Origin of the sequence: Pseudoflavonifractor sp. SW1122, assembly GCF_012027765.1 — a bacterium.
Classification (GTDB): Bacteria; Bacillota; Clostridia; order Oscillospirales; family Oscillospiraceae; genus Enterenecus; species Enterenecus faecium.
On record NZ_SJOS01000002.1, the window covers coordinates 1 to 57114 of the forward strand.

Annotated in this window: 56 protein-coding genes (1 of these 56 only partly in view); 31 read left to right on the forward strand and 25 right to left on the reverse strand. The window is 57.5% G+C overall.

The features are described from left to right. Positions 1-108 precede the first annotated feature (108 nt). Entirely contained in the window at positions 109-333 is a 225-nt protein-coding gene (locus E0L15_RS00700) for a DUF1653 domain-containing protein (RefSeq protein ID WP_168124188.1), read from the forward strand. A 3-nt stretch (positions 334-336) separates the two neighbouring features. Here the strand turns inward: E0L15_RS00700 and E0L15_RS00705 are convergent, their stop codons facing one another. The 10 genes from E0L15_RS00705 to E0L15_RS00750 form a co-directional block, all read right to left on the reverse strand. Continuing rightward, positions 337-867, reverse strand: coding sequence for an FmdE family protein (locus tag E0L15_RS00705; protein WP_168124189.1), 531 nt, complete (start codon positions 865-867; stop codon positions 337-339). Next, complete coding sequence (locus E0L15_RS00710; protein WP_168124190.1) at positions 860-2518, reverse strand: ABC transporter ATP-binding protein; 1659 nt, start codon at positions 2516-2518, stop codon at positions 860-862. Before E0L15_RS00710 ends, E0L15_RS00705 begins: the two co-directional genes overlap by 8 nt. Positions 2519-2528: 10 nt before the next feature. Then, positions 2529-3326, reverse strand: coding sequence for an ABC transporter permease (locus E0L15_RS00715; protein WP_168124191.1), 798 nt, complete (start codon positions 3324-3326; stop codon positions 2529-2531). Further along, the gene (locus E0L15_RS00720; protein ID WP_206020505.1) at positions 3323-4360 is read right to left on the reverse strand and encodes an ABC transporter permease; all 1038 of its coding nucleotides are present in this window, start codon (positions 4358-4360) and stop codon (positions 3323-3325) included. The genes E0L15_RS00715 and E0L15_RS00720 overlap by 4 nt, the downstream gene beginning before the upstream one ends. Continuing rightward, entirely contained in the window at positions 4297-5862 is a 1566-nt protein-coding gene (locus tag E0L15_RS00725; RefSeq protein ID WP_243155334.1) for an ABC transporter substrate-binding protein, read from the reverse strand. The genes E0L15_RS00720 and E0L15_RS00725 overlap by 64 nt, the downstream gene beginning before the upstream one ends. Positions 5863-6046: 184 nt before the next feature. Then, a complete protein-coding gene (locus E0L15_RS00730) occupies positions 6047-7387 on the reverse strand; it encodes a DUF1576 domain-containing protein (protein ID WP_168124193.1) in 1341 nt (446 codons plus the stop codon). 33 nt (positions 7388-7420) lie between these two features. Further along, complete coding sequence (locus tag E0L15_RS00735; RefSeq protein WP_168124194.1) at positions 7421-9022, reverse strand: MBL fold metallo-hydrolase; 1602 nt, start codon at positions 9020-9022, stop codon at positions 7421-7423. Positions 9023-9153: 131 nt separating this feature from the next. Next, positions 9154-10068 carry a translation elongation factor Ts gene (gene tsf / locus E0L15_RS00740; protein ID WP_168124195.1) on the reverse strand — a complete coding sequence of 305 codons (915 nt, stop codon included), beginning with the start codon at positions 10066-10068 and terminating at the stop codon, positions 9154-9156. Positions 10069-10142: 74 nt separating this feature from the next. Further along, positions 10143-10874: a 30S ribosomal protein S2 gene (gene rpsB / locus E0L15_RS00745; RefSeq protein WP_087231810.1), complete on the reverse strand. Its 732-nt coding sequence runs from the start codon at positions 10872-10874 to the stop codon at positions 10143-10145. A 170-nt stretch (positions 10875-11044) separates the two neighbouring features. Then, the gene (locus tag E0L15_RS00750; RefSeq protein ID WP_168124196.1) at positions 11045-11326 is read right to left on the reverse strand and encodes a YlmC/YmxH family sporulation protein; all 282 of its coding nucleotides are present in this window, start codon (positions 11324-11326) and stop codon (positions 11045-11047) included. Between the two features lie 155 nt (positions 11327-11481). Here E0L15_RS00750 and pyrH point away from each other — a divergent pair, with 155 nt between their 5' ends. The 18 genes from pyrH (at position 11482) to E0L15_RS00840 (ending at position 29241) form a co-directional block, all read left to right on the forward strand. Then, complete coding sequence (gene pyrH, locus E0L15_RS00755; RefSeq protein ID WP_087231804.1) at positions 11482-12198, forward strand: UMP kinase; 717 nt, start codon at positions 11482-11484, stop codon at positions 12196-12198. 12 nt (positions 12199-12210) lie between these two features. Further along, entirely contained in the window at positions 12211-12765 is a 555-nt protein-coding gene (gene frr, locus E0L15_RS00760; RefSeq protein ID WP_087231801.1) for a ribosome recycling factor, read from the forward strand. A 108-nt stretch (positions 12766-12873) separates the two neighbouring features. Further along, complete coding sequence (locus E0L15_RS00765; protein ID WP_168124197.1) at positions 12874-13617, forward strand: isoprenyl transferase; 744 nt, start codon at positions 12874-12876, stop codon at positions 13615-13617. Positions 13618-13620: 3 nt separating this feature from the next. Further along, positions 13621-14445 carry a phosphatidate cytidylyltransferase gene (locus E0L15_RS00770; RefSeq protein WP_087231794.1) on the forward strand — a complete coding sequence of 275 codons (825 nt, stop codon included), beginning with the start codon at positions 13621-13623 and terminating at the stop codon, positions 14443-14445. A 37-nt stretch (positions 14446-14482) separates the two neighbouring features. Next, positions 14483-15631, forward strand: coding sequence for a 1-deoxy-D-xylulose-5-phosphate reductoisomerase (locus E0L15_RS00775; protein ID WP_168124198.1), 1149 nt, complete (start codon positions 14483-14485; stop codon positions 15629-15631). Between the two features lie 11 nt (positions 15632-15642). After that, positions 15643-16713 carry a M50 family metallopeptidase gene (locus E0L15_RS00780; RefSeq protein WP_347565956.1) on the forward strand — a complete coding sequence of 357 codons (1071 nt, stop codon included), beginning with the start codon at positions 15643-15645 and terminating at the stop codon, positions 16711-16713. Between the two features lie 24 nt (positions 16714-16737). Continuing rightward, complete coding sequence (ispG, locus tag E0L15_RS00785; protein ID WP_087371405.1) at positions 16738-17775, forward strand: flavodoxin-dependent (E)-4-hydroxy-3-methylbut-2-enyl-diphosphate synthase; 1038 nt, start codon at positions 16738-16740, stop codon at positions 17773-17775. Between the two features lie 15 nt (positions 17776-17790). Then, positions 17791-21909: a PolC-type DNA polymerase III gene (locus E0L15_RS00790; RefSeq protein ID WP_168124199.1), complete on the forward strand. Its 4119-nt coding sequence runs from the start codon at positions 17791-17793 to the stop codon at positions 21907-21909. A 113-nt stretch (positions 21910-22022) separates the two neighbouring features. Continuing rightward, a complete protein-coding gene (gene hisZ / locus E0L15_RS00795; protein WP_168124200.1) occupies positions 22023-23189 on the forward strand; it encodes an ATP phosphoribosyltransferase regulatory subunit in 1167 nt (388 codons plus the stop codon). Further along, positions 23186-23824 (forward strand): ATP phosphoribosyltransferase, encoded by a 639-nt coding sequence (gene hisG, locus E0L15_RS00800; protein WP_168124201.1) that lies wholly within the window; start codon positions 23186-23188, stop codon positions 23822-23824. The genes hisZ and hisG overlap by 4 nt, the downstream gene beginning before the upstream one ends. 19 nt (positions 23825-23843) lie before the next feature. Beyond that, entirely contained in the window at positions 23844-25139 is a 1296-nt protein-coding gene (gene hisD, locus E0L15_RS00805) for a histidinol dehydrogenase (RefSeq protein WP_168124202.1), read from the forward strand. Between the two features lie 2 nt (positions 25140-25141). Next, complete coding sequence (gene hisB / locus E0L15_RS00810) at positions 25142-25717, forward strand: imidazoleglycerol-phosphate dehydratase HisB (RefSeq protein ID WP_168124203.1); 576 nt, start codon at positions 25142-25144, stop codon at positions 25715-25717. A gap of 17 nt (positions 25718-25734) precedes the next feature. Continuing rightward, on the forward strand, positions 25735-26343 hold the full coding sequence (gene hisH / locus E0L15_RS00815; protein WP_168124204.1) for an imidazole glycerol phosphate synthase subunit HisH: 609 nt from the start codon (positions 25735-25737) through the stop codon (positions 26341-26343). Beyond that, complete coding sequence (gene hisA / locus E0L15_RS00820; protein WP_168124205.1) at positions 26340-27062, forward strand: 1-(5-phosphoribosyl)-5-[(5-phosphoribosylamino)methylideneamino]imidazole-4-carboxamide isomerase; 723 nt, start codon at positions 26340-26342, stop codon at positions 27060-27062. The genes hisH and hisA overlap by 4 nt, the downstream gene beginning before the upstream one ends. Then, a complete protein-coding gene (gene hisF / locus E0L15_RS00825) occupies positions 27056-27832 on the forward strand; it encodes an imidazole glycerol phosphate synthase subunit HisF (protein WP_168124206.1) in 777 nt (258 codons plus the stop codon). The genes hisA and hisF overlap by 7 nt, the downstream gene beginning before the upstream one ends. Then, positions 27825-28145: a phosphoribosyl-AMP cyclohydrolase gene (hisI, locus tag E0L15_RS00830; protein WP_168124207.1), complete on the forward strand. Its 321-nt coding sequence runs from the start codon at positions 27825-27827 to the stop codon at positions 28143-28145. Before hisF ends, hisI begins: the two co-directional genes overlap by 8 nt. A 39-nt stretch (positions 28146-28184) precedes the next feature. Further along, entirely contained in the window at positions 28185-28511 is a 327-nt protein-coding gene (gene hisE, locus E0L15_RS00835) for a phosphoribosyl-ATP diphosphatase (RefSeq protein ID WP_087231758.1), read from the forward strand. A 1-nt stretch (position 28512) separates the two neighbouring features. After that, entirely contained in the window at positions 28513-29241 is a 729-nt protein-coding gene (locus tag E0L15_RS00840) for a Bax inhibitor-1/YccA family protein (RefSeq protein WP_168124208.1), read from the forward strand. Between the two features lie 349 nt (positions 29242-29590). On the opposite strand, the gene E0L15_RS00845 is transcribed toward E0L15_RS00840, so the two are convergent. The 5 genes from E0L15_RS00845 to E0L15_RS00865 are packed head-to-tail and all read right to left on the reverse strand — an operon-like array spanning position 29591 to position 35085. Beyond that, positions 29591-30550 carry an SGNH/GDSL hydrolase family protein gene (locus E0L15_RS00845; protein WP_168124209.1) on the reverse strand — a complete coding sequence of 320 codons (960 nt, stop codon included), beginning with the start codon at positions 30548-30550 and terminating at the stop codon, positions 29591-29593. Positions 30551-30564: 14 nt separating this feature from the next. Beyond that, the gene (locus E0L15_RS00850; protein ID WP_168124210.1) at positions 30565-32157 is read right to left on the reverse strand and encodes an MBOAT family protein; all 1593 of its coding nucleotides are present in this window, start codon (positions 32155-32157) and stop codon (positions 30565-30567) included. 1 nt (position 32158) lies between these two features. Then, entirely contained in the window at positions 32159-32389 is a 231-nt protein-coding gene (locus E0L15_RS00855) for a phosphopantetheine-binding protein (protein WP_087231748.1), read from the reverse strand. A 10-nt stretch (positions 32390-32399) separates the two neighbouring features. Further along, positions 32400-33578 (reverse strand): alanine racemase, encoded by a 1179-nt coding sequence (locus E0L15_RS00860; RefSeq protein WP_347565957.1) that lies wholly within the window; start codon positions 33576-33578, stop codon positions 32400-32402. Beyond that, positions 33571-35085 carry an amino acid adenylation domain-containing protein gene (locus tag E0L15_RS00865; protein ID WP_168124211.1) on the reverse strand — a complete coding sequence of 505 codons (1515 nt, stop codon included), beginning with the start codon at positions 35083-35085 and terminating at the stop codon, positions 33571-33573. Before E0L15_RS00865 ends, E0L15_RS00860 begins: the two co-directional genes overlap by 8 nt. Positions 35086-35348: 263 nt before the next feature. On the opposite strand from E0L15_RS00865, the gene trpS reads away from it, so the two are divergent. Further along, positions 35349-36362: a tryptophan--tRNA ligase gene (gene trpS, locus E0L15_RS00870; RefSeq protein WP_087231741.1), complete on the forward strand. Its 1014-nt coding sequence runs from the start codon at positions 35349-35351 to the stop codon at positions 36360-36362. A gap of 4 nt (positions 36363-36366) precedes the next feature. Here trpS and E0L15_RS00875 read toward each other — a convergent pair whose 3' ends face one another. Genes E0L15_RS00875 through E0L15_RS00885 form a run of 3 tightly spaced genes read right to left on the reverse strand, consistent with a single transcriptional unit; the run spans position 36367 to position 37367 of the window. Next, entirely contained in the window at positions 36367-36687 is a 321-nt protein-coding gene (locus E0L15_RS00875) for a hypothetical protein (RefSeq protein WP_087371359.1), read from the reverse strand. Continuing rightward, complete coding sequence (locus E0L15_RS00880) at positions 36680-37078, reverse strand: hypothetical protein (protein WP_087231734.1); 399 nt, start codon at positions 37076-37078, stop codon at positions 36680-36682. The genes E0L15_RS00875 and E0L15_RS00880 overlap by 8 nt, the downstream gene beginning before the upstream one ends. A 22-nt stretch (positions 37079-37100) precedes the next feature. Continuing rightward, positions 37101-37367, reverse strand: a complete 267-nt coding sequence (locus E0L15_RS00885) for a hypothetical protein (RefSeq protein WP_087231731.1) — start codon at positions 37365-37367, stop codon at positions 37101-37103. An 81-nt stretch (positions 37368-37448) separates the two neighbouring features. Between E0L15_RS00885 and E0L15_RS00890 the strand changes: the two genes are divergently transcribed. After that, positions 37449-37907 (forward strand): YfcE family phosphodiesterase, encoded by a 459-nt coding sequence (locus tag E0L15_RS00890; protein WP_087231728.1) that lies wholly within the window; start codon positions 37449-37451, stop codon positions 37905-37907. A 51-nt stretch (positions 37908-37958) separates the two neighbouring features. On the opposite strand, the gene E0L15_RS00895 is transcribed toward E0L15_RS00890, so the two are convergent. The 4 genes from E0L15_RS00895 to E0L15_RS00910 are packed head-to-tail and all read right to left on the reverse strand — an operon-like array spanning position 37959 to position 40418. Further along, the gene (locus E0L15_RS00895) at positions 37959-38183 is read right to left on the reverse strand and encodes a DUF378 domain-containing protein (RefSeq protein ID WP_087231725.1); all 225 of its coding nucleotides are present in this window, start codon (positions 38181-38183) and stop codon (positions 37959-37961) included. 60 nt (positions 38184-38243) lie between these two features. Further along, entirely contained in the window at positions 38244-38645 is a 402-nt protein-coding gene (gene cdd / locus E0L15_RS00900; RefSeq protein WP_168124212.1) for a cytidine deaminase, read from the reverse strand. A 17-nt stretch (positions 38646-38662) separates the two neighbouring features. Beyond that, positions 38663-39460, reverse strand: a complete 798-nt coding sequence (locus E0L15_RS00905; RefSeq protein WP_168124213.1) for a ZIP family metal transporter — start codon at positions 39458-39460, stop codon at positions 38663-38665. Positions 39461-39503: 43 nt separating this feature from the next. Next, complete coding sequence (locus E0L15_RS00910; protein WP_168124214.1) at positions 39504-40418, reverse strand: LysR family transcriptional regulator; 915 nt, start codon at positions 40416-40418, stop codon at positions 39504-39506. Positions 40419-40495: 77 nt separating this feature from the next. Between E0L15_RS00910 and E0L15_RS00915 the strand changes: the two genes are divergently transcribed. After that, a complete protein-coding gene (locus E0L15_RS00915) occupies positions 40496-41596 on the forward strand; it encodes a YeiH family protein (RefSeq protein ID WP_168124215.1) in 1101 nt (366 codons plus the stop codon). Positions 41597-41615: 19 nt separating this feature from the next. Beyond that, a complete protein-coding gene (locus tag E0L15_RS00920; RefSeq protein WP_168124216.1) occupies positions 41616-42515 on the forward strand; it encodes an NAD(P)/FAD-dependent oxidoreductase in 900 nt (299 codons plus the stop codon). Between the two features lie 461 nt (positions 42516-42976). On the opposite strand, the gene E0L15_RS00925 is transcribed toward E0L15_RS00920, so the two are convergent. The 3 genes from E0L15_RS00925 to E0L15_RS00935 form a co-directional block, all read right to left on the reverse strand. After that, a complete protein-coding gene (locus tag E0L15_RS00925; RefSeq protein ID WP_206020506.1) occupies positions 42977-45052 on the reverse strand; it encodes a heavy metal translocating P-type ATPase in 2076 nt (691 codons plus the stop codon). A gap of 58 nt (positions 45053-45110) precedes the next feature. Then, on the reverse strand, positions 45111-45383 hold the full coding sequence (locus tag E0L15_RS00930; protein ID WP_087231707.1) for a DUF6110 family protein: 273 nt from the start codon (positions 45381-45383) through the stop codon (positions 45111-45113). 175 nt (positions 45384-45558) lie between these two features. Next, the gene (locus tag E0L15_RS00935; RefSeq protein WP_168124217.1) at positions 45559-46479 is read right to left on the reverse strand and encodes an AraC family transcriptional regulator; all 921 of its coding nucleotides are present in this window, start codon (positions 46477-46479) and stop codon (positions 45559-45561) included. 451 nt (positions 46480-46930) lie between these two features. Here E0L15_RS00935 and E0L15_RS00945 point away from each other — a divergent pair, with 451 nt between their 5' ends. The 8 genes from E0L15_RS00945 to E0L15_RS00980 all read left to right on the forward strand — a co-directional run. After that, on the forward strand, positions 46931-47113 hold the full coding sequence (locus tag E0L15_RS00945; protein WP_168124218.1) for a hypothetical protein: 183 nt from the start codon (positions 46931-46933) through the stop codon (positions 47111-47113). 293 nt (positions 47114-47406) lie between these two features. After that, a complete protein-coding gene (locus tag E0L15_RS00950; RefSeq protein ID WP_087371327.1) occupies positions 47407-48189 on the forward strand; it encodes a ZIP family metal transporter in 783 nt (260 codons plus the stop codon). A 28-nt stretch (positions 48190-48217) separates the two neighbouring features. Continuing rightward, entirely contained in the window at positions 48218-49024 is an 807-nt protein-coding gene (locus E0L15_RS00955; protein ID WP_168124219.1) for a class I SAM-dependent methyltransferase, read from the forward strand. Between the two features lie 258 nt (positions 49025-49282). Beyond that, the gene (locus tag E0L15_RS00960) at positions 49283-49900 is read left to right on the forward strand and encodes a TetR/AcrR family transcriptional regulator (protein WP_168124220.1); all 618 of its coding nucleotides are present in this window, start codon (positions 49283-49285) and stop codon (positions 49898-49900) included. A gap of 93 nt (positions 49901-49993) precedes the next feature. Continuing rightward, on the forward strand, positions 49994-51796 hold the full coding sequence (locus E0L15_RS00965; protein ID WP_087231690.1) for an ABC transporter ATP-binding protein: 1803 nt from the start codon (positions 49994-49996) through the stop codon (positions 51794-51796). After that, positions 51797-53551 (forward strand): ABC transporter ATP-binding protein, encoded by a 1755-nt coding sequence (locus tag E0L15_RS00970; protein WP_168124221.1) that lies wholly within the window; start codon positions 51797-51799, stop codon positions 53549-53551. 264 nt (positions 53552-53815) lie between these two features. Beyond that, entirely contained in the window at positions 53816-54655 is an 840-nt protein-coding gene (locus E0L15_RS00975) for a hypothetical protein (RefSeq protein ID WP_168124222.1), read from the forward strand. Positions 54656-55118: 463 nt separating this feature from the next. Further along, a protein-coding gene (locus E0L15_RS00980; RefSeq protein ID WP_168124223.1) for an NEAT domain-containing protein crosses the window boundary here: on the forward strand, positions 55119-57114 show its 5' portion. It continues 596 nt past the right edge of the window; the window shows 1996 of its 2592 coding nt (coding positions 1-1996); the start codon lies at positions 55119-55121; the stop codon falls past the right edge of the window.

A 57114-nucleotide genomic window follows, 5' to 3' on the forward strand; every position in this document is an offset into this window, starting at 1 on the left:
AACGGAGCCAGGGGAAACCCTGGCTCCGTTTTTGATATGCGCATGGAAAAGATACTTGGAGTGTGGTATACTTTTGCCCAGCTATTTTTATGGAAGGGGGAAATAGATATGAATCAATACGACATCCGTCCGGGCAAATACCGCCACTACAAGGGCAACGATTATGAGGTTCTGGGCCTGGCTACCCACTCGGAGACCCTGGAGCCCATGGTGGTGTACCGGGCTCTGTACAGGGAATACGGGCTGTGGGTGCGCCCGGCGAAGATGTGGAGCGAGCTGGTGGAGGTGTCGGGCCAGCAAGTGCCCCGGTTTCGCTATGTGGGGGAGGAGTGACCCTCAAACATCAAAGCGGCGATAGGGGTGTGCACAGTCCAGGCACACCGGCTGCCCGTTTTCCAGCCGAAGCATGGACTCGGCGGTGAGTTCCCCACAACAACTGCAAGGCTTTGAGGTAAAGAGACGGGCACGCTCCGGCAGGGAGAGCACCGTCGCTTTTACGTCGAACAGCTCCGCCGGGGCCTTGCTCTGTAGATAGTGGAACTTCTCCTCTTTTGTGAGGTTATCCGGGGTGGGGCGGAGCACCAGGCGCACAGACCGCCCGCTGTTGCGCTCGTAGAAGGAGAAGGCCTGCTTGCCCCGCAGGTGGAACAACAGGTTTCCCTTGCCGATGCTGCACCCCAGAACGACCTGGATGGCGTCCACGCCACAGGCGTCGTTTTCTGTGATACACACCACGGACTCGTCCTCGGAGCGGGACAGGCCCAGCAGCTCCATGGCGTAGAGGGAGGCTTTGTAGCCAATGGTGAGGCCGCCACAGGAGTGGCCGTGGAAGGCCACGCAGTCCTCCCAAAGTGTTTGTTCATTCATAGGTGTGTTCCTCCTTGTGGGTGAAGATGGATGTGAAATCCGTGTGTAGAACCTGATCGGGGTTCACTGGGTACAGGGTGCCTCCATCCAGCAGATAGATGTGGTCGGAGATTTTACAGGCGCTGTATAGGTCGTGGGTGATCATCAGCATGGAGAAGCCCCGGCGGTATTGCAGGCCCTTGAGCATACGTAACAAATTGGCCTTGGCGGAGGGGTCCAGCATGGAGGTGGGCTCATCTGCCAGCAGCACCGCAGGCTCCATGGTGAGGGCCCGAGCCAGGGCCAGACGCTGTTTCTGGCCCCCAGATAGTGCGCCCACCTTGCGGTGGTAGAAGCTGTCACAGGTGTACAGGCCCACATCCTCCAGGGCCCGAGAAAGTCGCTGAGGGTCATAGACCTTGGCCAGGCGCATGGGTTCGGACACCGCCTCCTCCACCGTCAGGTGAGGATTGAGGGCAGCTTGGCTGTCCTGGAGCACCATCTGGATGCCGCCCAGCCGCCGATGGAGGGGGAGCAGGTCCTGCTCCTGCCCCTGAAAACGGATGGAGCTGTGGGCGGGGCAGGGGAGCAGACCGGACAGCAGGCGGGCCAAGGTGGTTTTGCCCGCCCCGGAGCGGCCCACCAGTGACACGATCTCCCCGGCGTATAGGGTGAGGTCTACGTGGTTCAGTACCGGAGTGGCTCCATAGGCGTGGGATAGGTCATGGCAGGAGAGCAGGGGCACAATGCCGCCCCGGTGGCAGGCCAGAGCCCGCCCATCTGGCTGGATTTCCAGGTTTGGAGCCCTCTCACCGCACAGCGGAATGCTCTGGGTGCACTGCCCGTAAAAGGGACAGCAGTGGTGGCCCGGCTGTTCCTGGGCAGTGTTGGGGCGGATGCCCCACAGGTCCCGAAGAGGATTGAGAGTGACGGCGGACTGGAGCAGGCCCCGGGTGTAGGGGTGCCGGGGGTTGTCCAGAATGTCTCCCGTTGGCCCTGTCTCCTCTACATGGCCCTGGTAGAGCACCATGGTGCGCCCTCCCAGGGCCTGGGCCAGCCCCATGTCGTGGGTGACCACCAGAAAGGCGGTGCCCAGGGTGTCCCGCAGCGTCTCAATGGCAGAGCGTACGGTAACACAGGACTCTGGGTCCATGCTAGCGGTGGGCTCATCCAGAAGTACCAGCTCCGGGTCCAGGGCCACGGCGTTGGCCAATAAAAATTTCTGCACCATGCCCCCGGACAGCTGGTGGGGACGGAGGGACAGGTCGTCCGGCGACAGCCCCACCAGTTCCATGAGGGCATGGGCTTTTTTGATACATTGGTCTGGGGAATAGGCCTGAGCCAGCACCTCGTGGAGGTGCTGGGCCAGGGTCAGCTTGGGATTGAACCACTGAACCGAGTTTTGAAATGCCACAGAGAGGGTCTTCATGCGTAGTTTGCGGCGCTGAGCCTCCCGCATGGTGAGAAAATCCGCCCCGTGGAGGAGCACCTGGCCGTGTACTTTACCCCCCTCTGAGGGGAGCAAGCAGGAGATGGCCTGGACCAGCGAGGTCTTCCCGCTGCCGGACTCTCCGATGACGGAGAGAATTTCTCCTCGGTCCAGCTGGAAGCTGAGGGGGTGCAGGTGAAATTGTGGGTAGGACACAGAGAGTTCTTGAACTTGGAGCAGCACGGTACCCCTCCTAGGATTTGGGTAATTGAATGGCCTGCACCATCAGGCGCAGCAGCAAGGTGGACACCACCATGGCCCCCACGGGGGCCATCAGCCACCAGAGCCAGAACGAGGTGCGGTAAATGCCGGGGAATTGGGTGGCCCGGGCAATCATCAGTCCCCAGGACCGGGCCAGGGGGTCGGACAGTCCCAGAAAGGCCAGGGAGGACTCCTGAAGGATGGACTTCCCCACCACCCCCAGGGCGTTCACCGACAGTAGGGGGAGCAGGTCTCCAGCTAGATGGGTGCGGATGAGATACCAGAGTCCGCCGCCGTACACTTTGGCCATGGCCACATAGGGGCGGTGACACACCGAACGGGTTTTGGCCCGCATCACCTTGGCCACCGGGGCCCAGGAGAACAGGCAGAGAATCCAGATGACGTTCCAGGTATTCTGGCCCAGGAAGGCTCCCAGCACGATCATCACCGGCAGTTGGGGGATGGAGAGAAAGATCTGAATGAGCAGCCCAACGGCGTGGTCCACCCAGCCGCCCAGCAGTCCTGCAGCCGTGCCCAATCCGCCTCCCAGCAGGAAGGTACAAAGGGCGGTCATGATGCCGATCCCCATGCTGCGGAAGAATCCGGCGGAGATCTGGGCGAATACATCCACCCCCAGGTTGTCAGTGCCCAGCCAGTGAGAGGCAGAGGGGGGCTGGAGGGAGTCTCCAGAGGGGAGAGAGGCGTCCCAGGGATAGAAGGTGACGCCCCAGAGAAAGACCAGAGTCAGCACAAGAAAGAGGGCGAGAGGGATGAGCTGGCTTTTTTTCATGGCTCCACCTCCCGCTCCACGGCGTGGTTGCACAGGTCTGCCAGGGTGAGACTCACCAGTACCAGCAGGGCAGAGAGGAGAAATACCCCCTGAATCATGGGGTAGTCCCGGTAGGTCACTGCTCCCCGTAAGACGGTGCCCAGGCCCGGATAGGCAAAGACGTTTTCCACCAGAATGGTACCTCCCACGGTAGAGCCCACCGAGAGAAAGAGCCGGGCTACAATTGGGGTGATGCTGTTGGCCAGGAGATAGAAGGGCCATACCCGCCGTTTTCGCAGTCCTTTGGCCTTCGCGTTTATCATGTATGGCTGCTCAAGCACGGAGGAGAAGCTGGCCCAGGCGGTGAAAAAGAACTTGGGGCAGGTCACCAGAGTCAGGGCGGCAATGGGCATGAGACTGTGGAGCAGAATATCACCTAGCTGCTGCCATAGGGAAGAGTACTGGGCGAAGGGGGTCACCGCTCCTGACAGAGGAATCCAGGCTACCCGGGCCGCCACCAGAAACAGCAGGAGCACGCCTGTGAGAAAGGGCGGGAGTTCCGCCAGGGCAGAGAAGACGGGAGCCAAAACGCGGTGCCCATGCCGGGTGCCCACACATACCAGGGCCAGCCCAACCCCCAGAATGAGGCTTAGCAGCAGGGATGCCCCCATCATCCACAGGCTCCAGGGAAGACGCTCCAGGAGAATGTCCGCCACCGGGCGTTTATAGTGGATGCTCTGGCCCAGATCCCCGTGGAGATTGCGTACCATGGTGTCCACCAGCTGCTGAGGCCAAGGCTTGTCCAGGCCGTAGTATGCCCGCAGCAGTTCCTTCTGCTCCTGGGTGTAGACCACGGCCACATCCTCCCCGGACCCAGAGGCGGTGTAGTCAAAGGGGTCTCCCGGCATGAGACGGGGAATGAAGAAGTTGAGCAGGTAGATGGCCGCACAGGAGAGCAGGAGCAGCAGAATGCGGCGGGTTATGGGGGCCGTCAGCGCTCCATGTAGGAGAGTCGGTTTTGTTCGGCCTGTTGATAGGCGTAGGTTTTCATCCATCCGTCGTAGTAGTCCTTTCGATACATGGAATAGGTGGATTGGTTTGCAATGACAATGATGGGAATCTCCTGACTCACCAGCAGCTCCAGCTCCTGGAACATGGCTAAGCGCTGGTCAAAGTCGGTCTCGTACTGCTGACCCTCGGCCAGACGGGTCATCTCCTCATTGGAGTAGCCGATGGCCCCCATGGAGTGGGGATTGGTGCTGGAGAACTTGGAGATATCGGAGAAGAGGGTGCGCATGTAGGTGGGGGGATTGTTGCCCCAGCCGCCATTGCCCACCAGGGCGAACTCGTAGGCGCCTTGGTTGATGTTATCATCCCGGGTAGCGGAGTCGTAGGCGGTGACGGACACGGTCATTCCCGCCTGGGTGAGGCCGTTTTTGATAATCTCGGCTATGGCCAGGTCGTCGGCGCTATTGCCGCAGAGAAGGGTGACAGACAGATTTTGACCGCCCAACACCTCCTGGGCCTTTTGGGGGTCATAGTCGTACTGCACCACATCCTCATTGTAGAAGATACTTCCCTGGGGGACATAGCCCGCGCTGCCCACGGTACCTGCACCCCGGAACACGTTGTCCACCACACTCTGGCGATCGATGGCGGCGTATACCGCTTGACGGTAGGTGAGGTCTAAAAACTGAGGGCAGGCCTCGTAGTTAATGAGCAGCTTGTACCCCATGTCGTTGGCCTTGTCCACCAGCGAGATGTTGGGGTCACTGAGGTAGCTGTCTTTTAAGTCGGCGGGAAGGGAGGTGATTTCCAGTTCCCCGGCGTCAAAGGCCAGCAGAGGGTCACTGACGGGGATAAACTGGATTTTCTCCGCCCCCTGGGTTCCGTTGCACCACCCCTCGTAGGCGGTGAACTCATATAGCCCGGTGGCTCCGTCGTACTGGGTGCAGGAGAAGGCTCCGCTGCCCACCAGATAGCCCTTCCCAGTGTAGGAGTAGGGGTCCTCCACCTGGGACCATATGTGCTGTGGGAGGATGACAAAGCTGCCCAGATTGGACAGGGTGTCGGCGTTGGGCTCATCCACTGTCAGGGTAATGGTGTGGTCGTCCACCACCGTGTAGTGGTCCACCAGGAAGTCCTCGCCTACGCCCAGGGGATTGGAGACTGGGGGGTGCTCTCGGTAGTAGTCCAGGGTAAAGGCCACGTCCTGGGCGGTGAGGGGCTCCCCATCCTGGAAGGTGGCGGTTTCAAAGAGGGTGAAGGTGTAGTCGCTGCCGTCCACCGTCCAGCTCTCGGCCAGCCAGGACACGTCCCCCTCCTCGTCTTTTTCCAGCAGGCTGCCGTATACCAGCTTCATTTTAGCGGTGCCGGGGCCTCGAGACTGGCAGAGGAACGGGTTGGGAGCGCCCCAGTCGGTGCCGCCCTCCAACTTCAAGGTGGACACGGAATACTGGGAGTTGGAAGGTGTGGACGAGGGGGGAGAGGCCGTACATCCGGCGCACAGGGCTAAGGCGGCGGCACAGGTGAGGGCGATGATGGGTTTTGTGTGCATGGTTGGTCCTCCTAGAACAATAAAAAAGTTCATCAAGAGCACCTCCTGGTGCTCCTGATGAACTTCTCATTCATCCAATCTTATGGTGTGGCGGGGATATGGCAACGGCCGTCTTCTGACAGCCCAGAGAATTGCTTCGACAATCTGAGGATTATTTTATCAGATTGGGCGTCCCATGTCAACGTCACAGAGGGTCTTCCATGCCGTCATGGGCATGGGCGGCCAGCAACTCCTGGGATTGGGGCGTGTCGTCCTCGTAAATTTCAAACAGGTCCTCGTCCTGGAGGGTGGGACGGCGGTGGCGGAACAGGGATGTGATCACCGGATAGAGCACCAGGGCCACCAAGCCTGCAGAAAAGCCGTTGTTATACAGGTTCATGCCCTCCAGGGGCAGCCCGGCCTGGAGCACCACCGCCGAGTGGATGAGTCCGGCCACCACCCCAAAGGGCCAGCCGAACACCCCGGAGAAGGGGGCCAGGGCGGTGCCAAACAGGGAGGCCAGCTGGAGCGACTCGTGGCTGGCAGAGACGTGGAGGAAGGTGCTGCCCAGCAGTACTCCAATCATCACTGGGGCGATGTTGCGCAGGTGCTTTCCGTAGGCGGAAAAGCCCATGATGGTGAAAATTCCGCCTAGGGTGGGTCCGTTCAAGTCTCCGCCCGTGACCAGAATGTATACCATGGCAAACAGTCCATTGACGCCGATGTTCACCAGAACGGGCCCGTGGCCGAACACACGCAGGTAGTCGCTGGGGGCACGGCCAGAGGTGTGGAGCAGCCGCCAGTAGCCCCGCAAGGTGGTGCGGGGGTTGGGGATAAGCCCGGCCACAATCAGGGTGATACACACCACAGCCAGAAAGATACCGAAGGTGAGATTGTTTCCCGTGGACCAGATCAGGTGGGAGGCGGGATTCAGACCCAAGGATTTGAAGATGGGAACAAAGATCATGGCCACCAGTCCGCAGGCAAAGCCGGTGGAGTACAGATTCATGCCATTTTGGATGCGGAAGGCGTACTCGGATACCGGGGCAATGAGAAAGCCGATGAGCAAGCCCACCACGGCCCCCAGCCAGGGGGATATGTCACAGCCCATGAAGCTGACCATGGGGGCCAGGGAAGTGCCCAACATGGCCACGTTGACGTACTTGGAAAAGGGCTCTTTCCGCCAGAGGGCGTAGAGGGCCGTGCCAAAGAGAATGGGCCAGATGTTGAGAATGTTTTTGCCAAACAGGGAAAAGCCCGCCATGAGGCTGATGGTGACCAGGGTGGAGCCGTTGGGCGTCTCGCCCACCAGATAGAAGATGGCCACGGCAATGAGGGTGACGAGCCCTGCGTTGACAAACGCAGGGCCGGTCCCGCACAGAGCTACATAGTCGGTGATGAGTACGTCCTCATGGCTGAGCATGGTCCATAGACCCTGGAAAAGATTTTGTGAATGAAATAGGCCAAACACCAGCAGAAGTGCGCCGAACCCAGCGGCGGCTGGGAGTAGGGCGGCGTTTCGGCGGTGTACGTGGGGTACGTGCATAGAGTGTTTCGTCTCCTTACCTATTGGAGTGCATCAACGGTCCCATTTGTCGATGAGGGCCCGAATCTGGTCGGCGAACTTGCCCAAATCCTTGTTGGAGCCGCCCTTGTTGTGGGCGATGACCTCCATCAGCCGCTTGCCCACATCCTCCAGACGGCGGTAGGCGGGAGAGCCGGGGGCAGGCAGTGCCGTGGCGGGCTTTCGCTCCAGTATGACACCGGGGGCCAGCATTCGGTTCTGGAGCAGGTCGTAGACCTCCTCGTAGTTGGGGGAGTGGGCCTGGAAGCCCAGGTCCCGGAGGGTCTGGGCGTAGTGCTCGGTGACGCTGCTCTCGCCGTGGACCACAAAGACGTGCTGGGGCATGGGGTGATAGGCCTGAATCCAGGCGATGAGGCCGTTTTTATCGGCGTGGGAGGAGAGGCCGGGGAAGTTGACGATGTGGGCCCGCACCGAGATCTCCTCGCCGAAGAGCTTGACGTGGGTTACCCCGTCCAGAAGCCGCCGACCCAAGCTGCCCTCGGCCTGATAGCCCACAAACACCACGGCGCACTCCTCACGCCACAGGTTGTGCTTGAGGTGGTGGCGGATACGCCCGGCGTCACACATGCCCGAGGCAGAAATGATGACCTTGGGGTTGGGGTCCGAGTTCAGGGCCATGGACTCCTGGGTGGACTCGGTGATGTTCAGGCCGGGGAACTGGAATAGGGCACCGCCCTTCAAAGCCTCAATGGCCTCTTCGTCCAGATAGCCATGGAGATCGCCGGAGAAAATCCGGGTGGCGGCGCCAGCCAGGGGGGAGTCCACATACACCTGAAAATCGGGGACGCTGCGCACCAGGCCCTGCTCCTTCATCTCGCGCATAAAGTACAGAAGCTCCTGGGTGCGGCCCACCGCAAAGGAGGGGATGATGACATTTCCGCCTTTGGAGAGGGTCTCGTCAATGAGAGCGGCCAAATCTCCGGTGTAGTCCGGGTCCACGTCCATGTCGTGGAGGCGGTCCCCGTAGGTGCTCTCCGTGACCACATAGTCCGCTTCCGAGATAAACTGGGGGTCCCGGATGATGGGCTGCTCCCGGTTGCCAATGTCCCCGGAGAAGACGATCTTTTTGGTCTCGCCGTTCTCGGTCAGCCACAGCTCAGCGCTGGCCGAGCCCAGCAGGTGCCCGGCGTCGGTGAAGCGGAGCTTGATGTCGTCATTGACTTGAATCTCCTGGCCGTATTCGCACACCACCAGGTGGCGGAGGGTGCGCTCCACATCGGCCAGCGTGTACAGGGGCTCCACCGGGGGACGTCCGGCCCGCTGGCCCTTCTGGTTTTCCCACTTGGCATCACTTTCTTGGATGTGGGCGGAATCCCGCAGCATAATGTCCAGAAGTTGGGCGGTGAGGCGGGTGCAGTAGATGTTGCCGCCAAATCCCTGCTTGATGAGCAGGGGAATGCGGCCGGAGTGGTCAATGTGGGCGTGGGTGACAATGACATCCTGAATGTAGCTGGGCATGAAGTCCAGCTGGGTGTTGTCGATCTCATCCCGCCCCTGCTGCAAGCCGCAGTCAATGAGCACCTTGTATCCGTTGCACTCCACACAGTGGCAGCTGCCGGTGACGGCTTTGGCTGCACCGAAAAATGTGAGCTTCATCCAGAGCACCTCCTATGCAATACTTCTAATAGCATTGTAATCCATTCCCGCTGGTTTGTAAAGAAGTGCACAAAAGAAAAGGGGATGCAGGCGGTGAAACCTGCATCCCCGAAAAAGGTTGGCAAATAAAATTACTTAGCCAGCTGCTTGGCGATCTCCTCAGCGAAGTTCTCCTGCTTCTTCTCGATGCCCTCGCCCTTCTCGAAGCGCACGGCGTCACGGAAGGTGACAGTGCCGCCCAGAGCCTTGGCAGCGGAAGCGATATACTTCTCCACGGTCATGTCGCCGTCCTTGACGAAGTCCTGCTGGAGCAGGCAGTTCTCGGAGTAGAACTTGTTGAGCTTGCCGTCCACGATCTTCTCCTTGACCTGGTCGGGCTTGTTGGCCATCTTGGGATCGTTGGCCATCTGCACCAGCATGATCTTCTTCTCCTCAGCCAGCACGTCCTCGGTGACCTGGCTCTTGTCCCAGAAGCGGGGGTTCAGAGCAGCGATCTGCATGGCCACGTCCTTGCCGATCTCGGTGGCGTCGATGTCGCCCTCCACGTTCAGGGAGACCAGCACGCCGATCTTGCCGCCAGCGTGGATATAGGGCACGCAGAAGCCCTCAGCGAAGCGGGCAAAGCGGCGGACCTTGATGTTCTCACCGATGACCAGAACCATCTCCTGCTGCTGCTCCTGGACGGTCAGGTCGGTGCCGTCGTACTTGCAGGCCATCAGAGCGTCCAGGTCGGCGGGGTTGCAGGCAGCCACAGTGGCGGCCACGCCCTTGACGAAGTTGACGAACTTCTCGTTCTTGCCCACGAAGTCGGTCTCGGCGTTGACCTCGACCACCACGCCCACGCCGTCGATGACAGCGGCGTAAGCCATACCCTCGGCGGCAATACGGCCAGCCTTCTTGGCGGAAGCAGCCAGACCCTTCTCACGCAGGATCTCGATGGCCTTGTCCATGTCGCCCTCGGCCTCGGTGAGAGCCTTCTTGCAGTCCATCATGCCGACGCCGGTCATTTCGCGCAGCTTCTGTACGTCCTTAGCGGTAATACCCATAGTATATTCCCTCCAAATTTGTAAATAAACGAATTGGCGCCCGCCCGACGGGACGGGCGCCAACCAATCACTGATTACTCAGCAGCGGGAGCCTCAGCAGCCTCAGCGGCGGGAGCAGCGTCCACACCCTGGCGGCCCTCCTGCACGGCGTTGGCCATGACAGAGGAGATGAGCTTGATGGCGCGGATAGCGTCATCGTTGCCGGGAATCACGTAGTCGATCTCGTCGGGATCGCAGTTGGTGTCCACGATAGCCACGATGGGGATGTTCAGCTTGCGGGCCTCGTTGATGGCGTTGCGCTCCTTGCGGGGGTCAACCACGAACAGAGCACCGGGGAGCTTCTTCATCTCCACGACGCCGCCCAGGTACTTCTCCAGCTTCTCGATCTCGCCCAGCAGCTTCATGACTTCCTTCTTGGGGAGCATGTCGAAGGTGCCGTCCTCCTGCATCTTCTTGAGCTGGTTCAGACGGTCCACGCGGGTGCGCATGGTCTTGAAGTTGGTCATCATGCCGCCCAGCCAACGGGCGTTGACGTAGTACATACCGCAGCGGGAAGCCTCTTCCTTGATGGCCTCCTGAGCCTGCTTCTTAGTGCCCACGAAGAGCAGGGACTGGCCGTTGGCGGCGATGTCACGCACGAAGGAGTAGGCCTCCTCCAGCTTCTTCACGGTCTTCTGCAGGTCAATGATATAGATACCATTGCGCTCGGTGTAGATGTAGGTGGCCATCTTGGGGTTCCACCGACGGGTCTGGTGGCCGAAGTGCACGCCGGCCTCCAGCAGCTGCTTCATAGATACGACTGCCATTGTTTAGTTCCTCCTAAAATTTAGTTACTACCTCCGGGAGCCTCATCTCTTGCGCCAACCTTCCAAAGGAAAGCACATGACGAAAAATCCGCCCCCGTGCGGAATGCCCTGAAATTCTATCATAGAATCCCGGGATATGCAAGTGGTTTTTTCTTCTTTTTGCGATAAATTTATGGATGCCGGGACTTGGTATCCGGTTTTGCCTCCTGACGGCGCTGCCGACCGTCCACCAAAATGAGGTCCTCGCCAAATCGGGTGATGGAGGACCAGGGGAACACGGTGTCCGGTTCCCGGCCCAGAAGGCCGAACCACCGGGGTTTTCCTGAGATAATGACGCTTTCAATGGTGCCATTTTGGGCATCGATCTCCACATCCCCGATGTATCCGTACCGCGTCCCGTCGGCAATATCAATGACTTCTTTATATTGTAGGTCTGAAATGTTGCAGATCATAGTATTCCCTCCTATATTCTATATGTATCCCCCCGGGTTTTGCGGTATGCAGGGGAGAGACCAGGAGATTTGGGAAAAAATTAATTTTCCCACTAGGCAAGAAGGAGATTCTGTATTAAAATAGGGCTGATAACAAAATTCGGAGGTATCACCCCATGAACGAATGGAAGTATAAACGAGTCCTGCTGAAGGTCAGTGGTGAAGCTCTGGCCGGGGATGCTGGCCGTGGGCTGGATTTTGATGTGATTGACAGTGTGTGCGATGCCATCGCCCGGTGCAACAAGGCTGGCATTGAGATCGGCGTCGTGGTGGGCGGCGGCAACTTCTGGCGCGGCCTGAAGGACGGCAAGGGCATGCGGGAGCGCACCCGTGCCGACCACATGGGTATGCTGGCCACCACCATTAATTGTCTGGCCCTGGCTGATATCCTGGAGCAGAAGGGCGTGGACGTGCGGGTGCAGACCGCCATTGAGATGCGGGCCATGGCCGAGCCCTACATCCGCTCCCGTGCCATCCGGCACCTGGAGAAGGGTCGTGTGGTGATTTTCGGTTGCGGTACCGGCAACCCCTTCTTCTCCACCGACACTGCCGCTGTGCTGCGGGCCGCTGAAATTGACGCCGACGTCATTCTGCTGGCCAAGAACGTGGACGGCGTGTACTCCGCCGACCCCAATCTGGACCCCAATGCCGTGAAGTACGACACCATTACCTATGATGATATTCTGGCCCAGCACCTGCAGGTGATGGACTCCACAGCCACCTCTCTGTCCATGGACAACAAGATCCCTGTGGTCCTGTTTGCCCTGAAGGACCCGGAGAACATTCTCCGCGTGGCCCGTGGTGAGAAGATTGGTACCATTGTAAAGGATTAAGGAGGAAGAACCATGACGGAACTGTGCAAGCCCTTTGACGGAAAGATGGTCAAGACCATTGAGGTGGTCAAGAGCGATTTCGCCGGTGTCCGCGCTGGCCGTGCCAACGCGGGTGTTCTGGACCGCATCCAGGTGGAATACTATGGTACTCCCACCCCCATTCAGCAGGTGGCCAGCATTTCCACCCCCGACCCCCGCACCCTGGCCATCCAGCCCTGGGACGGCTCCCTGCTCAAGGAGATTGAGCGGGCCATTCTGTGCTCCGATCTGGGCATCAACCCCCAGAACGACGGCCGTGTGATCCGCCTGTCCTTCCCCCAGCTCACCGAGGAGCGCCGTATGGAGCTGACCCGCCAGGTGCGCAAGTATGGCGAGAGCGGCAAGGTTGCCATCCGCAACATCCGCCGGGACGCCATGGAGCACTTCAAGGATTTGAAGAAGAAGTCTGAGATCACCGAGGACCAGTACAAGGACTACGAGGATGAGATTCAGACCATCACCGACAAGCGGTGCAAGGAGATCGACGCCCTCACCGCGGAGAAGGAAAAGGAGCTCATGGCGGTGTAATCCACACCGTTGTACCATACAATACCAGCGGGGCGAAGGTACGCCCCGCTTGTGTTGTATTTTTGGGATGGAATGTCCATACTTTGAAATAGATTAGGATGCGTGAATATGGCGTTATTTAATCGTAAAACCCAGGCGCCCCAGGTAGATATGAGCCGTTTGCCCCGGCATATCGCCATCATCATGGACGGCAATGGCCGGTGGGCCAAAAAGCGGGGCCTGCCCCGCAAGGCGGGACACGCCGCCGGGGCGGAGACCTTCCGCACCATTGCCACCTATGCCAAGGAGCTGGGGCTGGAGTACCTGACGGTGTATGCCTTTTCCACGGAGAACTGGAAGCGGCCGGAGGATGAGGTGTCCTCCATCATGGGCCTTTTGGAGCGGTATCTCAAAGAGGCCATTGAGACCATGGCCAAGGACAAGGTGAAAATGGCCTTTTTCGGAGACCTGTCTCCTCTGAGTCCGAAACTACAAGAGCTGTGTCATCAGACCGAGGAGATTTCCAAGGGCTATGACGGCTGTCAGGTGAACATCTGCTTCAACTACGGCGGCCGGGCGGAGATCATCCGGGCGGCGACGGAGTTTGCCCGTCGGTGCCAGCAGGGGCAGGCGAATCCTGAGGACCTCACCGAGGAGGCTCTGGGCGATCTGCTCTACTCCGCTGGCGTGCCCGACCCGGACCTTGTGATTCGTCCCAGCGGCGAGGTGCGCATTTCCAACTTCCTGCTGTGGCAGTCCGCCTACTCGGAGTTTTACTTTACCGACGTGCTGTGGCCCGACTTCACCAAAGAGGAGTTGCTGCGGGCAATTGCCGATTTTCAGAATCGCTCCCGGCGATTTGGAGGGGTGTAAGGGATGCTGGTACGAATTGCGGTTGCAGTGGTGTTGGTCCCTCTGCTGTTGCTGGCCATGCTGCCCAGCTCGCCCCTGATTTGGTCCATTGTGGTGGCAGCCATTGCCGCCGCTGCTTCCTTTGAGCTGCTGCGGGCGGCCGGGGAGGATAAAGTCTCCCCCTGGATGACCTGTGTTGCGGTGCTCTCTGCCGCTCTGATCCCCCTGGGTTGCTGGATGGGGAAGGGAACTACCACGGTAAGCGTGTGTACCTTTGTGGTGATGGCCGTGTCCTTTTGGTGCGCCATTCGGGCCTATGACGAGGGAACGGCACCCATTGGCTTTTACCATGTGATGCTCACCCTGTTCTCCGGTGTCCTCATTCCTCTGGGCCTGTCCGCTCTGGTCTTGCTGAAAATGATGGACCATGGGGAGTATTGGGTGCTCTTTGCGGTGCTTATGGCCTTTGTCACCGACGCAGGGGCCTACTTTGTGGGCGTGTTTTTTGGCAAACACCGGGGCATCACCAAGGTCAGCCCCAACAAGAGTCTGGAGGGCTACATCGGCGGTTTCGTCTTTGGCGTGCTCTATGCTCTGGCCTATGGCGGTGTCATTCAGGCCATCAGCCACAATCCGGTCAACTTCCTGCCCTTGGTGCTCTCTGGACTGGTGGGCGCTCTGGCCACCGAGCTGGGCGACCTGTCCTTCTCCTTCATCAAACGGGAATTCGGTGTGAAGGACTATGGGCACCTGCTCCCTGGACATGGGGGAATGCTGGACCGGTTTGACAGTATGATTTTCTGTGCCCCTGTGGTGCTCTTCATCCTCCAGGCCATCCCCGTGCTGTGACCATGGCCTGGACCAGATATAGAAATCGAGGGATAACATGAAACGAACCTTATCCATTTTAGGCTCCACCGGCTCCATCGGTCGGCAGACCCTGGACGTGGCCCAGGTCTGCGGCCACCAGGTGGCGGCTCTGACGGTAAACCGCAGCGTGGAGCTGGCCGAGCAGCAGGCCCGGCAGTTCCAACCCCAGCTGGTGGTGGCGGTGGACGAATCCGCTGCCCAGGATTTGAAACAGCGCCTTGCTGACACTTCCATCCGTGTGGTAGGAGGCCGGGAGGGCCTGATGGAGGCCGCCACGCTGCCCCAGGCGGACACCGTGGTCACCGCCGTGGTGGGGATTGCCGGACTGGAGCCCACCTTGGCCGCCATTGACCAGGGCAAACGCATTGCCCTGGCCAATAAGGAGACCTTGGTGTGCGCCGGGGACCTGGTGATGCGCCGGGCAGAGGAGAAGGGGGCGGAGATCGTCCCCGTGGACTCGGAGCACTCCGCCATCTTCCAGTGCCTCCAGGGCTGCAAGGACCGGGGCGAGGTGAAGCGCCTCATCATCACCGCCTCCGGCGGCCCCTTCTTTGGCAAAACGAAGGAGGAGCTGGAGCATGTGACCCGGGCCCAGGCGCTGCGCCACCCCAACTGGGCCATGGGAGCCAAAATCACCATCGACTCCGCCACGTTGATGAACAAGGGCCTGGAGTTTATCGAGGCCATGCGGCTCTACCACATGCCACCCCAGCAGATTCAGGTGGTGGTGCATCGGGAGAGCATCATCCACTCTCTGGTGGAGTTCAACGACGGTGCTATTCTGGCCCAACTGGGCACAGCAGACATGCGGGTGCCCATCCAGTACGCTTTGACCTGGCCGGAGCGCACCCCCGGCCCGGCCACCCCGCTGGACCTGCTTACCTGTCCGCCCCTGACCTTCGCCAAGCCCGACCCGGACACCTTCCGGTGCCTGGGATTGGCTCTGGAGTGCGCCCAGAAGGGCGGCACCTCGACGGCCATTCTCAACGGGGCCAACGAGGTGGCAGTGGAGCTGTTCCTGGAGGAGAAGATCTCCTTCCTGGACATTGCCCGGCTGGTAGAGGGCGCGTTGGAGCGGGTGGCGTCCAAACCCGCCGACACCCTGGAGGACGTGCTGGAGGCAGACCGTGCCGCCCGGCAGGCAGTCCGTGACTTGTTAATCTGAGGTGAATATCTGTGGAGCGAATCTTCTTTATTCTCTTGGCAATTCTCATCTTCGGCGTGATGATTGCCATTCACGAGTTCGGGCACTTCATCACTGCCAAGCTGTTGGGAATCCGAGTGAATGAATTTGCCATCGGTATGGGTCCGGCGCTGTGGGGCCGTACCCGTGGCGAGACCCAGTACTCCCTGCGGGCTTTCCCCGTTGGCGGCTACTGTGCCATGGAAGGGGAGGACGAGGACACCGGGGACGAGCGGGCCTTCAGCATCCAGCCCGCCTGGAAAAAAATCATCGTCCTGTGTGCGGGCTCGTTCATGAACTTTCTCATGGGCCTGGTCATCGTCCTGGTGCTGTATATGGGAGTGACCCAAGTGCGGGTGCCTGTCATTACCCAGCTGGCCGACGGATTCCAGCTGGAAGGGGAGTCGGGGCTCATGGTGGGGGATGAAATCCTCTCCGTGGATGGCCACGGTATCTGGGTCTATGAGGATGTGCTCACCTTCCTCTCCCGCAACGACGGCAATGGCATCGATCTGACGGTACGGCGAGACGGGGAGAAAGTGGTACTCAAAGATCTGCCCATGGAGCGCTTTGAATACCAGTATGACGGTCAAGACGCCTATGGGTTTGGCCTGATCTTTGAGCAGGTAGACGATCTGTCCATCTGGGGCAGGGTGAACCTGGCCACCGCCCAGACCTTTGACTTTGTGCGCACCGTCTGGATGAGCCTGGGAGACCTGGTCACCGGCCGCGTGGGCGTGGACCAGATGTCTGGCGTCATCGGCGTGGTGGACGTGGTGTCTGAGGTGGGCACCCAGTCCGACTCCATTTTGGTGGGCGTCCAGAATGTGTTCTATATCATGGCTCTCATTGCGGTCAACCTGGCCGTGATGAACATGCTGCCCATTCCCGCTCTGGACGGCGGGCGAGTGCTGTTTGTGCTGCTCAACGCCATTTCGTACCTCTTCTTCCGGCGACATATCCCCCAGCGGCTGGAGGGGTATATCCATGCTGTGGTCCTGGTGCTGCTGCTGGTGGTGATGCTTCTCATCGCCTTCCAGGATGTGTGGAAAATTGTGGTGTAAATACTGTAAAGGAAGTGACCTTACATGACTCGACAAATTCATGTGGGGAACGTCGCCATCGGAGGTGGCGCCCCCGTCTCCATCCAATCCATGACCAACACCCCCACCCATGACGTGGAGGCCACCCTGGCCCAGATTCGGGCCCTGGCGGCAGCTGGCTGTGAGATCGTCCGGGTGGCCGTCCCCGATGAGCGGGCCGCCCAGGCGGTGGCCGCTTTGAAGGCGGGCAGCCCGCTGCCCCTGGTGGCGGACATCCACTTCGACTATCGGCTGGCCCTCACCGCTGTGGAGGGGGGCATTGATAAAATCCGCATCAACCCCGGCAACATTGGCGGGGAAGACCGGGTGGAAGCGGTGGCCAAAGCCTGCAAGGAGCGGGGCATCCCCATCCGCATCGGCGTCAACGGCGGCTCTCTGGAGAAGCCCCTGCTGGAGAAATACGGCGGCCCCACCCCAGAGGCCCTGGTGGAGAGTGCCCTGGGCCACGTGGCCCTGCTGGAGAAGTACGGCTTTGAGGACATCTGCATCTCCATGAAGTCCTCCTCGGTGCCCACCACCATGCGGGCCTATCAGCTCATGGCCCAGAAGTATGACTTCCCCCTGCACCTGGGCGTCACCGAGGCGGGCACTGCCGACATTGGCTCCATCAAGTCCGCCGCTGGCATCGGCGGCCTGCTGGGCCTGGGCATTGGCGACACCTTCCGAGTCACCCTCACCGCCGACCCGGTGGAGGAGATCGTGTTGGCCAAGAAGATTCTCAAGGCGGTGGGCCTGCGTAAGGACGGCCCCGAGCTCATCTCCTGTCCTACCTGTGGCCGGACCCAGATCGATCTTATCCCCATGGCCCACAAGGTGGAGGAGCTTTTGAAGGGCGTGGACAAGCCCATCACCGTGGCTGTGATGGGGTGTGTGGTCAACGGACCTGGAGAGGCCCGCCACGCCGACGTGGGCATCGCCGGAGGCAAGGGGGAGGGCGTGCTCTTCCTCCATGGGGAGATTGTGGACAAGGTCCCGGAGGACCAGCTCATTCCCCGTCTCATGGCCCTTATTGATACCCTGTGACAAGGAGTACATTTCATGTCAGACAAGCAAGTGACATTTCAAGAGACCTTTGGTCAATACCCCTTCCCCGAAGGGGTATTGACTTCTTTTGCAGCCTACCCCACCCGGGTGAAGGTGAATCGCCAGGCCCGCACCATGACGGTGGAGCTGGAGGGGGAGCAATTGGCCCCCAACCTGGTGGATCAGGTCCAGCAGAGCTTGGCCCGGGCCTTCCACCTGCACCAGGCGTTGGTGGAGTTCCATGCCGCCCAGGCGGAGGTGCAGCCTGCCCCGGTGGCAGTGGAGACACCCCCAGCGGCATCTCAGCCCGCCCCTGGTGGGGACCTGTACGCCCAGCTGGAGGCCATGCGCCGCAAGGTGCTCAATCAGAGCATGCCCGGCGGCGGCCACGGCAAGCCCAAGGTCAAGCAACTCTACGGCAAGATCAACGGCAAGAAAAAGCCGGTGCCCCTGGGAGAGCTGCAATTGGATATGGGCAGCGTGCTGGTGGAGGGCACCGTGTTCAACGTAGAGCACCGGGAACTGCCCAAGCGCAAGGCGTGGGTGATCTGCTTTGACATCACCGACAACACCGGCTCCATCCGGGTCAATCAGTTCCTGGAGGGAGAGGTGGCCAATCCCATCGTCAAGGGCATCAAAAAGGGCCAGCGGGTCCAGGTCCAGGGGCGGCTGAATGTGAGCCGTTTTGAAAACGACATGGTGCTGGAGCCCTACGGCATCAACGAGGTGCCCATGCCCGAGGGGCGCAAGGACACCGCCGAGGAGAAGCGCATTGAGCTCCACCTCCACACCAAGATGTCCATGATGGACGCTCTGTGCGATGGCAAGGCCATTGTCAAGCGGGCCATCGAGTGGGGCCATCCCGCCATCGCCATCACCGACCACGGTGTGGTGCAGTCCTTCCCCGATGCCTACAACGCCTCGGGCCGAGGGGAGAAAATCAAGGTGCTCTACGGCGTGGAGGCCTACTATCAAAACGACGTGGACGAGCGGGTGTCGGTGCACGGCCCCGGGGACATGCCTCTGGATGGAGAGTTTATCGCCTTTGACCTGGAGACCACCGGACTGGACCCCAACACGGATGCCATCATTGAGATTGGCGCTGTGCGCATGCGGGGGGAGGAGGTGCTGGAGCACTACTCCACCTTTGCAGACCCTGGCCACCCCTTGAGCCCCAAGACGGTGTCTCTGACCAGCATCACCGACGAGATGGTACGGGGGGCTCCCAAGCCCGCCCAAGCGGTGGCGGATTTCCTGGCCTGGGCTGGGGACACCCCCCTGGTGGCCCACAATGCGGAGTTTGACACCGGTTTTGTCCGGGCTTACTGCCAGAGAGCGGGCCGGGACTTTGACCCCCTCTATTTTGATACCCTTATTCTGGCCCAGTACCTGTGCCCTCAGCTGAACAACCACAAGCTGGACACCGTGTCCACCCACCTGGGGCTGCCTCCCTTCCACCACCACCGGGCAGACGACGACGCCGCCATCTGCGGCCAGATTTTTGCCGCCATGATTCCCATGCTGGAAGAGCTGGGGGTGGAGCGGGTGTCCCAGATCAACGGGGCTCTGGCAGGGAAGAAGCGGGGTGGACGGGGACGCCGCAGCGCCAACCACCTCATATTGCTGGCCAAGAACCAGACTGGCCTGCGCAACCTCTACAAGCTGGTGTCTCTGTCCCATCTGGAGCACTTCAACCGCTTCCCCATCATGCCCAAGTCTATCATCAACGAGAACCGAGAGGGACTCATTGTGGGCTCCGCCTGTGAGGCAGGAGAGCTGTTCCGGGCAGTGGTGGACGGCAAGGACGACCGGGAGCTGGAGCGCATTGCCTCCTGGTACGACTACTTGGAGATTCAACCCCTGTCCAACAACGCCTACATGCTCCGGCCAGACAAGGAGGGGCGGCGTATTGCCCAGTCCCTGGAGGACCTGCGCAACTTCAACCGGAAGATCGTGGAGCTGGGCCACAAGCTGGGCAAGCCGGTGTGCGCCACGGGCGACGTCCACTTTACAGACCCAGAGGAGGAGATTTACCGCCACATCCTTTTGGCCGCCAAGGAGTTTGACGACGCCGATAGCGAGAACCCCCTGTACTTCCGCACCACCGACGAGATGCTGAAAGAGTTTGCCTACCTGGGGGCGGAGACCGCCCATGAGGTGGTCATTGACAGCCCGGCTCTGGTGGCCTCCTGGTGCGACAACGTGCGGCCTCTGCCCGACGGCCTGTTTACCCCCAAGCTGGAAAACTCTGAGGGCGAGCTGAAGGACCTGGTGTGGGGCAAGGCCCACGCCCTGTACGGGGAGAACCCGCCCCAGATTGTGGTGGACCGCATCAACGCTGAGTTGAAAGACATCATTGGCTGTCACTACGACGTCATTTACATGTCCGCCCAGAAGCTGGTGCAGAACTCCCTGGAGCACGGCTACCTGGTGGGCTCCCGTGGTTCGGTGGGCTCGTCCTTGGTGGCCTTCATGTCGGGCATCACCGAGGTAAACTCGCTGCCCGCCCACTACCGCTGCCCCAACTGTAAGCACTCCGACTTCGACTACGCCGTAGAGCACGGCTACGGCTGCGGCGCCGATATGCCGGACATGAAGTGCCCGGTGTGCGGGGCGGACTACGCCAAGGACGGCTTTAATATCCCCTTCGAGACCTTCCTGGGCTTCGGCGGCGACAAGGTACCGGATATCGACCTGAACTTCTCCGGGGAATACCAGTCCAGCGCCCACAAGTACACCTTTGAGCTCTTCGGCAGCAACCACGTGTTCCGAGCGGGCACCATCGGCACGGTGGCCGAGAAGACCGCCATCGGCTACGTGCGCAAGTACCTGGAGCGAGTAGGCCGCTACAACGTGCCCTTTGCTGAGGTGCTGCGCCTGGCCCGTGGCTGTATGGGGGTCAAGCGCACCACCGGACAGCACCCCGGCGGCATGGTGGTTATTCCCCAGGATAAGGAAATCTACGACTTCTGCCCGGTGCAGCACCCGGCGGACGACAAGGACTCGGATATCATTACCACCCATTTCGAATATCACTCCATGGAGTCCAACCTCTTGAAGCTGGACATGCTGGGCCACGATGACCCGTCCATGATTCGTATGCTCCAGGATATCACCAAGGTGGACCCCCAGAAAATTCCTCTGGACGACCCGGACACCATGAGTCTGTTCACTACTTCCGAGAAACTGGGCTTTATGGATGACCCCATCCTGGGCCCCACCGGAGCGGTGGCTATCCCTGAGTTCGGCACCTCCTTTGTGCGTGGCATGCTGGAGGACACCCACCCCAACCAGTTCGACATTCTGGTGCGTCTGTCCGGCTTCTCCCACGGCACCGACGTGTGGCTGGGCAACGCCAAGGACCTCATCACTTCGGGCACCGCCCAGGTTAACGAGGCCATCGGCTGTCGTGACGATATTATGATCTTCCTTATCTCCAAGGGCTTCAAAGACACCCGGGCCTTTAAGATCATGGAGTCGGTGCGAAAGGGCAGAGGTCTGCCCGAGGGGGCCGAGGACGAGATGAAGGAGCACGGGGTGCCCCAGTGGTACATTGACTCCTGTAAGAAGATCGCCTACCTGTTCCCCAAGGCCCACGCCGTGGCCTACGTGATGATGGCCTTCCGCATTGCCTGGTATAAGGTGCATCGACCCCTGGCGTTCTACGCCGCCTACTTCTCCATCCGGGCCAAGGCCTTCGACGAGAAGTACATGTGCCGAGGCATTGAGGTGGTCAAGCAGAAGATGAAGGAGATTCAGGCCAAGAAAAACGCCAAGGACAAGGCAGATCGCCCCTCTGCGGTGGAAGAGGATATGCTGGTGACCTTGGAAGTGTGCTACGAGTTCTATCTCCGTGGCCTCACCTTCGCCCGCATGGATATCTCCCGCTCCCACGCCATCAACTTCCTGGTGGACGAGGAGCGCAACGCCCTCATCCCGCCCTTTACTTCGGTGGCTGGCCTGGGTGAAACCGTGGGCTGGGACATCATGGAGAAGCGAAAGGGGAAGACCTTCATCTCCATTGAGGAGTTCTCCCTGGCCTGTACCAAGGTGTCCAACACCCATCTGCAACAGTTGAAAGAGGCGGGGGCCTTTGGCGACCTGCCGGACAGCAGCCAGTTTTCTTTCTTTTGATCTATGATATAAGCCCCCTGCACAAGGGGGCTTTGTCATACCCCCCGTTGACAATCGGTCGATTCTGTGGTATATTCACTACACTAGCGAGCTAAAGAAAGGCTGGAAACACCATGAACATACACTTCAATACCCCTGAGGGGACCCGGGACCGGCTCTTTGCCGAGTGCCTGGAGCGGCGTCAGGTGCAGAGTGCCCTGGTGGACTTGTTCCGCCGCCGGGGCTATGCAGAGGTCATCACTCCCGAGGTGGAGTTTTACGACCTGTTTGTCTACTCGGGGAGCCCGTTGCCCCAGGAGACCATGCTGAAAATCATTGACCGATCGGGCAAGATCATGGTCATGCGCCCGGACACCACCACACCCATTGCACGGCTGGCGGCTACCAAGCTGAAGACCCTGCCGCTGCCCCAGCGGCTGTACTACGATCAGACCGTGTTCCGCTCTGGGAACGCCCACGAGGGTGGCAGCAGCGAGATTGCCCAGTGTGGCGTGGAGATGCTGGGTGCCACGGGGATGAAAGCGGACCTGGAGATGATTACCCTGGCGGTGGATGCCCTGCGGGCCTGTGGCCTCAGCGGATTCCACATCGAGGTGGGCCATGTGGGCTTTTATCAGGACCTGGCCAGCCGCATGAACATGCCCCAGGAGGAGCAGGAGCGGATGCGGCTGCTCATTGAGGGCAAGAACTACGCCGTCCTCAACGACTTCCTGGAGCCCTATTCCGCCCAACCCGATTGTGCCGCCCTCCGCCGTCTGCCGTACCTGTTCGGCGGGGCAGAGGTGCTGGAGGAGGCCCGGACGCTGGCCGGGGCGTGTACCAGCCTGGACTATCTGGAGCTTTTGTACCGGGAGCTGTGCCAGGCGGGGTATGGCGACTGGGTGCAATTTGATCTCGGTCTGGTCCATCAGATTGACTACTATACGGGCGTGGTGTTCCGAGGCTACGCCAACGGGGCAGGGGCCCCGGTGCTGTCCGGTGGCCGATACGACAACCTGGTGGAGCTGTTCGGCAGACGGGCAGAGGCCACGGGCTTTGCCGTGGACGTGGACGCCGTGGGCGGCTGTCTGGAGGTAGAGGTGCCCCAGCTGCGCACCGTCATCCACTATGAGAGCGGCCTGCTGGGGCGGGCTCTGGAGGTCATGGACCGCCTGCCCGCTGGCACCTGTGAGCTGTCCCCCTGCCGCACCCTGTCCAGCACCATGAATTTGGCCAGTGAGAAGGGTGCCTTGCAAGTGCTGTGCCTGGACAATTCCGGAGAGAGGTGGTTGGAGGTATGAGTCAGCGACTGAGAATCGCCCTGACCAAGGGGCGTCTGCAAGACAAATCGGTGGAGCTATTTGAGAAGATGGGGCTGGACTGCACCCCCATCCGGCACCCAGGGCGGCGGCTCATCCACTCGGTACCCAACTACCCCTTGGATGCAGTGCTGGCCAAGGCCCCCGATGTCATCACCTATGTGGAGCACGGGGTGTGTGATTTGGGTATTGTGGGCAAGGACACCATTCTGGAAAAGGGGGGCGCCTTCTACGAGGTTCTGGACCTGGGCTTTGGGCGGTGTCGGTTTGCCCTGGCCGTGAAAGAGGGCACCGACTTCTACGCCACCTATAAGACCCGCCGGGTGGCCTCCAAGTACCCCGCTGTCACCCGGGCGTTCTTTGAGCGCAAGGGGATGGACGTGGACATTATCAAGATTGAGGGCAGCGTGGAGCTGGCTCCCATCTTGGGGCTGGCTGACGGCATCGTGGATATCGTGGAGACGGGGGCCACCCTGAAAGAGAATGGCCTCACCCCCATCGAGGATGTGGCCCAGGTGTCTGCCCGGCTCATTGTGAATACCGCCAGCATGAAGCTGCACAAACAGGAGATTTTAGACTTCATCCAGCAGTGCCAGGCCAACCTGTCCGGCACTTGAGAGAAAAGGGGAGAAGGATATGTTGGAATTGGTGGTGGCCGGAGAAGGCCGAGAACAGGAGAAATTGGCGTCCATGCGCTCCCGTGCCGCCCAGACTGGGGCGGAGATTCAGCGCAGTGTGGCGGCCATCATGGAAGATGTGCGGGCCCGGGGCTACGAAGCGGTGGAGGAGTACTCCGTGAAATTTGACCAAAACCCTCCCCGAGAGGTGTCCATGGAGGAGCTGGAGCAGGCGGCGGGGCGGATTGCCCCGGACCTGCTGGCTGCCCTCCAGCGCAGCGCCCAGCACATCCGGGCCTATCAGCAGGAGCTGTTGAGCGAGGTGCAGATGGGCCTTCGTCTGTGGGACAGCCCCAGCGGGGGCAAGGTGGGGCGGCTGGTCCGCCCCTTGCAGCGGGTGGGGGTGTACGTCCCCGGTGGCCGTGCCGCCTACCCCAGCTCGGTGCTCATGAATGTGATTCCTGCCAAGGTGGCGGGGGTGGAAGAGGTTATCATGGTCACCCCGCCCACGGAAAACCTCAGCGACGTGGTGCTGGCCGCCGCCTGGGTGGCAGGTGTGGACCGATGCATCGCTGTGGGCGGCGCTCAGGCGGTGGCCGCCCTCACCTATGGGGCGGGCTTCATCCCCCGGGTGGACAAGCTGGTGGGCCCGGGCAACGCGTTTGTGGCGGAGGCCAAACGCATGGCCTACGGCAACCTGGACATTGACATGGTGGCGGGTCCCTCCGAGGTGCTGGTCATCGCCGATCAAACCGCCAACCCCTGCCACATGGCTGCCGACCTGCTCAGTCAGGCCGAGCACGACCCCCTGGCCTCGGCAGTGCTCCTCACCGACAGCATGGAGCTGGCTCAGGCGGTGCAGAAAGAGATCACCCGCCAGTTGGGCTATTTAAGCCGCCGGGAGATCATGGAGCAGTCCCTGCGGGACTTCGGCTGCGCCATCATCTGCCCCGACTTGGAGACCTGCGCCAGACTGGCAGATCAGGTGGCCCCGGAGCACATGGAGATCGTCACAGAGGACCCCCGCCGAGTGCTGGAGCTGGTACATAATGCCGGGGCCATCTTCCTGGGCGGCAATACCCCGGAGCCTCTGGGGGACTACATGGCAGGGCCGGACCACGTGCTGCCCACCAGCGGCACCGCCCGATTCTTCTCCCCCTTGTCGGTGGACTCCTTTGTGAAAAAGACCAGCGTGCTGGAGTATGGCCGGGAGGACCTGGAGCGGGTGAAGGATGAGATCATCACCCTGGCCCAGTCCGAGCACCTCACCGCCCACGCCAACTCCATCCAGGTGCGCTTTGCAGAGGAGGACTGACCATGAGATGCGCAGAAATCAGCCGTAAGACCAAGGAGACGGACATTTCCCTCTCCCTCTGCCTGGAGGGGGGAGCGGTGTCCGTGTCCACGGGCATCGGATTTTTTGACCATATGCTCACCGCTCTGGCCTTTTACGCCGGGTGGGGGCTCACCCTCCGGGTGGAGGGGGACCTGTACGTGGACGGCCACCACACCGTGGAGGACACGGGCATCGTGCTGGGCCAGGCCTTTCGCCAGGCCCTGGGAAATAAAAACGGCATCCGCCGCTTTGGCACCGCCTATGTGCCCATGGACGAGGCTCTGTGCCGCACGGTGCTGGACTGCTCCAACCGCCCCTATCTGGTGTTCCAGGCGAACATGCCCCAGCCCATGATCGGGGGTTATGACAGCTGTCTGACTAAGGAATTTATGCAGGCCTTCGCCGTCCACGGCGGCATTACCCTCCACCAGACCTGCGAGTACGGGGACAACGCCCACCACATCACCGAGGCCTTGTACAAATCCCTGGGAATGGCCCTGAAGGAGGCCGCCCAGGTGGTGGGCAGCGGTGTGACCTCCACTAAAGGGGTACTCTAAAGAAACGAGGAAGCGCTATGAGTTATACCGCCATTGTAGACTACGGGGTGGGGAACCTGAAAAGCGTCTCCAACGCCCTGACCTACGTGGGTCTTGACAACCGCATCACCGGAGACCCCAAGGAGCTGGAGCGGGCCAATTCCATTCTGCTCCCCGGCGTGGGTGCTTTCCCGGATGCCGCCCGCAAGCTGCGCCAGACCGGGCTGGACCAGGCTATCCTTCGCATGGGACAGGACAAGCCGGTGCTGGGCATCTGCCTGGGGATGCAGCTGCTCTTTGCCCAGGGAGAGGAAGGGGAGGCCTGTTCCGGCTTGGGGGTCATCCCCGGCACGGTCCAGCGCATGGAGACCTCCTATAAGCTGCCCCACATCGGCTGGAACAGCTTATCCTTTCCCAACCCCTCGCCTTTGTTCCGAGGGCTAAGTGAAGGGGCCTGGGTGTACTTTGTCCACTCTTTTTCCGGGCGGGCAGCCAATCCCAGCCAGGTCATCGCCACCACGGACTACGGCATGGAGGTGGTGGCCGCCGTGCAAAATGGCAACTTTTTCGGCACCCAGTTCCACCCGGAGAAGAGCGGGGATGTGGGCCTGGAAATCCTAAAGAATTTTGGAGCGATGAACCCATGATCATATTACCAGCCATTGATTTGAAGGACGGGGCTGTGGTACGGCTCTACAAAGGCAGCTTTGACACGGTGCACCAAGTGGCCACCGACCCGGTGACGGTGGCTCGGGCCTTTCAGGAGGCCGGAGCAACCTGGATTCACATGGTGGACCTGGACGGGGCCCGGGATGGCGTGCGCCGCAATGCCCAGCTGGTGCAGGCGGTGGCAACCCTGGGGCTCCAGGTGGAGCTGGGGGGCGGCATCCGCTCTATGGAAGACCTGAAAGCCGTGTTTGCCCTGGGGGTGACCCGGGCGGTGATCGGGTCCGCCGCCGTCTCCAATCCGGAGCTGGTGGCCCAGGCCATCGCCACCTATGGGGCCGACCGCATCGCCGTGGGCATTGACGCCCGGGACGGCAAGGTGAAGACCGCTGGCTGGGAGGTGGACTCCGGGCTGGACTATCTGGACTTTGCCCGACAGATGGAGCGCCTGGGGGTTAAGATCATCATTTTCACCGATATTGAGACCGATGGTATGCTGTCCGGCCCCTCTTTTGGCCGCCTGCAACAGCTACAGAAGGCGGTTTCCTGTCAGCTCATTGCCTCCGGTGGGGTGTCCTGCAACCAGGACATCGTGGACCTGGAGCGTATGGGGGTATACGGGGCCATCATTGGAAAAGCCTACTACGCTGGGGCCATCGACCTGGCCCAGGCGGTGAAGGACGGTGGAGCCCAATGCTAGCCAAACGCATCATCCCCTGCCTGGACGTCCGGGACGGACGGGTGGTGAAGGGGGTCAACTTCGTCAACATCCGGGACGCCGGGGACCCGGTGGAGCTGGCCCGGTACTACTCAGACCAGGGGGCGGATGAGATTGTCTTTCTGGACATCACCGCCACCAGCGACGCCCGGGACACCGTGGAGGACGTGGTGGAGCGCACCGCCAGCCAGGTGTTTGTCCCCCTCACCGTGGGAGGCGGCATCCGTACGGTGGAGGATTTTCGCCGCCTGCTGCGGGCGGGGGCGGACAAGATTTCCGTCAACTCCTCGGCGGTGAAGAATCCTCAGCTCATAGCCGACGCCGCCCAGCTCTTTGGCTCTCAGTGCGTGGTATTGGCTATTGACGCCAAGCGCCGGGAAGAGGGCTGGTTTGAGGTGGTGGTGGCGGGTGGCCGCATTCCCACCGGGCTGGACGCCGTGGAGTGGGCCAAACGGGGCCAGGAGCTGGGGGGGGGGGAAATCCTCCTCACCTCCATGGATGCCGACGGCACCAAGGCAGGATTCGACCTGGAGCTGACCCGGGCGGTGACCAGCGCTGTGACCATCCCGGTGATTGCCTCGGGGGGCTGTGGGGAGCTGAGCCACTTCGCCCAGGTCTTTGAGGAGACCGGGTGCGACGCCGCCCTGGCCGCCAGCCTGTTCCACTTTGGGGAGCTTACGGTTCCCCAGGTGAAAGAATACCTCCGGGAGCAGAATATCCCGGTGCGAGAGAGGGGAGAGGGGCATGTTTGATCTGGATTTGCTCTTTCAAAAGTCAGACCTTATCCCGGTGATTATCCAGGATTCCAACACCCGCCAGGTGCTGATGCTGGGCTTTACCAACCGGGAGGCGGTGGAGAAGACCCTGGAGACCAAAACCGCCTGGTTCTGGAGCCGCAGCCGCCAGAAGCTGTGGAACAAGGGGGAGAGCAGCGGGCATTTTCTCTATGTCAACGAGATCTTTACCGACTGCGATACCGATACCCTGCTGTACCTGTGTACTCCCAAAGGCCCTACCTGTCACACCGGGGCCACCAGTTGTTTTTTTCGGGAAATCGAAGTATAATCAACCTGTACCATGGAATACGATAAGGAGAGGATTCCCATGAACGATACTATGCAGAGCCTGTACTCGGTGGTTCTGGACCGTAGGTCCAATCCCCAGGAGGGCTCCTATACCTGCTACCTGTTTGACAAGGGGCTGGATAAGATCCTCAAAAAGGTGGGAGAGGAGTGTGCGGAGACCATCATCGCCGCAAAGAACGGAGTCAAAGAGGACACCGTGGGCGAGATTTCCGACCTCATCTATCACCTGATGGTGATGATGGCCCAGCAGAACATCCCTCTGGAGGATGTGATGGCCGAGCTGGACCGCCGCAGTTTGAAAATTGGAAATTTGAAAACCATGAAACAAGTGGATCGGGAGACCTGATATGCAACAATATGGTTCTTTTAACCCTGGCGAGTTTGACAGCAGCTACGCTAAGGGAGGAGGGGTGACCCTCAATCTCTATATTTCCCGCACCTTTGGCTGGATGTTCTTAGGGCTTATGGTCACTTTTGCGCTGGCCTGGTATATGGCTGCCAGCGGCCTGGTGATACGGCTGCTGATGACCACGCCCTCCATTTTGATGATACTGCTGGTGGCGGAAATCGCCGTGGTTTTGGTCTTCTCCGCCCGCCTGCATAAGCAATCGGTGCATGTGAGCAGAGGCCTGTTTTTCATCTACTCCATACTCAATGGCGTGGTGTTCTCCGTCTATTTTGTGGCCTTTGATGTGGCGGCGTTGATTTTGGTCTTTGGGTTGACCGCCCTCTTTTTCGGCGGCTTTGCCCTGTATGGCCGATTCACCCACACGGACCTGTCCCGTCTGCGCCCTCTGATTTTCGGCGGGCTCATCTTCCTGGTCATCAGCGGTTTGGTGCTGATGCTCTTTGATATCGGTGCGCTGGATCGACTGGTGTGTATGGTGGGGCTTGTGATTTTCCTGTGTGCCACCGCCTATGACACCCAGAAGATCAAGAAGAACTACGAGTATTTCAGCCATGATGTGGCGCTGCTGGAGCGGGCCTCGATTTACTCCGCCCTCCAGCTGTATTTGGATTTCATCAACCTGTTTTTGTATCTCCTTCGCTTTCTGGGTTCCAGAAGCCGACGGTAATTCAAATCCCCTGTCTAAAAAGACAGGGGGTTTTTGCAAAAAAGGACAGGCTGTCAATAACCTCATATTCATGCAAGAAAAATACATCGTCTTGCACCATAAAAAGCCCTCGGCAGAGTTTTCCCGCCCGGGGGCGGGAAAATAAATCAAAATCTGTTTTTTTCGGGGACATGCGCATCGGAAAAAACACTTCTCAGCCCGCCAGTGTGGTCTTGGGTCGCCCTTTGACCCAAGGCTGCATGCAGCGGGCTGCAACTTCTCGAGAAAATGCTGGCATTTTCGAGAAGCGTGTCGAACTTTTTCGACACGCACAAATGTCCTCCTGCCAATCAGGAGGACATTTGTGTGTTTAGGAAGCTTTGGCCACTTCCGCCTCGTAATCTTGAAGGAGAGTGTTCCAGCTGGCGTATTTGCTGTCTCCCCGACGATCAGAGAACATCTGGGTCCCTTCCAGGTATTTGGCCAGGAATTGAGAGACCTTGACCGTTCCAGTGTGATTCAAGTGATCGCCCCGGTCAAAGGTGTCTTTGGACCAGTCGATGGGAACCTCCTGGGTCCTGGTGTTCAGGTCGATGTATTCCAGGCCCAGCTCGTCCGCCAGCTCCTGAATGCCGTTGTGGCGCTGATAGTTCCAGTTGACGGTGCTGGGGGTACTCAGCAACAGCAGCTTGGCGCCGTGCTCCTCACACAGCTCCTGAATCTGCTCCACCAACAGCCGATTGAGCACGGGAATGGATGCAGTTTTATCCGTGTAGGCCATGTAGTTGGTGGCATCTGCACTGCTGGCTGCACTGCTCAGGCGGTATCCCTTATAGGGCGTGGTGTAGCTGTTGCCGTCGGTGGGGCTGAAATCCTCCCGGGTCATGGTCTTCCAGCGGTCGTGGTAGCGGAGGATGGGCAGGTACCGGGATACCTCATCCATCACCACGGTTTTCGCCGGAATTTGACGGTAGATACACAGGGTTTCCAGAATCACCAGCTTGGGGGACTGGGTCTCAAAGGCACGCTCCAACAGGGTCTTGCTGTAGGAGAGGTACTGGCGGCCGCTGCCGCACACGTAGCTGGTGTATCCGGTGTCTTTCCAGATGAGCAGGGGGGAGATGGAGAAGTAGGACTCGCTGTCTCCCACCACTACCACGTCAATGGAATTTTCGGGTTCTCCCTGAATGCCGTTGGCGATGACCTCTTCCATACCGGCGTCCTTGGTGTTGTTCTTGGGAATGAAGAGAAAGGACAGGCCGTAGAGAATCACCAGAAGCCCCAGGGCAAAGGCGGCAAGGCCCAAGAGGGTTTTTGCGATTTTTACCATGAGATTACCTCCGATTAAAAGCCTGCATAGATGGGGTCAACAGGGATGTAGCCGATACCGTAGGCACCGAAGATGACCAGGAAGCAGATGGCCGCATAATACACGGCAATGCGCACCGGCCAGGACTTGGACACCAGGGTCTCACCCAACTTGACGCCCCGCTCCTGCATAATACCCACAACCAGAAGAAATACCAGGAAGAGCGCCACCAGAACGGTGTCGGGGCCGTCAATGCCGTAGGCAAAGAGGTTGCCCTTGAGGATGGGAGAGAAGGACCAGTCGGTCACCATGCGCCAGGCCATTTTCAGGCCGTTCTTCAGGCCCTCCGCCCGGAAGAACAGCTCACCGATGCACACCAGCACACAGGTTCTAAGGGTCTGCATGAGCCGATAGGCCATGTGGTTGCGGTCAATGTGGAGCCGCTCGGTGACGGTGAGGACCAGAGGTTGCACCAGATTTCCAGCAAAGATCAGGGCGAAATGGTACAGGCCGAAGAAGATGTAGTTCCAGGCCGAACCGTGCCACAGGCCGTTACACAGCCAGACACACAACAGCGCTACGCTGCTGGTGAGGATGGGGCCGTAACGGGGGCCGAAGCGCTTTCTGGCCTTGGAGGTGAGCTTCTTCATGGGCTTGGACATGCTCACCGGGTAGAAGATGTAGTCCTTGAACCAGGTGCCCAGGGTGATGTGCCACCGCTGCCAGAACTCCGAGATGGTGCGGGAGAAGAAGGGACGCTGGAAGTTTTCCGGCAGGGCGACCCCGAAGAGCTGGGCGCTGCCCAGAGCCACGTCGATGGTGCCGGAGAAGTCCATGTACAGCTGAATGGTGTAGCAGATGGCGGCCACGGCGATGATGGAGCCGTTGTACTGGTCGTAGTCGGAAAAGACGTTGAGAATGAAGATGTTCAGTCGGTCCGCCACCACCATCTTCTTGATGATGCCCCACAGGATGCGCTGACCACCCAGCAAGAAGTTGTTCCAGCACATGGGGGGCGCCTCCCACAGCCGCTGGGCGGTCTGCTCATAGCGACAAATGGGGCCCTCCATCATCTGAGGGAAGAAGCCCAGGAACAGAGCCAGGCGGAAGAGGTTGTGGTCGGCCTGAATCTTGCCCCGATACACGTCAATCAGGTAGGACACCGCCTGGAGGGTGTAGAAAGAGATGCCGATGGGGAGCAAGAAGGAGGGCACCGGAAGAATGGCGGGCATGTGGAGGAAGCGCAGCAGGGCGTTTCCGTTGCTGAGGAAGAAGTGGCTGTACTTGAGGGTGAGGAGCAGGCCGATGTGAATGACCACCGCCAGCAGGATGATACCCCGCTGTTGCCGCTGAATGCCAGCACGGATGGCTTTCCGTTGGTCCGACTCCGCCAGTGCCAGCCTTTCCTTCCCGTTGCGTGCGGTCAGTTCCAGCCACAGCCCCAGGTGGTGAATGGACAGAGTGGAAAAGAGTAAGTAGACAATCAGCGACCCGCTCACCGCCCAGAAGAACGCATAGCTGGCCAGCAGCAGAATCACGCGGCGCGCCCGTTGCGGTGTGATGGCATAGAGCCCCACCGTAGCAGGGAGCAGGACGGCCAGGTACTGGGGGGAGAAGTAGGAGGCCATGTTATCCCTCCTCTTGGAGACGTTGAATCATAGCCCAGAGGTTTTGGGCGGAGTTGAAGTTGTGGGGAATGACTTCCACGGTGGGAACGGTGATGTCAAAGGCGTCTTCCAGTTCGGCCACGATGGAGATAATGTCCAGAGAGTTCAGGTGGTGCCCATCAATGAGGTCCTGGCAATTGGCAAAGTCCAGGTCGGGGCGAATTTCCTCCAAGATTTCCAGCAGTTGTTCCATGATAATTACCTCATTTCTGTAGATTTGATGTATTGAGATGGTAGGTTTCAAAGTGGGAGCGCAGCTCGTCCACCTGTCCGTCTGGGTGGCGGTACAGCACGGCGGGCAGGTCCCGGCTGAGGAATAGGGAAATACCCTCGGTCATGCAGTAGGCCCCCGTGCGCTCAAAGGCCAGCACATCTCCCACGTGGAGAGAGGGGAGGGGCAGCTGCTTGACCAGAATGTCATTGATGGTGCATAGAGAGCCACAGATGTTCCACGGCTCCACATTTCCCGGGGAATGGTGGGTGTAGTGGCGGATGGGGGGCAGCTTCATGGCCATGGACTGGCCGTAGTACACCAGCTGGTGCATGCCACCGTCTACAATGGCGTAGTTCTGCTTGTGGTTGCACTTGGCGTCCACTACCCGGGTGAAGTAGGTGCCACAGTGAGCGGCCAGGCTCCGGCCCAGCTCCAGGGTGATGGTGCCGGAGAAGGTCATAGTTTGTAGCAGCTGGGCAAATTGTTCCAGGTACTCGTCCTCCGGGAAGTCATCCTCGGCGTAGTAACTCACCGGGAAGCCGGGGCCAAACTCCAATTCTTCCATGGGATGGCCCAGCAGCTGCTCCAGAGTCTGCAAAAACTCGTCCACCGTGGACAGTTCCCGGGTCAGACGCTTCACCGAGGTCTTCTGGGTGCCGGAGAAGTACTGGATACCCTTAAAGTGGAGCAGCGGATCATTCTGGTGCTGGGTGAGAATCTCGATGATCTCGTCCTTTTCCAGACCAAATTGATTTCCACTGGTCAGCCGCAGCAGCAGGGACACCGGGGAGCCGCTGTCCTGGGCGGTGCAGTGGATGAGATCAAACTGCTCCATGGACTCCACCGTAAAGATGGCCGGAGAGTTGGGCAGGATTTCCTGGATGAACTCTGGGGTCTTGTACACCCCAGATACCACAAACTGGGACAGGGGCAGGCCCTGTTGGGCACAGATGCGGTACTCACCGGGGGAGCACAGCTCCAGCCGCTCCACCAGAGGAGAGAGGTACCCGGCCAGGAAGGGATTTGCCTTGATGGCGTAGCACAGACCTACTCCGGAAGGCAGTTTGGAACGCAGGTAGGAAACCCGCTGTTGCAGCGTTTCCCCGTCAAACAGGTACAGGGGGGTGGCATATTGCGTGAGCAGGGATTGCACAGCGATATCATCCACGGCTACCAGCTCCTTTCATCAGTAATGTGCGGTCAATTTTGCCGTTCTTGTTCAGGGGGAACTGGTCCACCTGACGGAACACATTGGGAATCATATACGGGGGAAGGGTGGGGAGCAGCTGCAAGCGCAGTTCCTTGGAGGTGAGCTCTCCTTGATAGAAGGCATACAGCCGATGTTTTTCGCTGTGGAACACGCAGCAGCACCGATGCACACCGGGGAGATTGGACACAGCCCGCTCAATTTCCTCCAACTCAATACGGTGGCCCATGTGCTTGATCTGGAAGTCCTTGCGACCACAGAAGTGCAGCTCTCCCAGGGTGGAGTATCGGGCCAAGTCTCCGGTGCGATAGATGCGCTCGGGATAGCATGGGTTGAGGGGATTGTTGGGAAAGGCAGCGGCCGTCTGGTCCGGGTTTCGGTAGTAGCCCAAGGCCAGGGCCGAGCCTCGCACACACACCTCGCCCACTACGTTGGGAGAAGTGACCAGCTGGTCGTCTCCGTCCAGTAGGAACACATCCTCGTTGGGAAACGCTTGTCCCATGGGAATGCCGTCGGGATAGGACCGCTCCCGGTCAATGATATGGTATGTACAGTTGCAGGTGATCTCAGTGGGGCCGTACAGATTGACAAATTGGGCGCGGGGCAAGTGCTCCATCCAGATCTTTAGGTGCTTGGCGGGCATCACCTCGCCGCTGAACAGCACCTTGTTCACCGTCTCTGGTGTGCGATAGTCCAAACCGTGGACAGTGGTGATTAAGCACAGAGCGGATACCGCCCATATCAGGGTGGTGGCCCGGTGTTCACACAGGAAATCCAGCAACTGCTGAGGCTGGGAGAACAGGGGGCGGGGCACCAACACCAAGGTGGCGCCGGTGGCCAGGGCAGAGTAGATGTCCTTCACCGATACGTCAAAGTCAAAGGGGGCCTGGTTGGCAATGACGTCCTTCTGGGTAATGGAGAAGATGGGGCAGAAGTGGTCAATGAAATCCAGGGTAGAGCGGTGTCCCACCACTACGGCTTTGGGTACCCCGGTGGAGCCGGAGGTGAAGTTGGCGTAGAGGGGGGCGGTGTCCACGTGGCGCTGCCGGATTTGGGCCAGCAGGGCACGGTCCACAGCGCTTTTCACCAGGTCCTGATAGAGCAGGATGCGGTGAGGCGGAAATACCTCTTCCAGAGCTGCCCGGTGCTCCTCGTCGGTGATGACAAAGGGCGCCTGCAACACCGACTGCATTTGCTGGAGCCGGGAAGTGGGAAGCTGGGTATTAAAGGATACGTAAAAACCGCCGGCATACACAATGCCCCAGAAGGCGCAGAGGTTTTCCACGCTCTTTTCCATATAGACAGCCACAGGCTGTCCCTTGGTCAGGGAGAGGGCCAGGGAGGAGCCCACCCGTCGGCTGTCCTCCAGCGCTTGGGCGAAGGTAATCGACTGCCGCTCGTCCACCAGAGCTGGTTTTTCAGGGTACAGCTGTGCGCTGCGTTCCAGGTATTCCAAAATATTCGTCATAGCGTATCTGTCTCCTATGAGGTGTCAGGGGGAACAGCCCCCTACATGTGTCATAGTATGGGGGATAAATTTTAACACTGCCATGGGTCTTTTCTTAAGAATTCTTAAGGATGTGGAAACAAATTGTAGTAATTACACCCGCTGGTTGCAGCCCTTACAGGGATGTGGTATAATGTGTGGAAAACAGCAAAGGGCTAAAATCAGGCCCATTTATGCCCAATACGGGCGGCTGATTGGGAAAAATAGCAAAGGTTGTGAAGCATATGCAACAGCAAACGGAAAAGAAAGTCATGCTCTCCGGTATTAAGCCCAGCGGGGATTTGACCCTGGGCTCCTATTTGGGCGCCATTAAGAATTGGGCAGCCCGAGCTGAAGAATATGATTGTTACTACTTCATGGCAGACCTGCACTCCATCACCGTGCGTCAGAACCCCGCTGATCTGCGTCGGCGCACTCTGGAGCAGCTGGCCCAGTATATCGCCTGTGGTCTGGACCCGGAGAAGAACACCCTGTTCATCCAGTCCCATGTCCACCAGCATGCCGAGCTGGGCTGGGTGCTCAACTGCTATGCCATGTTTGGCGAACTGTCCCGCATGACTCAGTTTAAGGATAAGTCTGCCAAGAATGCGGACAATATCAACGGCGGCCTCTTCACCTATCCCTCTCTCATGGCCGCGGATATCCTCCTCTATCAGCCCGACTATGTGCCTGTGGGAGAGGACCAGAAGCAGCACGTGGAGCTGACCCGCAACATTGTCCAGCGCTTCAACGGCATTTATGGAGATGTGTTTAAGATGCCCGAGCCCTATATTCCCAAGGTGGGCGCCCGCATCATGTCCCTGACCAACCCCGACTCCAAAATGTCCAAGTCGGAGAATGAGGACACCGGACGGGTGTGCTTGATGGATGACCCCACCGTCATCATGAAGCAGTTTAAGCGTGCCATCACCGACAGCGACCGGGAGAACTGTGTGCGCTATGATCCCGAGCACAAGCCCGGTGTGGCCAACCTGATGACCATTTACTCCTCCGTGACGGGCAAGACCTTCCAGGAGATCGAGCAGGAGTTTGACGGACAGGGCTACGGCGTCTTTAAGCCCGCTGTGGGTGAGGCCGTGGTGGAGTGCCTGCGTCCCATCCGGGAGGAGGCCACCCGCATCATGAAGGACAAGGCCTATTTGGAGAGCGTCTACCGTGACGGCGCAGAAAAAGCCTCCCGCGTGGCCCAGAAGACCCTGCGGAAGGTGTATAAAAAGGTGGGCTTTGTGGCCCCCTAAAGGGTTATGTTTTTTCTTCGTCGCCCCCCAGACCCAACAGCAGCATGAGTCCTAAGGTGATGACCAGTTCCAGGTTATCCCCCTCTAAAAAGAGAAACAGCAGAATGAGTACCAGGAGAATGTCGCCCGTGTCGATGTTTTCCAGGGAGAAATGCTTTCCAAGCCCGTCTAATAGCTGCGTCAGGCCCCCGGACACCTCCCGAAAGATGGCGTTGTTGGCCGGGGGCGTTGGCTGGCTGTGGGGCCGCTCCCGTCGGGGCGGCTCCTGGGCAGGCTGGTCGTCCAATACCATCCAATCGTCATCGTGTAAGTAGTGGCTATACATGGTCATCCTCCTTTGCCCGGAATAGCTCTAGTCCGCTGCGGATGAGCACCGAGAGTTTGGCGATTTGGATGGCTTTGTCCAGCTTGGCGTACCGCTCCGGTTTCACAAAGGGCCTCAGGGCCTGGAGCAGAGCGGTGCGCCGATCGTCCTGTCTACCCATTTGAGAGAAGAGTTTGGCCGCTGTGGACAAGATTTTAGGGTCCAGCTGCCCCACACTCCCCAAGAACCCGGACAAGTCAGAGGGGGCAGAGGGCGGGGAAGGGGCCGGAGCGGAAGCGGATGGAGAGGCGGAATTCTCGCCCCCTTCCAGAGATTTGGCCAGAGACATGATCTGTTCCATGGCCTGGGGATTGGACAAAATCCCCTCCAGTTTTTCTTCCCACTCCGCCATTGGCTTCCCCTCCTGTTTATGGCTATTGGTTGAGATGTTGTTTCATCTTCTCCATGAGTTTGGCCCCTTCCGGGTCCCGCATCAGCTTGCGAATGGCAGAGACCAGGGAAGCGGAATCCCCCTGAGCGGCATGGTTGGCCGCCTGTTCCAGGTCGCCGCCGGTGCTCTTTTGCAGCATGGAGAATAGCTGTTGCGTCTCCGGGGCGTTACGCAGTTCTTCCAGCTTTTTTTGGTCGGACAGCAGCTGTGCGGCCTGCGGATTGTGGAGCAGACCATTCAAGTTTGCCATGGCAATTCCTCCTCTACGGCAGGAGAGCCCTTCTGGCTCGCCTGCTCTATTATATGAGTAAACAAAGAAAAGGTGACTACCATGAAAATACTTGTATTCTCCGACTCCCACAGCGCCATGGGCAAGATGGTGGAGGCCATGGAGCACGAACGGCCCCATCATGTCTTCTTTCTGGGCGACCACTACCGGGACGGTATCGAGCTGTCCCAGCTGTACCCGGATATCCCCATGGACATTGTCCGGGGCAACTGCGACTGGGGCAAGGGCCCAGACCTGCGGGTGGTGGAGCTGGAAGGAGTGCGGTTCCTCCTCACTCACGGACACCTGCAATACGTAAAAAGCGGGCTGGATGAGCTACTCCAGGAGGCAAAAAATCGCCAGGTGCAGGTGGCTTGCTTTGGACACACCCACCTAGCCAAGGTGGTGTACCGGGAGGGTATCTACCTGATGAACCCCGGCTCCGTGGGCGGCTGCCACGCCCGGGAGGGGTACGGCGTCATCGAAGCCCTGGGCGGTTCCGTGAATTTGTTGTTAAAATAAGATACCCGTAAAAAATCCCCGACTTCTCCAAGTCGGGGATTTTTTACGGACTTATCCGTGATAGGTCTGTCGGTTGTCATGGTGTTCCATGGGACGGAACAGCAGGGTGATGCACCACACAGCGGCCAGACCCACCAGCGCATAGATGGTGCGGGCCAGCCAGTTGCCGGAGCCACCACAGATCAGGGCCACCAAGTCAAAGTTGAACAAACCGATGGCGCCCCAGTTCAGACCACCGATAATGGCCAGGGACAAGGCTAATTTGTCTAAAAACACGTGAAAAACCTCCTTTTCTCTGCCACTGGTAGTATGGGCAGGGGAAAGGAGGTTTATTCATCAAACATCGTTGAGCTGTTGAGGGCCAAAGCCGTGGGGCATCAGTTGCTCCAAGGTTACTTCCTGATAGCTTTGGTCTCCTCGGGCCACTAAAATACGTAAATTTGGTTTGAATTCATACAACATTTGGCGACAGGCGCCGCAGGGCCAGCAGTAATCTTCTCCCCGGGAGATCACAGCCAGGGTCTCCCAGTCGTGGGTGTGTCCCTCGCTCACCGCCTTAACTAGCGCCGTGCGCTCAGCACATAAGCACTGCCCATAGGCGGCATTTTCCACGTTGCAGCCAGTAAATACCGTCCCGTCCGAGCACAGCAGCGCCGCCCCAACCGGGAAGTGAGAGTAAGGGGCATAGGCCCGGTCCAGCATGGCGTGGGCCAGAGCGACCAGTTCACGGTCTGTCATAGTTGTACCACCTTTCATTAGTGGGGATGTACGTGGATGTGCAGATGGCTGGAGATGAGGAGCAGACCCAGAGCAAAGCCAATGATGGTGGCCAGAATGGCCCACTTGGAGCGCCACTGCTGGTAGGCCTCGGGGAGTAGTTCAAAGAACACTACATACAGCATGGCACCGCCTGCAATGCTCATGGCCACGGATAGGGCCATGGGGGTCTGATTGCCGATGAAGTAGCCCAGCAGAGCGCCCAGCACCGTGGGAGCGCCGCTGAGGGCGGCCACGCCAATGGCAGACCAGGGCTTGGTGCCGTCGTGGAGGAGGGGAACCGCAATACTCATGCCCTCGGGGATGTTGTGAAAGGCGATGGTGACAGCGGTGAGCAGGCTGGCATAGCAGATGCCCTGTACCGCCACGGTGGTGCCCACCGCCATACCCACCGGCATGTTGTGCAGGGCCACGGCGGCGGCCAGCACAAACCCGGCGGTCTTCAGGTCATGGTGGCCACAGGCACAGTGGTGGGGGTGGTGGTGATCTTCGTGGTGCATGCTCTTGTCAATCCAGGCGTTGAGAGCGAAGGTAATGAGAAAGCCCAGCACCAGGCATACAGGGGGAATGATGAGCTGGTCCACCTGCTCCATGGCCTCGGGAATCATGTCGAAGCAGACAATACACAGCATCAGCCCGGCAGTGAAACTCAAGAGCAGGCTGGTGCCCTTGGGGGACTCTCGCTTGAGCAGCAGAGCCAGCAGGCCACCCAGGGCCAGGCCGCCCACACCGGTGACCGCAGAGAGAAGAATGAGATAAATGAGTTGGGAATGCATGGTGAAACTCCTTTGCAGTTTGGTTGCGCTAACGCCAATGGTATCACTGGACGGGGACTTCGTCAAGGGGGCGTTGACAGTTGCTGTGAAGTTGCTGGCAGATCTCCCGGTATTCCTGGGCAAAACAGCTGTTTTTGCTCCAGATGAAGGTGAACTCGTGGTGCATCTGGAAGTCGGAGATGGGAATCACCTTCACTTTCCCCTCTTTCAATAGATCTTGCACAGCGGCCTGGTAGACGAAGGCGATGCCGCAGTCCTGGAGCAGCAGCCCCACAATGCTGTGCATGTTTTCCACCTGGGCATAGTGGGAGAAGTCGGACACACTCAGGTTGAAGGCTGAGAGGTATTTCTCCAGAATCTCCCGGGTGCCTGAGCCCTTCTCTCGGATGAGCAGTCGCTCCCCCAGCAGGTCCCGCAGGGAGGACACCGGCTTTTGAAAGATGTGGTCTATGGCACATACCGGAAGATATGGCTCCACCCGGTCCACCAAAATGTCGAAGTCCTCCAGGGAGACATAGCCTTCCACCAGAGCGAAGTCGATCTCCCCGGCGTGGAGCAGGTCCACCAGCATTTGGGTGTTGCCATACCGCACCTGGACATTCACGTCTGGGTGCTGTTTGAGATACTGGGACAGAGCGGGGAGGATGGCGTACTCTCCGATGGTACGGGTGGCGCCGAACACCAGAGTTTTCCCCTGGGACCCCGCCTCTTGCATCCGCCGGACCAGGGCTTTCTCGTCGTTGCGCAGGGAACCCATGGTGCGCAGCAGCACCTTACCGGCCGGAGTAAGGGCAATTCGTTTCCCATCCCGGAGAAAGAGAGGACAGCCATAGGTCTTCTCCAGAAAGCGAATGTGTTGGGAGACGGCGGGCTGGGTGATGTGCAGCTCCTCCGAGGCGGCGGTGAAGCTCATATGCCGACATACACTTAAAAAGGTTTCAATGCGAAAGTCCAGCATGGGGAGACCTCCTCGTCAATGATCCTCTATATCATAACGGAAATTTATCTATATATCAATATAAATAATTTTATTTTTTGGAAGAGCCGTATTATAATGCACTTGAACAACAAGAGAGACCAAAATCAGAGAAAGGTGGAATAACGTTGCAGTTCGTGAAAAAGAATGGATATGGAATTTTGCTGTGCCTGGCCATAGCGGTTCCATCTTGGTTTGCAGGGAAAGCATTCCCGATTATTGGTGGGGCGGTCATCGCCATTTTGGCCGGCATGGTAATCACCTTAGTTTGGAAGTGGCGGGAGCCCGTGGACAGCGGCATCAAGTTCGTCTCCAAGAAGGTGCTGCAGTGGGCGGTGGTGCTCCTGGGCTTTGGAATGGACCTGAACGTGGTGATTCAAACCGGACGCCAATCGCTGCCCATCATCGTGTGCACCATTACGGTGTCCCTGGTGGTGGCGGTTCTCCTCAGCCGATGGATGAACATCCCCGGCAAAGTGGCCACCTTGGTGGGTGTGGGGTCCTCCATTTGCGGCGGCTCCGCCATCGCTGCCACCGCTCCTGTTATTGACGCCGACGAAAACGAAGTGGCTCAGGCCATCTCTGTGATTTTCTTCTTCAATGTCTTGGCCGCCTTGCTTTTCCCCGCGCTGGGCCAACTGGTGGGCTTTGATACCACGTCCGGCGAGGCCTTCGGTATCTTTGCCGGGACGGCGGTAAATGATACCTCTTCGGTCACGGCCACCGCTGCCACCTGGGACAGCATGTGGAATCTGGGTACCCAGACTCTGGACAAGGCGGTGACTGTGAAGCTGACCCGCACCCTGGCCATCATTCCCATCACTTTGGTGTTGGCTCTGATGCGCACCCGGAAGGAGCGGGGCAACGGCGAGGCCAAAATTCAGATGTCTAAAATCTTTCCCTTCTTCATTCTGTTTTTCATCGCCGCATCGGTGATTACCACCGTGTCCGTGAGCAATGGGATTCCTGCTGCGGTGTTTGATCCCCTGAAGGAGCTGAGCAAGTTCATGATCGTGTTGGCCATGGCTGCCATCGGTCTGAACACCAACATCATCCAATTGGTCAAAAGCGGCGGTAAGCCCATTGCCATGGGTGCCTACTGCTGGGTGGCCATTACCGTTGTGAGTTTGGTCCTGCAATTTGCCCTGGGCCTGATGTAAAAAGAGAGGAGTATGCGATATGTATGATATCATTGTGGTGGGCGCTGGCCCCGCTGGGATTAGTGCTGGTATTTACGGCGTCAGCCGTGGCAAGAAGGTTTTGATTCTGGAGAAAGGCGAGGTGGGCGGTCTCATCGGGAAGGTCTCTACGGTCACCCACTATACAGGTATCGTCCCTGGAGAGACGGGAGACTCCTTTGCCGCTCGGATGCGGGAACAGGCGGAGAGCGCCGGAGTGGAAATCCGTCGGGAGACGGTGGAGCAGGTCCAGATGCAAGGAGACGTGAAGACGGTGGTCACAGACCAGGGCCAGTATACCTGCAAAAAGCTCATCCTGGCCAATGGTACCACCGGGCGCAAGCTGGGGATTCCCGGAGAAATGGAGCTGGCAGGAAAGGGTATGGGCATGAACGCCGCCAAGCACGGGGCCAACTATGCGGGAAAGCATGTGTACGTGGTGGGCGGTGCTGACGGCGCTGTGAAAGAAGCCCTGTACCTGGCCAGTCTGGCAGAGAAGGTGACCATCATCCACTTCGAGCCCCAGCTGGGCTGCATTGCGGAGTTCCGAGACAAGGTGAAGAAGACCCGCAACATCCAGTTGATGCTCAACACACGCCTGCACGCCGTCCGCGGGGAGAACCAAGTGGAGCAGCTGGACCTTCGCAGTGAGGTGGACGGCTCCATCACCACCGTGGACGATCCCGGGTGCGGCATCTTTGTCTATGCCGGGACGGTACCCAATACCCAGCTGTATACGGAGCTGGAGCTGCAAGACGGCTACATCCCTGTCAACGACTGGATGGAGACCAGCATTCCCGGTGTCTACGCCGTGGGAGACATTCGGGTCAAGCAGGTGCGTCAGGTAGCCACGGCGGTGGCAGATGGAGCTACTGCCGCAGTTCATGCCTGCATAGGTTGAGCAAAAGTCAACGAGGAGCAAGCATACGCTTGCTCCTCGCAGCCTGTCGAAAAAGGCCACCAAAAGGTGACCTTTTTCGACAGGCTGATGCGCACGCCAAAAGGCGTACGCATGCCAGGTTGGAAGATTATATACTTGTTGAGATGAATGGTGAACGTCGAAAAGCGTCGAATAAAAAATGCCCGCAATCCTCGAAAGGACTGCGGGCGGTAATACCTGTGTTGTTTGCAATGACCCCGGCGGGGGGGGGGTGGTAGTATCTTTGTGTTTATTTGCCATATGCGCCCCTTATGGGGACGACTGGCATACCGCTGTGCTTCCCCTCATCATATGGATGGAGGCGCAAAAATATAGTGGGTTACGAATAACACCAAATAGATGGTAAAAATGTTCGCAACAGCAGATGTGATGTCATAATGTGTTTTGTAAACACTTCTGTAACAGAGATGCACGTATGGTGATTACTGTGGGAGCTGGCTCATGCTCCGCAAGCTAACACCTACGGTGGAGATGTTGTGCAGCATGGCAGAGGTGGCAGGGGGCAAAATGCCTGCAACGCCCAGCCCAATGAGTGCGCCATTAAATCCGATTACAAAGCGGTAATTGGAATGAATACGGGCTATAAGTGCCATAGCGATTCGACGCAGCTCCACCAGTTCCCACAGGCTGTCGGCAGCCATGGTGATATCAGCAATTTCCCGGGCAATGGCGGCACCATCTCGGATCGCTATGCCTGCATCTGCCTCGGATAGGGCAGGGGAGTCATTGATGCCGTCACCCACCATCAAAACTGTGTGGCCATTCTGGCGCAGTTGAGCAATAAATTCTGCTTTATCTGCGGGCAATACCTCAGCACGAAATTCGTCCACACCCAACTGTGCAGCAATGGCTGCTGCAGTCCGATGGCTGTCACCGGTGAGCATCACTGTTTTTTTGATACCCATATTCCGAAGCTGGGAGAGTACTGCGGCAGCTTCTTCTCGCATTGGGTCAGAGATACAAATAACGGCTGCCAGTCGTCCCCCGATGGCCAGGTACAGGTGGGAGAATTCCGATGGCAGAGCATCAAATTGGGCTTGATCTTCTTCCGGTACCACGCATCCCTCATCCTCAAATACAAAATGAGCGCTGCCGATGAGGACCCGTTCTCCATTGACGGTGCTGGCGATGCCATGGGCCACTAGGTATTCCACCTTTGAGTGGAATTCATCATGGGTTAGGCCCTGTTGCTTGGCTTTCTCAACCACTGCGTTGGCAACGGAGTGGGGGAAGTGCTCTTCCAGACAAGCGGCCAGACGAAGCATCTCTTCTTCTTGCCTTCCCCCGAAGGCAAGGACCTGGACAACTTTCGGGCAGGCGTGAGTGAGAGTGCCGGTTTTGTCAAAAACGATGGTATCCGCCATGGCAACTGCTTCCAGAAATTTTCCGCCCTTGACCGTAATGTGAGCCTTTCCAGCCTCTCGCATGGCGGAGAGAACAGCCAAGGGCATGGCCAGCTTCAAAGCGCAGGAGAAGTCCACCATGAGTACAGACAGTGCCCGTGTAACATTGCCGGTAAGTACAAAGCTGAGCAAACTACCTGCAAACGTGTAGGGAACTAGTTTGTCTGCAAGAGTGGAAGCTTTACTTTCGGCAGCGGACTTTAACTGCTCGGAGCGTTCAATCATTTGAACGATTTGGTCGTAGCGGCTTTGGCCAGAGGCCTGTTTTACCTCCACAACGCATTCGCCTTCTTCTACCACAGTACCAGCGTAGACAGTGCTGCCGGAGTGCTTAGAAACCGGGACAGATTCGCCTGTGAGAGAAGCTTGGTTTACTGTGACTTCTCCTTCCAGCACGAGACCATCTACCGGGATCACACCTCCGGAGCGAACCACAACGGTGTCTCCAGCCGTAACTTGTGAGATGGGGACCAATACTTCTCCCTGGGGTGTGCGTAACCAAACTCGATCTACATTCAGAGACATGCACCGGGCCAGGTCTTCCACAGATTTTTTGCGGGTCCATTCTTCCAGCAATTCGCTAATTTCCAAAAGGAACATGACGGCTCCGGCGGTTCCAAAGTCTCTACGGCAGGCAGAGATGGAAATGGAAAGTGCATCCAGAACCTCCACTCGCAGTTTTCCCCGCAGTAGACAGCTTAGGCCACGATGCACAAATGGCACCATACGCCATAATATACGGGCGATCCGTAGAGGGGAGGGAAGAAACAACGAGGATGCTGCTTTCAACACAATTTTTCCCACCAGTTTTTCCTCAAACTCTCGGTTTAATGCACGGCTGCTGTGAACAGGCAGAGAAATGGACTCAGTAGCCTCTTGCCAAGAGAAGCGGCGGATATCGTCCAATACGGTTTGACGGCTGCCGTCATAGTGTAAGATGACACAGCACGTGCGCTCATGCACCGACACTTGCCGTGCCCACGGCTTGCGCAACAGCCAGGCCTCCAACAGATCCGCCTGCTCCAACGTCATTCGCGGTTGCTGGACCCGAATACGGATGCGCCCACGGCTTTCGTGCAGGATGATTGCCTTCATGATTTGACCTCCTTGATGAAAAAAGGGAGCCGCCCATGCGGCTCCCTCTGCTGTTTTCTTAGGCGTCCACCTCGTCCAGCTTGGAGGCAGCAGTTTCCTCTGCCTCCTTGGCAGCGCGAGCTTCATTCAAGTCTTTGGCAGAGGCAAGAATGTCAGCAGCATTCTCCTGTACCGTGGTTACGGTCTCCATTACAGAATCCTTCATGCGCAGTCCTACGGCAGTGGCATGAACGTAGGCTTTTTTTGCGTCCTTGCTGGACAGCAGTTTGATCCCGAAGGATCCAAACAAGGCTCCGCCTGCAAAGCAGGCCAATTTGCTATAAATACTCATGGTAACCCATCCTTTCCCTTACTTTCTCTTGTAGCCTGTCACCATGACCATGATCATACAGATGACGGCCCCCCAGGCCCAAAATCGATGCTGCTTCATTGGCGTCACTCCTTTTGTTCCAGGCTTCTTTGGAATGTCTCATCATTATAGCAGCAAAGTAGGACACTTTTCGTTGTCAAATCGGACGCGAGATTGCGGTTTCTGACATTTTTCTCAGTCGGCTTGGGGTCATACCATAGAATCGTTTGAATGTTGCATTGAATTGACTGATTCCGGTGTAGCCCACGGCTTGTGCGATTTGGTGGATGGGGAGTTTGGATGTGCAAATCAGTTTATGGGCCTGTTTCATGCGCTGTTCTACCAACCAGCTATGGACGGAAACCCCATACGCACGGTGAAACCATTCCTTCAAAAATGTGGGGGAAACAGAGCATTGTTTGCAGATGTGGGGGATGGTGAGTTTCTCCCCCAAATGGGCCTGCATATACCATGTGGCCTCCAAAATGCTCTGGGGGACATAGCGATGGACATTGGTACCTGGTGTATGAGAAACCGGTACTTTGGAGCAGAGCAAATATAACAATTCCACAGCCTTAAATACGCAATACCGCTCCTGAGCTTCTTTCGACAGGTTCAGAAGATCCTGAAACAGTGCTTGGGACCAGGAGGTTCCGGATATAACCATATGACCCCTGCTTGAAATCATCTTTTCTCTGACGATTTTAGTGTCTAGTTCCATTCCCATTGTGGTACAGATAGAGGAAAAACTGTCCTTTGCCAGCTTTGCATCTACCGCCACCAGTACACCACACAGGTCTGGGCTACACTGGCAGGAGAGAAGCCATGAGGGGTCTGAGAGAAGAAGAATATCTGACGTTTCCACGGTATAGGGCTCTGCTTGATCAGGATGAAGGAAAAGCCGACCACCGAAACAAAAGAAGGCTTCAAAATGCAGAGGCTTTCCCACCACCGGAATGGGCAGTTGTCCATTTCTGCTGGACCTTGTCAGGGAAAAGTGACAGATCTGGACTCCAGGCATACTGACACTCCATGAAATTTGGTGAATCCGTTGACTTTGTAGATATTCTCGCAACATGTTCTTATCCCGCCTCATGATAAAACAGACCTTTTCCGAGAGCAAACGCCAGTGGTTAGCGCATACTAACTGGATGATACATCATAATACGACAAGATGCAAGAATTTTCTGAATACAGGGAACAGAGGAGATGAAATCATATTTGTCATAGCGAGTTTTGCTTCCAGCCAAGGAGAAGTGCCGAGTTGATAGTGACCAGGACGGAACCCGCATTATGTACCAGCGCTCCCACAACCGGCCCTAATACACCGGTGGTGGCAAGGACAATGGCCAAAAAATTTAATCCCATGGAGAAGGTAAGATTTCGCTATGCAAATGGTCTTATGATTGACATGGATAGAGTCGTGTGGTAGAATTTAATGCAGTTAGCGATAGCTAACTGCGAGCGTTCTATGTTCTGATTATTCTCGGAACACAAAATAATACAAACTACAATGAAGGAGTGTTTTTATGCTGGAACACAAGAATACCAACGTCATGAATACTAAGGTTTCCGTCGAGAAAGTTGATTTACTGCATTTTGATCCCTTCAACCCGAATGGCCATTGTTGCTGCGGCGGGCACGATGGGCACCACTGTTGCGGAAAACATCATCACAATCATGACAACAGACCGGATGAGATATTCGATTGATGCCGAATGGATGCTATTACTGATTCATGATTTTTACGCTCGACTTTTCTTGATGGGTCGTTTTTTGATGATACATGAGTCATATAAGCGCAAGTAAAAGTGAAAATGGGAGCGTACTCATCAGAGCTGTCCGATGGGGACGCTCCCGTTTTACCTTCGAACGGTTAGAGCACTTTTGGAGCGGCAGGTAAGCAGCCTGTTGCTGACGTTCGGCGCACTGGAGGTGTCCATGCATATCAAGATTGTCCAGGTAAACTTTCCGAATAAATACTATGACCAGATTGGAGGATCGTATGTCAATGGAACTATGGCAAGGCCTGCTGATTCCTTTTGTTGGGACAACGCTGGGTGCGGCCTGTGTCTTTTTTATGCGAAACAATTTGAGCGAGCTGGTACAGCGTGCGCTTACCGGCTTTGCGGCAGGAGTGATGGTGGCCGCTTCCATCTGGAGTCTGCTGTTACCTGCGATGGAGCAGGCAGCAGATATGGGCCGATGGTCCTTTGTACCTGCCGTTGCGGGTTTCTGGCTTGGTGTTCTATTTCTGCTGGGGCTGGATCGGCTGATTCCTCATCTGCACCGCGGCAGTTCGGAGGCAGAAGGGCTCAAAAGCAGTCTTGGAAGGACAACCATGCTCACTTTGGCCGTGGCACTGCACAATATCCCAGAAGGAATGGCAGTAGGCGCGGTCTACGCCGGGTGGCTTTATGGAGACAGTGGGATCACGCTGGCGGGGGCGTTAGCTCTTTCTTTGGGAATCGCCATTCAGAACTTCCCGGAAGGCGCTATCATATCCATGCCTTTGAAGGCGGAAGGGTTCTCAAAATTCCGCTCCTTCCTGTATGGGGCGTTGTCCGGTGCGGTGGAGCCGTTAGGCGCCATCCTGACCATCCTTCTGGCTGGAATTTTAGTCCCGGTACTGCCCTACGCCCTGAGCTTTGCCGCAGGAGCGATGATCTATGTGGTGGTGGAGGAATTGATCCCGGAAATGTCAGTGGGAAAGCACTCTAATGTGGGAACCATTCTGTTTGCAGTTGGATTTACACTCATGATGACACTGGATGTGGCGCTGGGCTGAGGCTGGTTGCTTGGAAGGAGGATAACGAATGTCTCATTTAGGCGTTGTGGAAGATACGCTGTTTGTCCCTATGCTGGGTAGGCTCTATGCCAGCGAACATTGCCCGCAAATCTTATATGATAAAAAGGCGCTGGAGTTGAAGGAGAAGCTGCCGGCTGGTCTGCGGAAGCCGGGTGACCAGAACCAGTACACCTTGCTGGCCTCCGCCGTTCGGTCAGCCAATATGGATCGGTTCATCCGGTCATTTCTAGGACGCAGGCGGGACGGGGTCATCGTCCAGCTTGGATGCGGTCTGGAAACCACATATCATCGCTGCGACAACGGCTGCACTCGCTGGTATGCTGTGGATTTGCCTCATGTGGTGGAGTATCGGCGGGAGTTGCTGCCGGAGCCGGAGCGGGAAACCTATGTTGCTGCCGATGCCTTTGATGACGACTGGATCAGGCGGATCCGTGCCAATGTGCCGGATGCTCCCATCTTGGTCACCGCTGGTGGGCTGTTCCACTATTTTGAGAAAGCCAAGGTTATGGGGCTGCTTCGAATGCTGCAGCAATTCGGAGAGATAGAACTTGTCTTTGATGCTGTGAGCAAAAGCGGCATGGCCATGATGCGGAAAAAGTACATGAGGCAGGTAGGCCACGGCGATGCCCGGATGTTTTTCTATGTGGATGAAGCCTCGGAACTGACCGGGAAAATCGGCGGCGGGGTCGAGATTCTTGCCCAGGAAGCTTATTATCGCCATATTCCCAGAGATGGTTTGCGATTCTCCACAAAGGTCAGTATGGCAGTTTCTGATCGATGGTGCATGGTGAAGATGATACATCTGAAGCTATAAAACGACCATTTTGCCCATATTTTATCGCGGAACTTTCTGGTAGCGTATAGGTGAGCAGTATACTATGTTTTGGTGGACACGGAGTGGTAGAAGTTTATACAAAAGGATAGGAACTACGTTTGGTATGATATAAAGGGATTGCTGTGTTAATTTTATACAGCAATCCCTTTTGCGATATTTCTTTCACTGCCTCTTGACAAAAGAAGCTCACCGCTCTATTATAACAGTGTTATATATCACTGTTATATGAGGTTGTATATGGAAGAAAAATCGACTGCCACGCTGGAGAGAATCCAGCAGGCCGCTATGGAGGAATTTACAGAGAAGGGCTTTCAGGGCGCCTCTCTGCGGCAGATTGTGAAGCAGGCTGGTGTCACCACCGGCGCATTTTACGGCTATTTCTCCAGCAAAGAGGCGCTCTTTGCATCCATCGTGGAGCCCCACGCCGCCGCGCTGATGGGCCGGTTCATGGAAGCCCAGACCTCCTTTGCCGAGCTGCCGGAGCAGGAACAGCCAGAACACATGGGACTGGAGTCCAGCCAATGCGTCCATTGGATGGTGGACTACATCTGCGACCACCGAGAGCCGGTGAAGCTGCTGCTGTGCAAGGCCGAGGGCACCAGCTATGAGCATTTCGTCCATAATATGGTGGAGGTCGAAGTGGAATACACCCTCCAATACCTGGAAGTACTCCACCGTCTGGGGCATGAATGCCCCCAGCTGGATGCACAGCTATGCCACATCATTGCCAGCGGAATGTTTAACGGCATTTTCGAGATCGTCGTCCACGACATGCCCAAGGAGCAGGCCATGCGGTATGTGGACCAGCTGCAGGATTTCTACACTGCCGGGTGGTTGCAGCTGATCGGCCAGTAACATACCGCCAATCTTTTTCGTAAGATCGGGGCTTTGCCCCTTTCTTTTTACACAAAAGGTTAGCAATAGCTAACCATAAAAGGAGGAATATTTGTGAAGGAAAAGAAGCAAAACGCTCTGACCGTTCTGCTGGGATATGCGGGCAGCCACAGGCGGCTTACCTTCCTGGGGCTAGGACTGTCAGCAATATCCATGGTGTGCAGTATGATTCCCTATCTCTGTATCTGGCTGGCGGCCCGAGATTTGATTGCCGTGGCGCCGGATTGGACGCAGGCCCAGAGCGTGACGCGCTATGGCTGGATCGCCTTTGCTTTCGCGGTGGGCGGCATCCTCATCTACTTCCTGGGTCTGATGTGCACCCATCTGGCGGCGTTCCGCACGGCGTCCAACATCCGCAAACAGGGCATGGCACATGTGATGCAGGCTCCGTTGGGCTATTTTGATGCCAATGCTTCCGGTTTGATCCGCAGCCGCCTGGACGCAGCGGCCGCCGATACAGAAACCCTGCTGGCTCACAATCTGGCGGACATCGTGGGCACAATCACCCTGTTTCTTGCCATGCTGGTGCTGATGTTCGTGTTTGATTGGCGTATGGGTGCGGCATGCCTGCTGTCGGCGGTGATCTCCATCCTTGCCATGTTCAGTATGATGGGCGGCAAAAACGCCGAGCTTATGGCGGAATACCAGGCGGCCCAGGACCGTATGACCAAAGCTGGCACGGAATATGTACGAGGCATCCCGGTGGTCAAGATCTTTCAGCAGACCGTCTACTCCTTCAAGGCCTTTCAGCAGGCCATTGAGGAGTACAGCGCTAAGGCGGAGTACTATCAAGGTGATGTGTGCCGCGTTCCGCAGTCCATCAATCTGACCTTTACTGAGGGCGCCTTTCTGTTTCTGGTACCGGTGGTGCTGTTCCTGGCTCCCGGCGCACTGGCTTCGGGTGATTTTGCGGGACTTGTCACAAACTTCGCCTTCTACGCCGTATTCTCTGCCATCATTTCCACGGCACTGGCCAAGATTATGTTTGCGGCTTCCGGTATGATGCTGGCCAACACCGCTCTGGGGCGTATCCAGCCGGTCATGGACGCACCAATGCTGCCGGTGCCGAATCATCCCCAGACTCCCAGGGACAACCGGGTGGTATTCCGGGATGTGAGCTTTACCTACGACGGCGCGCAGTCTCCCGCCCTGTCCCAGGTCTCCTTCACCGCCGAGCCCGGAGAGACCGTGGCGCTAGTGGGGCCTTCAGGCGGGGGCAAGACCACCGCCGCCAGTCTAATTCCCCGGTTTTGGGACGTGGACACCGGCGCCGTGGAAGTGGGCGGCGTGGATGTACGCCAGATCGATCCCCATGTGCTGATGGATCAGGTCGCTTTTGTGTTTCAAAACAACCGCCTGTTCAAGGCCAGCATTCTGGAAAATGTTCGGGCGGCCCGTCCCAATGCCAGCCGGGAGCAGGTGCTGGCCGCCCTGGAAGCCGCGCAGTGCGGCGACATTCTGGAAAAGCTGCCTCAAGGGCTGGATACTGTGATCGGAACCGAGGGGACCTATCTTTCCGGCGGCGAGGCGCAGCGCATTGCGCTGGCACGGGCCATTTTGAAGGATGCCCCTATTGTGGTGCTGGATGAAGCCACCGCTTTCGCGGATCCGGAAAATGAAGCCTTGATCCAGAAAGCCTTCGCTCGGCTGACAAAGGATCGTACGGTCATCATGATCGCCCACCGACTCTCCACCGTGGTGGGCGCGGATAAGATCCTGGTGCTGGAGGGTGGCCGGGTGACAGAGCAGGGCACCCACGGGGAGCTGATTGCGGCAGGCGGATTGTACACCCGGATGTGGGCCGACTACAATCGGGCGATCCAATGGAAAATGGAAAGCGGCAAGGAGGGGAAATAAATGTTCGGAGCAAAATTTCAACGGAAATATGCCCTGACGGATCAGGGCGTACAGAATACCAAAAAGGGCACCTTTTGGACGGTGGTTGTCAATCTGGTGGTCATGGGCGGGGTCAGCATCCTGTACCTTGTGATGTCCGGCCTGATGGCATCTCTGACCGACAGTGCCTCCTTGACCGCCTCTCTGCCTGTACTGGCCGGTCTTGTGGTGTTTGCGCTTCTTTCCTTTCTCACCCATTTCCAGCAGTATAAGGCCACCTACGGTCTTGTGTACGGCGAAGTCAAAGCCACCCGGCTGGGTTTGGCGGAACGGCTACGCAAGCTGCCCCTTGGCTTTTTCGGTAAGCGCGATCTGGCCGACCTGACGGAGACCCTGATGGGTGATGTCAACCGCATGGAACATGTCTGGAGCCATGTGCTGGGCTACCTGTACGGCTCCTACATTTCCACCGCCGTGATTGCGGTCTGCCTGCTCTGGTATGACTGGCGGCTGACCATTGCCTGTCTTTGGGGAGTTCCGGTCGCGTTTGGCCTGCTGTTTGGAAGCCGGAAGCTCACCGAGCGCCGGGCTGAGCAGACCAAGCACGCCGCCGTGCGGGTTTCAGATGGGATGCAGGAGGCGCTGGAACATGTGCGGGAGATCCGTGCCACCAATCAGGAGGAGCGTTATCTTGCGGGGCTGTACCGGAAGATCGACGACCATGAACGGATCATGATCCGCGGCGAGCTGGTTACCGGCCTGTTCGTCAACGGGGCCAGCGTCATCATGCGGCTGGGCGTGGCGACCACGATCCTTACGGGCGCAGGGCTAATTTTGTCCGGACAGATCGACTTCATGCTGCTGTTTCTGTTCCTCATGGTCATTACCCGGATTTATGCGCCCTTCGATCAGAGCCTTGCTCTGATCGCCGAGCTGTTTGTCTCCCAGGTGTCGGCAGACCGGATGAACGCTCTGTTTGAGACACCCATCGCCGAAGGGGCGGAAATCTTCCAGCCCAAGGGACACGACATCGTATTTGACCATGTGGAGTTTGCCTATGACAAAAAGGCTGTCCTGCACGATGTCAGCTTTACTGCCAAAGAAGGCGAGATCACCGCGCTGGTGGGGCCCTCCGGCTCTGGAAAAAGTACCTGCGCCCGGCTTGCGGCGCGTCTGTGGGATGTCACCGGGGGCGCCATCAAAGTGGGCGGGGTGGATATTGCCACGGTGGACCCAGAGGTGCTGCTGACCGATTATTCCATGGTTTTTCAGGATGTGGTGCTGTTTGACGACACGGTGATGGAAAACATCCGCCTGGGCAGGCGCGGCGCCTCTGACGCGGAGGTGATGGCCGCAGCCAAAGCCGCCAATTGCGAGGAGTTTGTCAGCAAACTGCCCCAGAGCTACCAAACGCCCATCGGAGAAAACGGCGCAAAGCTATCCGGCGGCGAGCGACAGCGCATCTCCATCGCCCGTGCGCTGCTCAAGGACGCGCCCATCGTATTGCTGGACGAAGCCACCGCCTCTCTGGACGTGGAAAATGAGACCAAGGTACAGGGGGCGCTCTCGAAGCTTCTCACCGGAAAGACGGTACTGGTCATCGCCCACCGGATGCGTACTGTGGCCGGGGCAGACCATATTGTTGTTCTGAAAGACGGTTGTGTGGACCAACAGGGAACCCCGCAAGAGCTGATGGCAGAAGGTGGCCTGTTCCGACACATGGTGGAGCTTCAGAACGAAAGTGCTCAGTGGCAGTTGAATCGGGCAGGCTCATAATTCTTTGTACAATCAGGAAATGAGAGAAGCCCACAGTTCGAAAGGAGCTGTGGGTCTTTCTCTTGGCAGCAATTCTGTTGTCCGGTAGATCCAAAGCCTGTTTCTGCGTACATACAGAAAGCACTTCCTTGACAAGTGGGAAAAACAGGCGTATAGTTAACTCGAAAGTTAGCATAAGCTAACCTCGGTTGAAAGCCTAAGTTATTCGCCCATGCGCATTCCGGTTTTGCAGCATGAAGGGATGAGAGAGAAGGGAAGATTGGTATGTCAGAAGCATTGACACCATTTCAAATTCAGCTGTTGCTGTACTATCTGGAGGCAGAGCCGTCCAAGCGTACGGTCACCGATTCTGCCAGAAGCCTGGGGGTAGGGAAATGGGTCATTACCCGAGCCATGGATGCCATGGAGAAACAGGGAATTGTAGAACGGCTGGAACACCGCAAAACGGCCCTCACCGTACCTGGAATCAAGCTGGCGGAGCAATACAGACGTAAATTCTATGTGTTTCATCGATATATGCAGTACCTAGATGTCCCATTAAGTCAAATTCGAGAAAATGCGCTGCAGGGGCTGGCAGCGGGGTTTTCTGACGCATTTATGGATCGGCTCTCCGAACAGGAGAGCCGTATGGAAATCAAAGAACACTTTACAGGCCGTCAACGATTTCATGGCGGCGAAATTTGTGACCGCCTGGAAGACGGAAGCTACCACTTTCCGTTTATCATCTATCGAGAGCAGATGAAAAATCACAGCAATATCTCTATGGCAAATCAAGGTTTCGAGCATCCCTGTGAGCTGATGGTAAAGGATCACCAGGGACTGGTATATCTTACCGTCAAAACTGTGTCGGCTCAGTCGGCATTCAGCGGCAAGCAGATGGAGGGGCGGATTCAGAAGCTGCAATATCTATGCGACGGGGAATTCCGGGACGGTGGAATGGACGGACGCTACATATATTTCCCAGCAACTGCGCTACAGTTTATCTCTATGGGGAAAGGTCGTGACACGTTGCTTCATGGGAGCGTGTGCCTGAAGATGCAGTGCAGTGTGGGGGAAATGCATATGCCAGAGAGTACAGCAGTATTCACTGTGTTCATCCATTAAACACGGTGTTGCCCGAAAGATAGAAATTTTCTGTTGCACAGTTGCTCCAATCTTGATTTCTTTGTGGCTAAAGGATTTCAGGCGTTTTCTAATGGGGAAAAGATAGGTTTGTAGCAGAAGTGCAACAAAATATTCATTGACTACACTGGAAACAATGGATATACTATGCGTGCTTTAGGAAATGTTTGAGGTCCAAAGAGAAGAATATATATGGCGATTTACAGATCGACGAAATCCGGCTCCTTGTGGAGTTATTTTTTGGCCGGGAAGTTAGTTTCGGCTAATCGCTTGCCTGGTGAACAGTCTAACATACCTAAGGTGGAAGGTGCTGTATCATGTGAATAGAAATAGGAGGTGGTTTGATCCCGAATTGCCGTGTCAGCGGCTTTCTTTTTGTATAGTGGTTAGCGATTGCTAACAAGAGATTGTCAGTTTTTTCTTAGGAAAGAGAGGGGTTGCTTCTATGTGGATTGGAAAGCGTATGGCCAAGCAGGGCACATCTGCCGTTTTGGCAGCAGCTATGGTAGCCAGCCTGGGTAGCAATTATGGATTTGCGGACACTGTCCATGAGATAACCTACCCAGAAGGCTCCAGAGTTGTTCAGCGACTGGATGCGCCTGTGGAAGACGGGGTATACACCGCTTCCTTGAACTTAATGAATGCAAACAGTAGTGGACAGTACTCGATGGGAAACGCAGCACTTCGAGGCAGTGAATCGTTTCTGCAAAAACATCCCGACGACACCCAATACCAGGCGCTCTTGGTAGTGGAGCAGGGTACAGCCACTGCAATCGTAGAGTTTATGCCTATGGGGTATATTGGGCAGTATGGCTTTATGATGGAGTTGGAATCTGTCCAGGCAGAAGTTTTAACGAAATACGGGTATCCCGACGACAATTTCTGTACATACACTTCTGCAGAGCTGTTGACCCAACACCGAACACAAGATGGGAGCGTCGTGTATGATGCCTATAACAATCCAGAATCTGAAATGGTGTACGATGGGTCTAATCCTGATACCATGACACGACCGGCTGGATTTGGGCATGATGAACCTCGATTGATTGACATTGACAACCTGCCCTATCAGCATATGATGGCCTTGGATGTGACTCCCGTTGTGGTGGCCAATCAGTCCGGTGAGTTTGACATTCCACAGACTAGCAGCGAGTTCACAGTCAACAATGCAGCCTATGTGCACGTATTTGTTCCCATTATGTTCTCTATCAGTCCCACATCTGGAGACCAGTATGCCAGACTACAAGTGGATTGGAGCAGTCTTACTGAGGTGGAAAATGCTCAGGAAAATGTAAGTTATCAGCTTTGGAAGGCTAAGAATATTTCCAAAGGGAATTATACGGAAAGCTCCTATCAGGCTTTGCAGGAAACCATCGAAGATGTGAGTGGTAAACTCACCAATATATGGCCCGATTCCACGCTGGAGATGTCGGGAGCTGGCTTCCAGGCAGTTCCTGTGCTGAATCAGAAGGAATTTACGGTTCAGGAGCAGCAGGACATGGCCTCTGCCATTGCTGCTGCTATAAGCGAATTGGAAGAAAAAGGAGATAAGACATCCCTCCGTGCCCTCATCGAGAAAGCGGATGTTTGCCAAGAGTCTCAATATACCCCTGAAACATGGGAACCCTTCCAGGTTGCGCTGGCTGCAGCAAAACAAGTGGAGCGGGACGACAATGCAGGTGTCTCCGAAGTTACGCGTGCTGTGAGTGAGCTAGGAAACGCGTTGGAGGCTTTGGTGAAGCGCGCCAATACGGACGAGTTGAAAACTATTCTGGAACAGGCGAGTGTTCTGAAGAATGAAGGATATACGCAGGCTACTTGGAGCGCATTGCAACAGGCCATTGACCACGCTCAGCGAGTGCTGGACAACGCCAATGCCACACAAAGTGAGGTGGATGCCCAAGTTCAGGCACTGCAAACCGCTATGGATAACCTGAGAAAAGAGGGGGAGTTGGATCGACATACCCTGGAGGATGGGGTCTACTCTGTTTACGGTGAAATGTTCAAGACAAACCAAACGGATTACTCCATGTCCAATGATGCCATCCACCATACCTTGAAACTCACCGTGGAAGACGGTAAGTACTATCTGACAATGGATTTTCAAGGTCTTTCTTATCTGAATAAATATGGGTATCTGGCGGAACTGGCCTATTATGAAAATGGCTATCAATACGGCGCTTATGGTGATTTGCAGGGAACTGTGGTGCCTGCAACCGTGTTGTCCACACAGAAAAATCCAGATGGAACGGATATTGTGGATGAATTCAATCAGGCGGGTGGGATTTATGCTGGAAAACTTTATCCAGATCAAATCAAATTCCCCCTGGTATCGGATGCTCTGGAGGATGAGCAGGGATTCGTGCCGCTTCAGGTATTTGTTCCGGTCATGGAGGACATCTCCGCTGGATCTGGTACTCAGGATGTATTACTGAAGTTGG

Bases quoted from the DNA above. Each gene is read 5' to 3' on its own strand.
- E0L15_RS00705 (WP_168124189.1), bottom strand. From the start codon at position 867: ATGAATGAACAAACACTTTGGGAGGACTGCGTGGCCTTCCACGGCCAC.
- E0L15_RS00955 (WP_168124219.1), top strand. From the start codon at position 48,218: ATGTCTCATTTAGGCGTTGTGGAAGATACGCTGTTTGTCCCTATGCTG.
- E0L15_RS00910 (WP_168124214.1), bottom strand. From the start codon at position 40,418: ATGCTGGACTTTCGCATTGAAACCTTTTTAAGTGTATGTCGGCATATG.
- cdd (WP_168124212.1), bottom strand. From the start codon at position 38,645: ATGACAGACCGTGAACTGGTCGCTCTGGCCCACGCCATGCTGGACCGG.
- E0L15_RS00845 (WP_168124209.1), bottom strand. From the start codon at position 30,550: ATGGTAAAAATCGCAAAAACCCTCTTGGGCCTTGCCGCCTTTGCCCTG.
- hisF (WP_168124206.1), top strand. From the start codon at position 27,056: ATGCTAGCCAAACGCATCATCCCCTGCCTGGACGTCCGGGACGGACGG.
- frr (WP_087231801.1), top strand. From the start codon at position 12,211: ATGACGGAACTGTGCAAGCCCTTTGACGGAAAGATGGTCAAGACCATT.
- E0L15_RS00730 (WP_168124193.1), bottom strand. From the start codon at position 7,387: ATGCACGTACCCCACGTACACCGCCGAAACGCCGCCCTACTCCCAGCC.
- E0L15_RS00725 (WP_243155334.1), bottom strand. From the start codon at position 5,862: ATGCACACAAAACCCATCATCGCCCTCACCTGTGCCGCCGCCTTAGCC.
- E0L15_RS00920 (WP_168124216.1), top strand. From the start codon at position 41,616: ATGTATGATATCATTGTGGTGGGCGCTGGCCCCGCTGGGATTAGTGCT.
- E0L15_RS00840 (WP_168124208.1), top strand. From the start codon at position 28,513: ATGCAACAATATGGTTCTTTTAACCCTGGCGAGTTTGACAGCAGCTAC.
- E0L15_RS00890 (WP_087231728.1), top strand. From the start codon at position 37,449: ATGAAAATACTTGTATTCTCCGACTCCCACAGCGCCATGGGCAAGATG.
- E0L15_RS00765 (WP_168124197.1), top strand. From the start codon at position 12,874: ATGGCGTTATTTAATCGTAAAACCCAGGCGCCCCAGGTAGATATGAGC.
- E0L15_RS00770 (WP_087231794.1), top strand. From the start codon at position 13,621: ATGCTGGTACGAATTGCGGTTGCAGTGGTGTTGGTCCCTCTGCTGTTG.
- hisZ (WP_168124200.1), top strand. From the start codon at position 22,023: ATGAACATACACTTCAATACCCCTGAGGGGACCCGGGACCGGCTCTTT.
- hisB (WP_168124203.1), top strand. From the start codon at position 25,142: ATGAGATGCGCAGAAATCAGCCGTAAGACCAAGGAGACGGACATTTCC.
- E0L15_RS00855 (WP_087231748.1), bottom strand. From the start codon at position 32,389: ATGGAACAACTGCTGGAAATCTTGGAGGAAATTCGCCCCGACCTGGAC.
- E0L15_RS00775 (WP_168124198.1), top strand. From the start codon at position 14,483: ATGAAACGAACCTTATCCATTTTAGGCTCCACCGGCTCCATCGGTCGG.
- E0L15_RS00935 (WP_168124217.1), bottom strand. From the start codon at position 46,479: ATGTTGCGAGAATATCTACAAAGTCAACGGATTCACCAAATTTCATGG.
- E0L15_RS00700 (WP_168124188.1), top strand. From the start codon at position 109: ATGAATCAATACGACATCCGTCCGGGCAAATACCGCCACTACAAGGGC.
- E0L15_RS00790 (WP_168124199.1), top strand. From the start codon at position 17,791: ATGTCAGACAAGCAAGTGACATTTCAAGAGACCTTTGGTCAATACCCC.
- hisG (WP_168124201.1), top strand. From the start codon at position 23,186: ATGAGTCAGCGACTGAGAATCGCCCTGACCAAGGGGCGTCTGCAAGAC.
- E0L15_RS00950 (WP_087371327.1), top strand. From the start codon at position 47,407: ATGTCAATGGAACTATGGCAAGGCCTGCTGATTCCTTTTGTTGGGACA.
- hisD (WP_168124202.1), top strand. From the start codon at position 23,844: ATGTTGGAATTGGTGGTGGCCGGAGAAGGCCGAGAACAGGAGAAATTG.
- pyrH (WP_087231804.1), top strand. From the start codon at position 11,482: ATGAACGAATGGAAGTATAAACGAGTCCTGCTGAAGGTCAGTGGTGAA.
- E0L15_RS00925 (WP_206020506.1), bottom strand. From the start codon at position 45,052: ATGAAGGCAATCATCCTGCACGAAAGCCGTGGGCGCATCCGTATTCGG.
- E0L15_RS00875 (WP_087371359.1), bottom strand. From the start codon at position 36,687: ATGTATAGCCACTACTTACACGATGACGATTGGATGGTATTGGACGAC.
- hisE (WP_087231758.1), top strand. From the start codon at position 28,185: ATGAACGATACTATGCAGAGCCTGTACTCGGTGGTTCTGGACCGTAGG.
- ispG (WP_087371405.1), top strand. From the start codon at position 16,738: ATGACTCGACAAATTCATGTGGGGAACGTCGCCATCGGAGGTGGCGCC.
- hisA (WP_168124205.1), top strand. From the start codon at position 26,340: ATGATCATATTACCAGCCATTGATTTGAAGGACGGGGCTGTGGTACGG.
- rpsB (WP_087231810.1), bottom strand. From the start codon at position 10,874: ATGGCAGTCGTATCTATGAAGCAGCTGCTGGAGGCCGGCGTGCACTTC.
- E0L15_RS00720 (WP_206020505.1), bottom strand. From the start codon at position 4,360: ATGGATGAAAACCTACGCCTATCAACAGGCCGAACAAAACCGACTCTC.
- E0L15_RS00970 (WP_168124221.1), top strand. From the start codon at position 51,797: ATGTTCGGAGCAAAATTTCAACGGAAATATGCCCTGACGGATCAGGGC.
- E0L15_RS00715 (WP_168124191.1), bottom strand. From the start codon at position 3,326: ATGAAAAAAAGCCAGCTCATCCCTCTCGCCCTCTTTCTTGTGCTGACT.
- hisI (WP_168124207.1), top strand. From the start codon at position 27,825: ATGTTTGATCTGGATTTGCTCTTTCAAAAGTCAGACCTTATCCCGGTG.
- E0L15_RS00905 (WP_168124213.1), bottom strand. From the start codon at position 39,460: ATGCATTCCCAACTCATTTATCTCATTCTTCTCTCTGCGGTCACCGGT.
- E0L15_RS00850 (WP_168124210.1), bottom strand. From the start codon at position 32,157: ATGGCCTCCTACTTCTCCCCCCAGTACCTGGCCGTCCTGCTCCCTGCT.
- E0L15_RS00750 (WP_168124196.1), bottom strand. From the start codon at position 11,326: ATGATCTGCAACATTTCAGACCTACAATATAAAGAAGTCATTGATATT.
- E0L15_RS00930 (WP_087231707.1), bottom strand. From the start codon at position 45,383: ATGAGTATTTATAGCAAATTGGCCTGCTTTGCAGGCGGAGCCTTGTTT.
- hisH (WP_168124204.1), top strand. From the start codon at position 25,735: ATGAGTTATACCGCCATTGTAGACTACGGGGTGGGGAACCTGAAAAGC.
- E0L15_RS00975 (WP_168124222.1), top strand. From the start codon at position 53,816: ATGTCAGAAGCATTGACACCATTTCAAATTCAGCTGTTGCTGTACTAT.
- E0L15_RS00960 (WP_168124220.1), top strand. From the start codon at position 49,283: ATGGAAGAAAAATCGACTGCCACGCTGGAGAGAATCCAGCAGGCCGCT.
- E0L15_RS00865 (WP_168124211.1), bottom strand. From the start codon at position 35,085: ATGACGAATATTTTGGAATACCTGGAACGCAGCGCACAGCTGTACCCT.
- tsf (WP_168124195.1), bottom strand. From the start codon at position 10,068: ATGGGTATTACCGCTAAGGACGTACAGAAGCTGCGCGAAATGACCGGC.
- E0L15_RS00880 (WP_087231734.1), bottom strand. From the start codon at position 37,078: ATGGCGGAGTGGGAAGAAAAACTGGAGGGGATTTTGTCCAATCCCCAG.
- E0L15_RS00735 (WP_168124194.1), bottom strand. From the start codon at position 9,022: ATGAAGCTCACATTTTTCGGTGCAGCCAAAGCCGTCACCGGCAGCTGC.
- trpS (WP_087231741.1), top strand. From the start codon at position 35,349: ATGCAACAGCAAACGGAAAAGAAAGTCATGCTCTCCGGTATTAAGCCC.
- E0L15_RS00945 (WP_168124218.1), top strand. From the start codon at position 46,931: ATGCTGGAACACAAGAATACCAACGTCATGAATACTAAGGTTTCCGTC.
- E0L15_RS00885 (WP_087231731.1), bottom strand. From the start codon at position 37,367: ATGGCAAACTTGAATGGTCTGCTCCACAATCCGCAGGCCGCACAGCTG.